Annotated in this window: 53 protein-coding genes, 4 tRNA genes and 1 riboswitch (1 of these 58 cut by a window edge); of the genes, 28 read left to right on the forward strand and 29 right to left on the reverse strand. The window is 70.2% G+C overall.

What is annotated here, in order from left to right:
- Positions 1–662, reverse strand: a 662-nt coding sequence (locus ABZU75_RS14950; protein ID WP_355554096.1) for a hypothetical protein, incomplete at its 3' end; no start/stop codon positions are given.
- Between the two features lie 279 nt (positions 663–941).
- Here ABZU75_RS14950 and ABZU75_RS14955 point away from each other — a divergent pair.
- On the forward strand, positions 942–1,523 hold the full coding sequence (locus tag ABZU75_RS14955; protein ID WP_355554099.1) for a hypothetical protein: 582 nt from the start codon (positions 942–944) through the stop codon (positions 1,521–1,523).
- 124 nt (positions 1,524–1,647) lie between these two features.
- On the opposite strand, the gene ABZU75_RS14960 is transcribed toward ABZU75_RS14955, so the two are convergent.
- From ABZU75_RS14960 to ABZU75_RS14980, 5 genes are all read right to left on the reverse strand, one after another.
- Positions 1,648–1,719: transfer RNA gene (locus tag ABZU75_RS14960), tRNA-Val, on the reverse strand.
- Positions 1,720–1,733: 14 nt separating this feature from the next.
- Positions 1,734–1,805 (reverse strand) — tRNA-Gly (locus tag ABZU75_RS14965).
- A gap of 73 nt (positions 1,806–1,878) precedes the next feature.
- Positions 1,879–1,949: transfer RNA gene (locus ABZU75_RS14970), tRNA-Cys, on the reverse strand.
- Positions 1,950–1,972: 23 nt separating this feature from the next.
- Positions 1,973–2,047 (reverse strand) — tRNA-Gly (locus tag ABZU75_RS14975).
- 89 nt (positions 2,048–2,136) lie between these two features.
- Positions 2,137–4,311 carry an N-acetylmuramoyl-L-alanine amidase gene (locus ABZU75_RS14980; RefSeq protein ID WP_355554102.1) on the reverse strand — a complete coding sequence of 725 codons (2,175 nt, stop codon included), beginning with the start codon at positions 4,309–4,311 and terminating at the stop codon, positions 2,137–2,139.
- Between the two features lie 153 nt (positions 4,312–4,464).
- Here ABZU75_RS14980 and ABZU75_RS14985 point away from each other — a divergent pair, with 153 nt between their 5' ends.
- From ABZU75_RS14985 to ABZU75_RS15015, 7 genes are all read left to right on the forward strand, one after another.
- Positions 4,465–4,740: a hypothetical protein gene (locus ABZU75_RS14985; RefSeq protein WP_355554105.1), complete on the forward strand. Its 276-nt coding sequence runs from the start codon at positions 4,465–4,467 to the stop codon at positions 4,738–4,740.
- Positions 4,741–4,751: 11 nt separating this feature from the next.
- Positions 4,752–6,572 carry a glutamine--fructose-6-phosphate transaminase (isomerizing) gene (glmS, locus tag ABZU75_RS14990; RefSeq protein ID WP_355554108.1) on the forward strand — a complete coding sequence of 607 codons (1,821 nt, stop codon included), beginning with the start codon at positions 4,752–4,754 and terminating at the stop codon, positions 6,570–6,572.
- 105 nt (positions 6,573–6,677) lie between these two features.
- On the forward strand, positions 6,678–7,700 hold the full coding sequence (locus tag ABZU75_RS14995) for a tripartite tricarboxylate transporter substrate-binding protein (protein ID WP_355554111.1): 1,023 nt from the start codon (positions 6,678–6,680) through the stop codon (positions 7,698–7,700).
- A 4-nt stretch (positions 7,701–7,704) separates the two neighbouring features.
- Positions 7,705–7,907, forward strand: a riboswitch (cobalamin riboswitch).
- Between the two features lie 115 nt (positions 7,908–8,022).
- On the forward strand, positions 8,023–10,278 hold the full coding sequence (locus ABZU75_RS15000) for a ribonucleoside-diphosphate reductase subunit alpha (protein ID WP_355554114.1): 2,256 nt from the start codon (positions 8,023–8,025) through the stop codon (positions 10,276–10,278).
- 66 nt (positions 10,279–10,344) lie between these two features.
- The gene (locus ABZU75_RS15005) at positions 10,345–11,340 is read left to right on the forward strand and encodes a ribonucleotide-diphosphate reductase subunit beta (protein ID WP_355554117.1); all 996 of its coding nucleotides are present in this window, start codon (positions 10,345–10,347) and stop codon (positions 11,338–11,340) included.
- A 45-nt stretch (positions 11,341–11,385) separates the two neighbouring features.
- A complete protein-coding gene (locus ABZU75_RS15010; RefSeq protein WP_355554120.1) occupies positions 11,386–12,501 on the forward strand; it encodes a mechanosensitive ion channel domain-containing protein in 1,116 nt (371 codons plus the stop codon).
- 273 nt (positions 12,502–12,774) lie between these two features.
- Positions 12,775–13,575 carry an enoyl-CoA hydratase/isomerase family protein gene (locus ABZU75_RS15015; RefSeq protein WP_355554124.1) on the forward strand — a complete coding sequence of 267 codons (801 nt, stop codon included), beginning with the start codon at positions 12,775–12,777 and terminating at the stop codon, positions 13,573–13,575.
- Here ABZU75_RS15015 and ABZU75_RS15020 read toward each other — a convergent pair.
- The 9 genes from ABZU75_RS15020 to glgC form a co-directional block, all read right to left on the reverse strand.
- Positions 13,554–13,925: a VOC family protein gene (locus ABZU75_RS15020; protein ID WP_355554127.1), complete on the reverse strand. Its 372-nt coding sequence runs from the start codon at positions 13,923–13,925 to the stop codon at positions 13,554–13,556. The genes ABZU75_RS15015 and ABZU75_RS15020 overlap by 22 nt on opposite strands.
- A 218-nt stretch (positions 13,926–14,143) precedes the next feature.
- Positions 14,144–14,869, reverse strand: a complete 726-nt coding sequence (locus ABZU75_RS15025; RefSeq protein WP_355554130.1) for a TetR family transcriptional regulator — start codon at positions 14,867–14,869, stop codon at positions 14,144–14,146.
- A gap of 247 nt (positions 14,870–15,116) precedes the next feature.
- Positions 15,117–16,988 (reverse strand): ABC transporter ATP-binding protein, encoded by a 1,872-nt coding sequence (locus ABZU75_RS15030; RefSeq protein WP_355554133.1) that lies wholly within the window; start codon positions 16,986–16,988, stop codon positions 15,117–15,119.
- A complete protein-coding gene (locus tag ABZU75_RS15035) occupies positions 16,985–17,518 on the reverse strand; it encodes a hypothetical protein (RefSeq protein WP_355554136.1) in 534 nt (177 codons plus the stop codon). The genes ABZU75_RS15030 and ABZU75_RS15035 overlap by 4 nt, the downstream gene beginning before the upstream one ends.
- A 37-nt stretch (positions 17,519–17,555) precedes the next feature.
- Entirely contained in the window at positions 17,556–18,086 is a 531-nt protein-coding gene (locus ABZU75_RS15040; protein WP_355554139.1) for a MauE/DoxX family redox-associated membrane protein, read from the reverse strand.
- 115 nt (positions 18,087–18,201) lie between these two features.
- Positions 18,202–18,390, reverse strand: coding sequence for a hypothetical protein (locus ABZU75_RS15045; protein WP_350919974.1), 189 nt, complete (start codon positions 18,388–18,390; stop codon positions 18,202–18,204).
- Between the two features lie 78 nt (positions 18,391–18,468).
- Positions 18,469–21,411, reverse strand: a complete 2,943-nt coding sequence (locus tag ABZU75_RS15050; protein WP_355554144.1) for a BTAD domain-containing putative transcriptional regulator — start codon at positions 21,409–21,411, stop codon at positions 18,469–18,471.
- Between the two features lie 26 nt (positions 21,412–21,437).
- On the reverse strand, positions 21,438–21,902 hold the full coding sequence (gene lepB, locus ABZU75_RS15055) for a signal peptidase I (RefSeq protein ID WP_355554147.1): 465 nt from the start codon (positions 21,900–21,902) through the stop codon (positions 21,438–21,440).
- Between the two features lie 232 nt (positions 21,903–22,134).
- A complete protein-coding gene (gene glgC / locus ABZU75_RS15060; RefSeq protein WP_355554150.1) occupies positions 22,135–23,361 on the reverse strand; it encodes a glucose-1-phosphate adenylyltransferase in 1,227 nt (408 codons plus the stop codon).
- 49 nt (positions 23,362–23,410) lie between these two features.
- On the opposite strand from glgC, the gene glgA reads away from it, so the two are divergent.
- A complete protein-coding gene (glgA, locus tag ABZU75_RS15065) occupies positions 23,411–24,610 on the forward strand; it encodes a glycogen synthase (RefSeq protein ID WP_355554153.1) in 1,200 nt (399 codons plus the stop codon).
- A gap of 8 nt (positions 24,611–24,618) precedes the next feature.
- Here the strand turns inward: glgA and ABZU75_RS15070 are convergent, their stop codons facing one another.
- Positions 24,619–24,984: a PH domain-containing protein gene (locus ABZU75_RS15070; RefSeq protein WP_350919960.1), complete on the reverse strand. Its 366-nt coding sequence runs from the start codon at positions 24,982–24,984 to the stop codon at positions 24,619–24,621.
- A 96-nt stretch (positions 24,985–25,080) separates the two neighbouring features.
- On the opposite strand from ABZU75_RS15070, the gene pgeF reads away from it, so the two are divergent.
- On the forward strand, positions 25,081–25,767 hold the full coding sequence (gene pgeF, locus ABZU75_RS15075; RefSeq protein WP_350920069.1) for a peptidoglycan editing factor PgeF: 687 nt from the start codon (positions 25,081–25,083) through the stop codon (positions 25,765–25,767).
- Between the two features lie 89 nt (positions 25,768–25,856).
- Here pgeF and ABZU75_RS15080 read toward each other — a convergent pair whose 3' ends face one another.
- The 3 genes from ABZU75_RS15080 to ABZU75_RS15090 form a co-directional block, all read right to left on the reverse strand.
- The gene (locus tag ABZU75_RS15080) at positions 25,857–26,264 is read right to left on the reverse strand and encodes a nitroreductase family deazaflavin-dependent oxidoreductase (protein ID WP_355554157.1); all 408 of its coding nucleotides are present in this window, start codon (positions 26,262–26,264) and stop codon (positions 25,857–25,859) included.
- 67 nt (positions 26,265–26,331) lie between these two features.
- Positions 26,332–27,159, reverse strand: a complete 828-nt coding sequence (locus tag ABZU75_RS15085) for a CbiX/SirB N-terminal domain-containing protein (RefSeq protein WP_350919954.1) — start codon at positions 27,157–27,159, stop codon at positions 26,332–26,334.
- Positions 27,160–27,294: 135 nt separating this feature from the next.
- Positions 27,295–27,852 carry a GNAT family protein gene (locus ABZU75_RS15090; protein WP_350919951.1) on the reverse strand — a complete coding sequence of 186 codons (558 nt, stop codon included), beginning with the start codon at positions 27,850–27,852 and terminating at the stop codon, positions 27,295–27,297.
- Between the two features lie 260 nt (positions 27,853–28,112).
- On the opposite strand from ABZU75_RS15090, the gene ABZU75_RS15095 reads away from it, so the two are divergent.
- Positions 28,113–29,225 carry an alpha/beta hydrolase gene (locus ABZU75_RS15095; RefSeq protein ID WP_355554162.1) on the forward strand — a complete coding sequence of 371 codons (1,113 nt, stop codon included), beginning with the start codon at positions 28,113–28,115 and terminating at the stop codon, positions 29,223–29,225.
- A 14-nt stretch (positions 29,226–29,239) separates the two neighbouring features.
- On the opposite strand, the gene ABZU75_RS15100 is transcribed toward ABZU75_RS15095, so the two are convergent.
- On the reverse strand, positions 29,240–29,665 hold the full coding sequence (locus ABZU75_RS15100) for an Lrp/AsnC family transcriptional regulator (RefSeq protein WP_355554259.1): 426 nt from the start codon (positions 29,663–29,665) through the stop codon (positions 29,240–29,242).
- A gap of 149 nt (positions 29,666–29,814) precedes the next feature.
- Here ABZU75_RS15100 and ABZU75_RS15105 point away from each other — a divergent pair, with 149 nt between their 5' ends.
- On the forward strand, positions 29,815–30,669 hold the full coding sequence (locus ABZU75_RS15105) for a tryptophan 2,3-dioxygenase family protein (RefSeq protein WP_355554165.1): 855 nt from the start codon (positions 29,815–29,817) through the stop codon (positions 30,667–30,669).
- A gap of 330 nt (positions 30,670–30,999) precedes the next feature.
- Here ABZU75_RS15105 and ABZU75_RS15110 read toward each other — a convergent pair whose 3' ends face one another.
- The 5 genes from ABZU75_RS15110 to ABZU75_RS15130 all read right to left on the reverse strand — a co-directional run bounded on the left by ABZU75_RS15110 (position 31,000) and on the right by ABZU75_RS15130 (position 37,871).
- Positions 31,000–31,809, reverse strand: a complete 810-nt coding sequence (locus ABZU75_RS15110) for a DNA-formamidopyrimidine glycosylase family protein (protein WP_355554168.1) — start codon at positions 31,807–31,809, stop codon at positions 31,000–31,002.
- 32 nt (positions 31,810–31,841) lie between these two features.
- Complete coding sequence (locus tag ABZU75_RS15115) at positions 31,842–32,255, reverse strand: DUF2809 domain-containing protein (RefSeq protein WP_355554171.1); 414 nt, start codon at positions 32,253–32,255, stop codon at positions 31,842–31,844.
- 61 nt (positions 32,256–32,316) lie between these two features.
- Positions 32,317–32,631, reverse strand: a complete 315-nt coding sequence (locus ABZU75_RS15120; protein WP_355554174.1) for an L-rhamnose mutarotase — start codon at positions 32,629–32,631, stop codon at positions 32,317–32,319.
- 54 nt (positions 32,632–32,685) lie between these two features.
- On the reverse strand, positions 32,686–33,978 hold the full coding sequence (locus ABZU75_RS15125) for a M1 family metallopeptidase (protein WP_355554177.1): 1,293 nt from the start codon (positions 33,976–33,978) through the stop codon (positions 32,686–32,688).
- Positions 33,979–34,010: 32 nt separating this feature from the next.
- The gene (locus tag ABZU75_RS15130) at positions 34,011–37,871 is read right to left on the reverse strand and encodes a Pls/PosA family non-ribosomal peptide synthetase (protein WP_355554180.1); all 3,861 of its coding nucleotides are present in this window, start codon (positions 37,869–37,871) and stop codon (positions 34,011–34,013) included.
- A gap of 385 nt (positions 37,872–38,256) precedes the next feature.
- Between ABZU75_RS15130 and ABZU75_RS15135 the strand changes: the two genes are divergently transcribed.
- The gene (locus ABZU75_RS15135; RefSeq protein ID WP_355554183.1) at positions 38,257–38,772 is read left to right on the forward strand and encodes a methyltransferase; all 516 of its coding nucleotides are present in this window, start codon (positions 38,257–38,259) and stop codon (positions 38,770–38,772) included.
- A 30-nt stretch (positions 38,773–38,802) separates the two neighbouring features.
- Here ABZU75_RS15135 and ABZU75_RS15140 read toward each other — a convergent pair whose 3' ends face one another.
- Positions 38,803–39,789 carry a helix-turn-helix transcriptional regulator gene (locus ABZU75_RS15140; RefSeq protein ID WP_355554186.1) on the reverse strand — a complete coding sequence of 329 codons (987 nt, stop codon included), beginning with the start codon at positions 39,787–39,789 and terminating at the stop codon, positions 38,803–38,805.
- Between the two features lie 261 nt (positions 39,790–40,050).
- On the opposite strand from ABZU75_RS15140, the gene ABZU75_RS15145 reads away from it, so the two are divergent.
- From ABZU75_RS15145 to ABZU75_RS15205, 13 genes are all read left to right on the forward strand, one after another.
- Complete coding sequence (locus ABZU75_RS15145) at positions 40,051–40,419, forward strand: hypothetical protein (RefSeq protein ID WP_355554189.1); 369 nt, start codon at positions 40,051–40,053, stop codon at positions 40,417–40,419.
- Positions 40,420–40,570: 151 nt separating this feature from the next.
- Positions 40,571–40,732 (forward strand): hypothetical protein, encoded by a 162-nt coding sequence (locus ABZU75_RS15150; protein ID WP_355554192.1) that lies wholly within the window; start codon positions 40,571–40,573, stop codon positions 40,730–40,732.
- Between the two features lie 66 nt (positions 40,733–40,798).
- Positions 40,799–42,097, forward strand: a complete 1,299-nt coding sequence (locus ABZU75_RS15155) for a SidA/IucD/PvdA family monooxygenase (protein ID WP_355554195.1) — start codon at positions 40,799–40,801, stop codon at positions 42,095–42,097.
- Between the two features lie 40 nt (positions 42,098–42,137).
- Complete coding sequence (locus ABZU75_RS15160) at positions 42,138–42,503, forward strand: cupin domain-containing protein (protein ID WP_355554198.1); 366 nt, start codon at positions 42,138–42,140, stop codon at positions 42,501–42,503.
- Positions 42,500–44,035, forward strand: a complete 1,536-nt coding sequence (locus ABZU75_RS15165; RefSeq protein ID WP_355554201.1) for a class I tRNA ligase family protein — start codon at positions 42,500–42,502, stop codon at positions 44,033–44,035. The genes ABZU75_RS15160 and ABZU75_RS15165 overlap by 4 nt, the downstream gene beginning before the upstream one ends.
- Positions 44,032–45,291: an ATP-grasp domain-containing protein gene (locus ABZU75_RS15170; RefSeq protein ID WP_355554204.1), complete on the forward strand. Its 1,260-nt coding sequence runs from the start codon at positions 44,032–44,034 to the stop codon at positions 45,289–45,291. Before ABZU75_RS15165 ends, ABZU75_RS15170 begins: the two co-directional genes overlap by 4 nt.
- Positions 45,288–46,136, forward strand: coding sequence for a dimethylargininase (gene ddaH / locus ABZU75_RS15175; protein ID WP_355554207.1), 849 nt, complete (start codon positions 45,288–45,290; stop codon positions 46,134–46,136). Before ABZU75_RS15170 ends, ddaH begins: the two co-directional genes overlap by 4 nt.
- Entirely contained in the window at positions 46,133–46,510 is a 378-nt protein-coding gene (locus ABZU75_RS15180; RefSeq protein WP_350919901.1) for a hypothetical protein, read from the forward strand. The genes ddaH and ABZU75_RS15180 overlap by 4 nt, the downstream gene beginning before the upstream one ends.
- The gene (locus ABZU75_RS15185) at positions 46,507–48,312 is read left to right on the forward strand and encodes an ABC transporter substrate-binding protein (RefSeq protein WP_350956169.1); all 1,806 of its coding nucleotides are present in this window, start codon (positions 46,507–46,509) and stop codon (positions 48,310–48,312) included. Before ABZU75_RS15180 ends, ABZU75_RS15185 begins: the two co-directional genes overlap by 4 nt.
- Positions 48,305–49,666, forward strand: a complete 1,362-nt coding sequence (locus ABZU75_RS15190) for a cation:proton antiporter (protein WP_350956167.1) — start codon at positions 48,305–48,307, stop codon at positions 49,664–49,666. The genes ABZU75_RS15185 and ABZU75_RS15190 overlap by 8 nt, the downstream gene beginning before the upstream one ends.
- 1 nt (position 49,667) lies before the next feature.
- The gene (locus tag ABZU75_RS15195; protein WP_355554213.1) at positions 49,668–50,906 is read left to right on the forward strand and encodes an ATP-grasp domain-containing protein; all 1,239 of its coding nucleotides are present in this window, start codon (positions 49,668–49,670) and stop codon (positions 50,904–50,906) included.
- On the forward strand, positions 50,903–52,207 hold the full coding sequence (locus tag ABZU75_RS15200; protein ID WP_355554216.1) for an MFS transporter: 1,305 nt from the start codon (positions 50,903–50,905) through the stop codon (positions 52,205–52,207). The genes ABZU75_RS15195 and ABZU75_RS15200 overlap by 4 nt, the downstream gene beginning before the upstream one ends.
- A gap of 13 nt (positions 52,208–52,220) precedes the next feature.
- Entirely contained in the window at positions 52,221–53,267 is a 1,047-nt protein-coding gene (locus ABZU75_RS15205; protein ID WP_355554219.1) for an FAD-dependent oxidoreductase, read from the forward strand.
- Between the two features lie 52 nt (positions 53,268–53,319).
- Here ABZU75_RS15205 and ABZU75_RS15210 read toward each other — a convergent pair whose 3' ends face one another.
- From ABZU75_RS15210 to ABZU75_RS15220, 3 genes are read right to left on the reverse strand one after another with little or no spacing between them, the layout of a single operon-like run.
- Positions 53,320–54,006 (reverse strand): hypothetical protein, encoded by a 687-nt coding sequence (locus tag ABZU75_RS15210; RefSeq protein ID WP_355554222.1) that lies wholly within the window; start codon positions 54,004–54,006, stop codon positions 53,320–53,322.
- Positions 54,007–54,029: 23 nt separating this feature from the next.
- Complete coding sequence (locus tag ABZU75_RS15215) at positions 54,030–54,863, reverse strand: BTAD domain-containing putative transcriptional regulator (RefSeq protein WP_350919880.1); 834 nt, start codon at positions 54,861–54,863, stop codon at positions 54,030–54,032.
- Positions 54,864–54,904: 41 nt separating this feature from the next.
- Entirely contained in the window at positions 54,905–55,243 is a 339-nt protein-coding gene (locus ABZU75_RS15220) for a hydroxyisourate hydrolase (protein WP_326641313.1), read from the reverse strand.
- Between the two features lie 254 nt (positions 55,244–55,497).
- Between ABZU75_RS15220 and ABZU75_RS15225 the strand changes: the two genes are divergently transcribed.
- Positions 55,498–55,650, forward strand: coding sequence for a hypothetical protein (locus ABZU75_RS15225; RefSeq protein ID WP_350919877.1), 153 nt, complete (start codon positions 55,498–55,500; stop codon positions 55,648–55,650).
- Positions 55,651–56,010: 360 nt separating this feature from the next.
- A protein-coding gene (locus ABZU75_RS15230; RefSeq protein WP_355554228.1) for a BTAD domain-containing putative transcriptional regulator crosses the window boundary here: on the forward strand, positions 56,011–56,881 show its 5' end (the start). Its footprint extends 2,222 nt past the window's final position; only the first 871 of its 3,093 coding nucleotides appear in the window; its start codon is at positions 56,011–56,013; the stop codon falls past the right edge of the window.

Here is a 56,881-nt window from a genome sequence, read left to right on the forward strand (position 1 = left end):
TAGCGTTCCAGGGCCTCCACCCGCGCGAGCACGGCGGCCTCGCTGGCGGCCAGGGCACGCTCCAGCGGCGCCATGGCCGCGATCACCTCGGGGCTCCTGCCGCCCCTGGCCAGGTGGCGGTGCCTGGCCCGCAGTGCGGAGAGCTTGGTCAGCAGCCGGGCGATCTCCCACTCCTCGGCGGGGAGCATCACCGAGTTGCGCACGCTGTCGAGCATGCCCATGGCGTTGACCCGGGAGCACACGATGAAGTCGATCGCCCGCTGGACCCGGCCGAGCAGGTTTCTGGCGTCGTGGTCGAAGTCCTCCAAGATCAGGAAGCGCCCCTGCCACTGCAGGGAGTGCCGGTACAGGACCCGCTCGATGGAGTCGGCGGGTGAGGGCTTCCTGGCGAGGTAGATCACCGTGAGGATGAGGAGGTAGAAACCGACCAGCAGGGTGAGCACGGCCGCGGACGTCGGGAGCGGGACGGCGCCGAGTGCCAATCCGGCCGCCGCGACCGCCGCCGAGCCGCCGAAGAGCCCTACGAGCACTCCCGGAACCCGGGGATCGTCGTCCTCCCTCGGGACACGTCCGGTGCGAAGGCGATAGAGCAGGGGCCCGTTACGACGGAGGAGTTCGGCGATGTCCCTCGGCACCTCAGGATCGACCACCACGCGCTGCACAGGCTTGCCCCCTTTGCCACGTTTCAAAAGCATAGCGATTAACGGTGTTTCAGGTTATGCGTCCTCCCATGGTGCCTCTTTTGGTGCCTCTTTGCCCGCCGGTGACGCGGGCCAAAAAGGTGATCGTGATGATTGTTCCGGACCCGAGGTCGCGTCAGGCGGGGTTCGGCCGGGGAAGTCCGGGTGAGAGCAGGCGGGGAGGGCCTTTCCCGGGCGCTCCGGAGGACCTCGCGAGGCCGAGGTTGTCGGAGGGGGACCAGGTACGACAAAGTGATCAAAATGAAGGAGCGGTTCGTTTCCGTCGTGGTCCTCGGGCTGGTCGTGTCCGGCTGCGGCTCCGAGGCGTCGCTCGGCCAGAGCGTGCTGGATCAGGCGCGGCGGCAGGGAGCGGCTCCGGAGCTGATCTACGCACTGGATCTGCCGGGGTACCGGCTGGCCGAGCAGTCGGTCGGCGTGATCGGGGACGACGGGTTCGGAGCCTTCTACTTCTCCGGGAGCGCGCGCGTTCAGCTGAGGGTCGACCGTGGCACGTTCGGCGACGCCCTGTGCGCGGACACACCGCTGATGGACGCGGACCCGCCGTCGGCGCCGGTGAGGTGCGAGCGTGACGAGGTGGGCCGGTACCGCTCGGGCGGGGGCCGCCATGAGTACACGGCGGTCCGAGCCGATCACCTCATCCGGTTGAACGGCCGCGTCGGTGAGGTCGACCGGGCCGCGCTGAAGGAGGCCGTGGCCGGAGCGCGGCAGGCGATCCCGGGCGGTTCCGGGACGCCCTCGCCGCCGCCCGGCCCGGTGGAGCGCGGCGATCTGCCGACCAGCGGCGACGGTGCGCCGAACAACGAGGTGGGACCCGGCGGTTGACCCGGGGGCCGTGCGGGATCCGGACGCCGGGGCCTCGCTCCTGTCGCTCGCGCGGGTGGCACGATGCGGGTGGCACGGCACCGGGAAACAGAAAATCCCAGGCCGAGGGCCTGGGATCTCTCGGTGGACGATACAGGGATTGAACCTGTGACCTCTTCCGTGTCAGGGAAGCGCTCTCCCGCTGAGCTAATCGTCCTCGGGTACCACCAGAGCGGAAGACGGGATTCGAACCCGCGACCCTCACCTTGGCAAGGTGATGCTCTACCACTGAGCCACTTCCGCATTTTGCTTCGGGTTTCCCCTCGGCGCTCGCACAACCCTACCGGATCCCGAGGGGTCCGTAGGTCGTGCGCTGAGGTGGAGACGGGATTTGAACCCGTGTAGACGGCTTTGCAGGCCGTTGCCTCGCCTCTCGGCCACTCCACCAGCCAGGTCCTGAAAGGACCTGCTGGAGCGGAAGACGGGATTCGAACCCGCGACCCTCACCTTGGCAAGGTGATGCTCTACCACTGAGCCACTTCCGCGTGCTCCCCGGAGACGACTCCGGGGCACGTGAAAACTCTAGCGCCTCCGCGGGGCGGATGCGCGCAGAGATCGGGTCTGACGAAGATCTTCACCTGCTGACCGGTTGGACGTCGGAGGCCCGGACGAACATGATCCGGTGCCCGAACTGGATCTGCCGGTAGCGGATCTCGCCCCTGACGACGCGGTGCTCGGCAGGATCGAAGGCGGCCGCCCGCAGGTACGAGGCACGGGTCGTCGGGCCGGAGCTGTAGACCTGCCCGGCGGGTATCGAGTACTGCAGCGGGGTCAGGGCCTGCACGGGGACGCCCACGGGGTAGGCGTGCGCCTTCGGATAGGCCCTGCCGTACACCTTGATCGGGGAGCGGCCGGGTCTGGGCGTCACCAGGGGGCCTGACGCGGGCAGGGAGGTGGGGGCCTCGGCGGGGTCGCTGAACCACGCCTTCCGGCCGAGGTACCAGATCGCGGTCCAGCCGTCCCTGCGCTCGGCGAGCGCGTACCGCTGGCCGCTGGAGGCGCGGGCGGCGTGGTCGTAGACGCTGTACGTGGAGTCGCCGGTGGGGTGCTTGCCGATATCGGAGACCAGTGGCGCGGTGTGGGAGGGGCGGGTGTGCAGCCAGACCGAGGAGGCGCCCAGGCTGCGGCACCCTCCGGGACAGCCGGTGAAGTTCGGGCTGTTGGTGCCGTAGTCGGGCTTGATCAGCACCGAGCGCGCGGCGTCACCGCCGGAGGCGCGCAGCGGGCTGCCGAGCAGTTCGAAGTAGTGGCTCCAGTCCCAGTACGGGCCGGGGTCGTCGTGCATGCCGCCCACGGTCTCCGGGGTGGTGCCCGGCACGTTGTCGTGTCCCAGGATGTGCGCCCGGTCGAGAGGGACGTCGTACTTGGCCGCGAGGTGGCGTACCAGTCTGGCCGAGGCCCGGTACATCGCCTCGGTGAACCAGGATCCGCCCCTGGCCAGGTAGCCCTCGTGCTCCAGGCCGATGGAGCGGGAGTTGACGTACCAGTTTCCGGCGTGCCAGCCGATGTCCCTGGCCCGTAGGTGCTGGGCGATGTGGCCGTCGCTGGAGCGGATGGTGAAGTGCCAGCTCAGGTATTCGGGGTCCTTGACCAGGCGGGTCATCGCGTCGTAGCTCGTCTCGCCGTCGTGGATCACGATGTAGTCGATCTTCCGGGGGCCGTCGGAGCGGTCGTGGTTGCCGTAGCCGCCGCCCTTGAGCCGCCGGTAGACGGCGGGGAGCCACTCGCAGGAGACGTTCCTCGGGCAGTCGGGCCCCGCAGTGGTTCCCGCAGTGACTCCCGCGACGGGAGCCGCCGTGGGTTTCGCCGTGGGTCTCGCCGTGGGTCTCGCCGTGGGCAGGGGGGAGGGGGCCGCGGCGATCTTCGTGGCAGGCTCCGTCGCGGGTTTCACGACGATGTCCGTGACGGGTGCGGGGGTGGGGGTGGGGATGGGGCCGTGCGCGCGGCGCTGTGCCATCGGAGCGGGCGGTTCGGGGAGTGGCGCCCGCGGTGCGGAAAGTCCCGGCGTCGCGGGCAGCACCACCCGTTCGCCGTCGTCGGTCACCCGCGCGGCACCGGCCTGGATCGTCGCGTAGACCTCGTCGGCGAAGGACCGTGCCGCCTCCGTTCCCGCGGCGCCCTCTTCCGGTACGCCGGGATAGCGGGCCACCGCGTCGTACCAGCCTGCCGGGCCGGCGCCGGGGCTCCCGCCGGTGCGGCGCCGGTAGTCGGCGAGCAGCGCGGCACCGCCCATGATGTTGGCGGAGGGGTCCTCGCGCAGCCGGCGAAGGGGCAGGCCGGTCAGTTCCGAGGCCCGTCGCAGGGTGTCCTGGGGCGGGGCCGGCGCGACGGGCGGAAGGGCGATCACGCGCGGCCGGGTCTCGTCGCCGCGCGGGTCCTCGCCGACGCCGTGCGGCCGGCCCGGCCTGGCCCGGCCGTCGACCAGATGCATCGGGCCGTAGCCGGCGGAGACGCTGGGCAGCCCGTGGTGGCCCTCCCAGCGGGACTCCAGGTAGGAGACCGCGAGCAGCACGCTCTCCGGCACCCCGTACGTCCGCGCCGCCTTCGCGAAGGCGGCCTGCCTGCCGGACCGCGCACCCGTTCCCGCCGATGGCGGCGTGCCGGCGCCGGGGGAGGTCGCGGTCGTGGCGGATGCCGGGCGCTTCCGGGGCCGTGTCACCTGATCCCCCGGGTGTGCCGCCTGTGCTGGGACGGCCGAGACCAGTACGGCGAGAGCGGCGACGACGGTGATCCCCGGCAGGCGGCGCATGATGGTTCCTCCCCCTCTGATGGCTACTTAGAGTTATCAGAGATTGCCGACTGTCGCGCGTTGTGGCGGGGTTGCGGCATTGTGGAGATTCTCTGCCCGAAATCGGGCAGAAAACTTGGTGTGCTCTCTCCCGGATGCGTATGGTCCTGCTCTGTGCCCACGACACGGCATCCGTATGAGGATCTGATCACTCACCTGACCCGGACGAGCGCCCTCGGCCCGGGCGAAGCGGCGCGAGTCGTCGCCGACGTGCTGGCCTACTTCTCCGAACCTCTTGAGGAGTTCGTCAGGCGGCGTCACGCGGAGCTCAAGGGGAGAGGGCTGGTCAATGACGAGATCTTCCCCAGGCTGGCCGCCGAACTGGCGGTACGCCGTGTCGCGGCACCCGAACTCTCCCTGCGCCAGCTGCGCCGGATCGTCTATGGATAAGGAACGGTTACATGTGTGGAATCGTGGCCTATGTAGGGCCCAAGGACGCGGCCCCCATCCTGCTGGAGGGTCTGCAGCGTCTTGAGTACCGGGGCTACGACTCGGCCGGGGTGGTGGTCTCCAACAAGGGTCTGAAGATGCGCAAGGTCAAGGGCCGGGTGGCCGACCTGGCGGCGGTCGTGCCCGCGCGGTTCAAGGGCGGGCTGGGCATCGGCCACACCCGCTGGGCCACCCACGGCGCGCCCAGTGACGTCAACGCCCACCCTCATCTGTCCACCGACGAGCGCATCGCCGTCGTGCACAACGGCATCATCGAGAACGCCGACGAGCTGCGCGCCAAGCTGGAGGCCGACGGCGCGATCTTCCTGTCGGAGACCGACACCGAGGTGCTCTCGCACCTGATCGCCCGTACGGTCAAGGAGGCCGACTCCCTGGAGGAGGCCGTCAGGACCGCGCTCAAGCGGGTCGTCGGCACGTACGGCATCGCGGTGATCGACTCCGAGCGCCCCGGCGAGGTGGTGGTGGCCCGCAACGGAAGCCCCATCGTGCTGGGCATCGGTGAGAAGGAGATGTTCGCCGCGTCGGACGTCGCCGCGCTGGTCCGCTACACCCGCCAGGTGGTCCACCTGGAGGACGGCGAGATCGCCGTGCTCAAGGCGGACGGGTTCAACACCTTCGCCAGCGACGCGCGGGAGACGGCCAAGGAGACGCTGACCGTCGACTGGGAGGCGGGGCACTACGACACGGGCGGTTACGAGCACTACCTGCTCAAGGAGATCTCCGAGCAGCCCGACACCGTGGCCAGGACGCTTCGCGGCCGTCTGGACGACCGCTTCCACATCGCCCACCTGGGCGGCCTCGACATGGACGCGCGGGAGACCCGCTCGTTCCGCCGGGTGAAGATCATCGGCTGTGGTTCCGCGTACTACTCGGGCCAGATCGGCGCGCAGCTCATCGAGGAGCTGGCGCGCATCCCGGCCGACGCGGAGCCGGCCAGCGAGTTCCGCTACCGCAGCCCGGTGGTGGAGGCGGACACCCTGTATGTGGCGATCAGCCAGTCGGGGGAGACCTACGACACCCTCGCCGCCGTCCAGGAGCTCAAGCGCAAGGGCGGCCGGGTGCTCGGCATCGTCAACACCGTGGGCAGCGCGATCGCCCGTGAGTGCGACGGCGGCGTCTACCTGCACGCGGGGCCCGAGGTCTCGGTGGCGAGCACGAAGGCGTTCACCTCGACCGCCGTGGCCTTCGCGCTGCTCGCACTGCACCTCGGCCGGGTGCGTGACCTGTCCCCCGCCGACGGCCGCCGGATCTGCGAGGGCCTGCGGAGGCTGCCGGACCAGATCAAGGAGATCCTGACGCTGGAGCCGCGGCTCAAGGAGCTGGCGCAGAAGTACGCCGGGGCGCCGAGCATGATGTTCGTGGGCCGGGTCCGGGGATATCCGGTGGCCCGCGAGGGCGCGCAGAAGCTCAAGGAGATCTCCTACGTGCACGCCGAGGCGTACCCGGCCAGCGAGCTCAAGCACGGGCCGCTGGCGCTGATCGGCCCGGACATGCCGACCGTGGCGATCGTCCCCGACGACGAGCTGCTGGACAAGAACCTCACCACGCTGGGTGAGATCCGCGCCCGGGGCGGCCGGGTGCTCATGGTCGGTCACCGCACGGCCGACCCCAAGCTGGCGGACGACTGCGTCGTGGTGCCCAGGAACGAGACCGAGCTGGACCCGATCCTGCTGTCGATCCCGCTCCAGCTCTTCGCCTACCATGCCGCCGTGGCACTGGGGCGGGACGTCGACAAGCCCCGCAACCTGGCCAAGAGCGTCACGGTGGAGTGAGACGGCTCCCGGGGCGGCCGCCGGTGGTGGCCGCCCCCGGTCTGTAACAGATAGTGATAAGGAGGTAACCTATGGTATAGGGGGTTCTTGGGGGAAGGGGCGCTTATGCGCCGTAGGAGGTTTTTCGCGCTGGTGGCGGGTGCCATGGTCGTCGCGGGCTGTGACCTGAACGGTGACTCCGCCGACTCGGCCGTGGGCCGCCTGAGCATCCTCGAACCCACCGCCGACGGCCACGGCTGGGACGGGATCGCGGGCAGGCTCGCCTCCGTCCTGGTCCTGTCGGGGCTGGCGCGCTCCGCCATGGCCGTCGAGCGGCCGGGAGCCCTGGGTTCCGTCCCGCGTGACGCGTTCGGCGCCGTACACGGCTCGTTCACACGCGAGGGCAGGGTGCTCGTCACCGCGATGCCGATGGTGACGGCCGCGGAGATCGCCAACACCGCCGCGGTGGTGGACGCCACCACCCCTCTCGCCCGCCTGGTCGGCGACTGGACGGTCCTGGTCGTCCCCTCGGACTCCCACCTGCGCACCTTCGAGGACTTCGCCGCGGAGCTGCGCCGCAACCCGGCGGTGCTGACGGTCGGCGGCCGGCCGGAGGGCGGTTCCGACCACGTGCTCTACGGCATGATCGGCAAGTGCCTCGGGGTGGACGCCCGGTTGCTGGAGTACGCGGGGTTCCTCGGCGCCGAGGATGCCGCCGAGGCGCTCCAGGTCGGACGGGTGGCGGCCCTGCTGGGGTCGGCCCGCGCCCTGCGGCCCGAGATCACCGCGGGCCGCCTGCGTCCCCTGGTGGTCTCCTCGGGCAGCCGGCTCGACGGGATCGACGCGCCGACGCTCCTGGAGGTCGAGGTCCGGCTGGAGTACAGCGACTGGTGCGGCCTGCTGGGACCCAAGGGCATGAGCCAGACGGACCGGGACGCCGCGATCGCCCTGTGTGACAGGATCGACGCCGCGCCGCGCTGGCGCGCCCTGTGCGCGGCCAATGGATGGAGCCGGGTCTACCTCAGCGGTGACGACTTCCGCCAGTGGCTCTTCACCGAGACGGCCCGCACCCGCGGGGTGCTTCACGAGCTCGGGCTACTGAAGTCCTCCGACACAACTTGTTGGGGTAGTTGCGTCAGACGCCCCTAGATGTAGGATCCTGCTCGTTGCTGGTTCGCCCCGGGAGGGGCGAGGCAAGAGGGAACCCGGTGAGATTCCGGGACTGCCCCGCAGCGGTGAACGGGAACGAAAGCCGTCATGTGAGCACTGGGTGAACCATGCCCGGGAAGCGACGGCCGGTAGGCATGCGCAGGGCGCCCGTGAGTCCGAAGACCTGCCGGCGACGTGATTGTCCAGGGCCTCGTGGGAGGGCCCGCGGAACGAGGCGGTCCGGCGTGCCCGGGATCGCTCGCGGACGCGTGCCCCTCCGGCGGAGCCGTACGGGGAAGTCAGAGCGAGCGAGGAACACCACGTGACACAGGCCTTGGCAGAGACCGCAGCAGGGATCGCGGCGGGAACCGTGGCGGAGAACGCCGGGAACGCGCCGGTCGATCGCAGGCTGGCCATCGACGAGGCGGCGGCCCGGGTGATCACCGACCCCGAGAACTCCAGGGTCGCCGCCGCGCTGCTGGCCGAGCTGATCGCCGACGAGGCCGCCGAGCACGGCGTCCGCGACTTCTCCGAGTCGGTCGCCGCGACGCACGAGGCGGGGCTGATCGCCGACGGGCTCGCGGAGTTCGTGGCCGCCCACGCCGGAGTCCTGGACGCGCTCATCGAGCCGGACGCCGACGCCAGATTCGAGTACTTCGGGCTGCGTACCGTCTACGACCGCTACCTGCTGCGTCACCCGCGCACCCGCAAGGTGCTGGAGCGCCCGCAGCACTTCTTCCTCCGGGTGGCCTGCGGCCTGTCCGAGACCGTCGAGGAGGCCGCCGAGCTGTACGCGCTCATGGCCACCCTGTCCTACCTGCCCAGCTCGCCCACGCTGTTCAACTCCGGCTCGCGCAGGCCCCAGCTCTCCTCGTGCTTCCTGCTCGACTCGCCCCGCGACGAGCTGGAGGCCATCTACGAGCGCTACGGGCAGGTCGCGCGGCTGTCGAAGTACGCCGGGGGCATCGGGATCGCCTGGAGCCGGATCCGCTCGCGGGGCTCGCTGATCCGCGGTACCAACGGCCATTCCAACGGCATCGTGCCCTGGCTGCGCACCCTGGACGCAAGCGTCGCCGCGGTCAACCAGGGCGGCCGCCGCAAGGGCGCGGCCTGCGTCTACCTGGAGCCCTGGCACGCCGACATCGAGGAGTTCCTCGAACTGCGCGACAACACCGGCGAGGAGGCCCGCCGCACGCACAACCTGAACCTGGCCAACTGGATCCCCGACGAGTTCATGCGCCGGGTCGAGGCCGACGGCGTGTGGTCACTGTTCGACCCCAAGGAGGTCCCGCACCTCACCGACCTGTACGGCGCCGCGTTCGACGACGCCTACCGGGCCGCCGAGGCCGAGGGCCGGTTCACCGCGCAGCTCCCCGCCCGCACCCTGTACGGCCGGATGATGCGCACGCTCGCCCAGACCGGCAACGGCTGGATGACCTTCAAGGACGCGGCCAACCGGACCTCCAACCAGACGGCCAGGCCGGAAAACGTCATCCATCTGTCGAACCTCTGCACCGAGATCCTCGAGGTCACCAGCGACGCCGAGACCGCGGTCTGCAACCTCGGCTCGATCAACCTGGCCGCCCACCTGTCCGGGGAGTCCGGAGACGGGATCGACTGGGCGCGGCTGCGCGCGACGGTCCGCACCGCCGTGCGGTTCCTCGACCGCACCATCGACCTGGGCTTCTACCCGACCCCCGAGGCCCGGGCCGCCAACCAGAGGTGGCGCCCGATCGGGCTCGGCGTGATGGGCCTGGCCGACGTGCTGTTCACGCTGCGGCTGCCGTTCGACTCGCCGCGGGCGCTGGAGCTGTCCACCCGGATCTCCGAGGAGATCGCGCTGGCCGCCTACCGGACCTCCTCGGACCTGGCCGCGGAGCGGGGCCGCCACCCCTCGTACCAGGAGACCAGGGCCGCCGCCGGGGTGCTCCACCCCGACCACTACGGGGCCGCGACGTCGGCCGCGTGGACGGAGCTCAGGGAGCGGATCGCCGGAACGGGGCTGCGTAACTCGCTGATGATCGCGATCGCGCCCACGGCCACGATCGCCTCCATCGCCGGTTGCTACGAGTGCATCGAGCCGCAGGTCTCCAACATCTTCAAGCGCGAGACCCTCTCGGGTGAGTTCCTCCAGGTCAACCGCTATCTCGTCGCCGACCTGCGGGCCCGGGGGCTGTGGACCTCGCGGATCCGTGACGCGATCAAGCGCGCCGACGGCTCCGTCCAGGACATTCCCGAGATCCCCGCCGACCTGAAGCTGCTCTACCGGACCGCCTGGGAGCTGCCGCAGAAGGCGCTGATCGACCTGGCCGCCGCACGCACCCCGTACATCGACCAGTCGCAGTCGCTGAACCTGTTCATGGCCACGCCGACCATCGGCAAGCTCTCCTCGATGTACGCCTACGCCTGGAAGTCGGGCCTGAAGACCACCTACTACCTGCGCTCGCGCCCGGCCACCCGGATCGCGCAGGCCACCGTGGCGGCACCGGTGGCCGGGGAGGTCCCCGTCCCCGTCCTCGACCCCCAGGCCGTCGCCTGCTCCCTGGAGAACCCCGAGTACTGCGACGCCTGCCAGTAGACCTGCCGGCGGCCCGTCCCGAGGGCACCCCGTCACCCCTCAGCCACTCCGAAAGGCATTTTCCCGATGTTGCTCGACCCCGGCATGGATCTCACCCTGCGGCCGATGCGCTACCCCGAGTTCTACGAGCGCTACCGGGCCGCGATCCGCAACACCTGGACCGTCGAGGAGGTGGATCTCGCCTCCGACCTGGCGGACCTGGCGAGGATGACGCCCGAGGAGCGTCACCTGATCAACCGCCTCGTGGCGTTCTTCGCCACCGGCGACTCGATCGTGGCCAACAACCTCGTCCTCAACCTCTACCAGCACCTCAACGCCCCCGAGGCGCGTCTCTATCTCAGCAGGCAGCTGTTCGAGGAGGCGGTGCACGTCCAGTTCTACCTGACCCTGCTGGACACCTACCTGCCCGATCCCGATGAGCGGGTCAAGGCGTTCGCCGCGGTCGAGCACATCCCCTCGATCCGCGACAAGGCGGAGTTCTGCTTCCGCTGGATCGACTCGCTCGGCGGGCTGACCCGGCTGGAGACCAGGGAGGACCGGCGGACGTTCCTGCTCAACCTGATCTGCTTCGCGGCGTGCATCGAGGGCCTGTTCTTCTACGGGGCCTTCGCCTACGTCTACTGGTTCCGCGCCAGAGGGCTGCTCAGCGGCCTGGCCACCGGGACGAACTGGGTCTTCCGTGATGAGTCCATGCACATGGAGTTCGCCTTCGGTGTCGTGGAGACCGTGCGGGCCGAGGAGCCCGGCCTGTTCGACGACAAGCTCACCGAGCAGGTCACCCGGATGATCGAGGAGGCGGTGGCGGCCGAACTGGCCTTCGCGGCCGACCTGTGCGGCGACGGTCTGCCGGGAATGGGGGTGGAGCAGATGCGGCGCTACCTTGAGTACGTGGCCGACCAGCGGCTGGTCAGGCTCCAGATGCCCGTCCGGTACGGCACGGCCAACCCGTTCGCGTTCATGGAGTTGCAGGACGTGCAGGAGCTGGCCAACTTCTTCGAGCGGCGGGTTTCGGCCTACCAGATAGCCGTCGAGGGGAATGTCGCTTTCGACGAGTCCTTCTGATTGGCTGATGGTCCGGGGAAGAGAGCGACGAAGGGGAAGTCGTCAGTGTCCAGCTGGGTCATCATGATCATTTCCGTGGCCGCCGCGGTCGTGGCGGTGGAGGTGGTGCGCAGGGTGCTGCGCTCACGGCTGATCGGTGAGAAGTGGGCGCTCGCCGGTCCGGTCGTGAGTCGCTGCACCTGGCCGGGGTTCGCCATGGCCGCCGTGGCGACCGCCTACACCGCCTACGAGCCCGGTATGGCGGAGGGCTCGGTCAGCCAGGTGATCGACCGCGGCCTCAGCGTGGCGATGATCGGGTGCGCTACCTGGCTGGTCATCCAGGCCGCCTACGCCGTCACCGACGTGGTCCTGGACCGCCTGGTCACGGTCCAGGGCGAGGGCAACCGCAGGGCACGCCGCATCCGCACCCAGATCACCCTGGTCCGCAGGGTCGCCTCGGCGGTGATCATCGTGGTGGCGCTGGGCGCGATGCTCTTCACCTTCCCCCAGGTACGGGCGCTCGGCGCCGGTCTGCTGGCCTCGGCCGGGATCGCCGGCGTCGTCGTCGGCATCGCCGCCCAGTCGACACTGGGCAACCTGCTCGCCGGCCTTCAGCTGGCCTTCAGCGACGCGCTCCGCCTGGACGACGTCGTCGTGGTGAAGGGCGAGTGGGGCCGCATCGAGGAGCTCAGCCTGACCTACGTGGTGCTGCGGCTGTGGGACGAGCGCCGGCTGGTCCTGCCCGTCTCCTACTTCACGACCAACCCGTTCGAGAACTGGACCCGGCACAGCAGCAGGGTGATCGGCCACGTGTTCATCCGGGTCGACTGGTCGGTGCCGGTCGAGGAACTGCGCACCGAGCTCTACCACGCCCTGCGCGTGCACCCGCTCTGGGACCAGAAGGACTGGACCATCCAGGTCACCGACACCCTTCCCAACGGGCTGCTGGAGTTGCGCGCCCTGATGAGCGCCGCCGACTCCGCCAGCGCCTGGGACCTCAAGTGCGACATCCGCGAGCACCTGGTGGCCTTCGTCCGCGAGAAGTATCCCCAGGCTCTGCCTCGCTTCCGGGTCGAGAATCCGCCCATGCCCGCCACCCTTCCCGGGACGCTCACCGGCCTGACGACGCCGGCACCGGGGCGTTCCGGCGATGAGGATGGCGATCGGCCGGCTCCGTCCTGAGGCGACCGGTCTCTTGGGCCGGCCGCGTCGGGTGGGCCGGCCGCGTCGGGAGTGCGGTCCGGAGGCGTCCCGCGATGTCCGGTGGGCCGAGTCCTCCGGATGTCTCGGATACCGAGGTCGCGGCGGCACCCGTCGCGGCCACCGCGGACGTTCGGGCGCGGTGCCGCACAGGAGTGCTCACTGAGAGGGGTAAATGATGCTGAACATGTGGTTTCTCATGCTTTGGGGTGGTCTGACGACAAGATCATGAAGCGTACCGGGAGAATCTATCCCGTGCAGATCTCCGAAGGCTTTGAACTGTCCGTTGACCAGCATGTCGCCACATTGAGGATCAACCGCCCAGAGAAGCGCAACGCGCTGAGCGCGGCCATGTGGCGGGCCCTGCCCACGCTACTCGCGCCGCTGGCGGACGATCCGGCCGTGCGGGTGCTGGTGCTCACCGGGGCGGCGGGTACCTTCTGTTCCGGGGCCGACATCTCGGAGGTCGCCGAACTCGCCGGCAACGGCGACGAGAGCGGCGATGACACGGGGGCGACGGTCGCCGCGGAACGGGCGCTGGCGGAGTTCCCCAAACCGGTGATCGCGATGATCGAGGGCTTCTGCGTGGGCGGCGGCTGCCAGCTCGCCCTCGCCTGTGACCTGCGCCTGGCCGCCGAGGGAGCCCGTTTCGGCATCACTCCCGCCAAGCTCGGCATCGTCTACCCGCCGAGCTCCACCCGCCGCCTCACCGCCGCCGTCGGCCCGTCCACCGCAAAGTTCCTGCTCTTCTCCGCGGAGCTCATCGGTGCCGACCGTGCTCTGCGCACCGGCCTGGTGGACGAGGTCCTGCCGGCAGCGGAGCTGTCCGAGCGCGTGTACGGCCTCGCCCGCACCCTGGCCGGCCGCTCCCAGCTGACGGTGGCCGCCGCGAAGGAGATCGTGGACGGCCGCGCCGACGAGGCGCGCTTCCTGCTGTGGCAGAAGGAGGCGCGTGAGGAGGTCACCGAGGGCGTCGCGGCCTTCCTCGAACGTCGTCCGCCCCGCTTCACCTGGACCGGCCCGGGGCGGGGCGGTCAGTCGGACATGACCTCGTAGAGGTTGCCCGTCTCGTCCGCGAAGAACAGGCCGCGCGGGCGGAGTGGATGGTCGATCCGCCCGTTGTCGTGGTGGGCGGGGTGGTTGCCGTACGGCACGCCCCGGTCCTTGAGCCGGGCGAGGATCCCGTCGAAGGTGGCCGGGTCGACGTCGAAGGCCAGGTGGTGCCCTTCGGGGTCTTCCACGGTCATGAAGTCGAGGGTGAGGGACCCGTTCACCCGGACCGGGGCGAAGTGACCGTGTGCTCCGGCGGGCGGCAGGCACTCCAGGTTCATGATGCCCGCGAAGAAGTCGGCCGCCTCCTGCTTGTCGAGCGCGGGCACGATGGTGTGGTTCAACGTGATCGTCATTGCGGGGCCTTTCGGTGGGGTCTTCGGAGATCGTCCGAGGACGGGGCAGACGGGTGCGGTCAGGTGAGATCGGGGTGGAGTGGGCAGGGGAGGTGACCGCCGGGCACCCGGTAGGCCGCGACGCCCTCCTTCGGCCGTGACGCTCCGAAGCGGCGGCCCCGGGTGTCGGCCGGGCGGATGAGACCGAGCGAGACCGGGCCGGCCCACGGCGAGCCGGCTCAGGTCAGGGCACCGTGGACGAACACGTCGACGAGGTCGGCACTCAGCTCGGGGACGCCCTCCGGCTGGCGGGCGCCGGCGAACACCATGGCGAGGAAGAGCGCGGCCAGGCGTTCCGGGGGCAGCCGGAGGGAGTCGCGCTCGGGCTCGAACAACTCGGCCAGCGCCCTGCGGGTCTCCCTGAACGAGGACTCCCGGTCAAGCCGGGCCGCATCCTCGCGCTCCGGTGACGGATCTCCCTCCCCTCGGCCCGGGGCGGGCGTTCCGGCCTCCCGCTCCGGCGGAGAGGGCGCGCCCGCAGGGGCCCGGGACGCCGCCTCGGGGCCTCGAGGGGGAAGCCGCACACCGGGGCGGTCGCGAGGGCGGCGCCCTGAGGCGTGCAGGGCGGCGATGACGGTGCCGATCCGGGCCATGTGCGCCCGCATCGCGTCGGCGGCCTCGACGAGGCGCCCGGTCAGTGGCTGGTCGAGCGGGATCGCGGCGAGCTGTTCCAGCACCTGGTCCGGGCGGAGCGCCTCGGCCATGCAGGCGTCGAGCAACTCGTCCTTGTCGGTGAACGCCCGGAAGATCGTGGCCTCGCCGATTCCGGCGGCTCTGGCGATCTGGGCGGTGGTCACCGCGGCGCCGTACTCGGCGACCAGGGGGAGAGCGACGGCCACGATCATCTGGCGGCGCCGCTCCGGGCTCATTCCCGGCGCGCGCCGTCGGGCGGTGGTGGTTTCCATACTTCCAGTTTGCGGAGTGAGTGCTCACTCCGTCAATGGCTCCTGACCCACAGGTAGGGAAGCCGCCACCAGCCGCCATCTGTGAAGCGGTGAGCTTGGCCATGGTGACGGGGTGAAAGCCGAGGACGTCAGCAACGATGGGGGCCGGGCTGTCCTGGATGTGCCGACGGATCGCGGCTCCCCGGGCGGCGATGGCCGGAACGCCCATGCGGGTGATCTGCTTGGCGAGCCATTCGGGGGCACCCGGTCACTGAACGCCGGCATCCTCGCGATAGCCCCTGGCCTGCACCTCGAACAGCTGGGAGTATCCTCCGCTCGCGGCCATGAGGTCGTCGTGCGTTCCCTGCTCGACGATCCGGCCGTCGCCGAGTACGACGATCAGGTCCGCGTCGCGGACAGAACCGAGCCGGTGCGACACGAGCAGGCTGGTGCGCCCCATGCGATGCTCGCGCAGCCGCCGGTGCATCTCGTACTCGGCCTGCGCGTCCAGACCCGAGCTGGGTTCGTCGAGGATGAGCAGGTCGCGCCGCTCGCGCACCATCGTGCGGGCCAGGGCCAGACGCTGCCACTGGCCTCCGGAGAGCAGCACCCCGGTCTGCGTGTCCTCCTCCTCGTCCCCGAAGAAAATCCGGCTCAGCAGCGTGTCGTAGCCTCGGGGCAGCGCCTCGACGATGTCGTGGACGTCCGCCATCTCGGCGGCGGCCTGGATCCTGGCGCGGTCGGACAGAGCCTCGATCTCCCCCACCCCGATGTTCTCCGCCGCGGTCAGGTCGTAGCTCATGTAGTCCTGGAAGAGCACGCCCATCCTGGCGCGCAGTTCGGCAGGTGGTACGGCGCGCAGGTCCACGCCGTCCCAGAGGATCGATCCCCGGGACGGATCGTAGAACCGGCACAGCAGCTTGATCAAAGTGCTCTTGCCGGCCCCGTTGAGCCCCACCAGCGCGACCGACGTGCCGTGCGGGATCGTCAGGTCGACTCCCCGCAGCACCCATGGGTGGCTCTCGTCGTATCGGAACCACACATCGCGCAGCTCGATGCCCCGCCGCAGCGCGGGCAGCGTGGCGGCCGACCCCTCCGTGGAGCGACGCGGCGACGGCAGGTCGTCGGGCAGCGATGTCACCTGATCGTGGTAACCGAACAGGGACAGCGCCTGACGGGCGTTGGCCACGTTCTCCACCACCGAGATCAGTGCACCCTGCGTTCCGGCCACGGAGGCGGCGAACGCGGTCACGTCGCCGAGGCTCAACCGGCCGTCCACCGCCGCGTACACCGCCCAGATCAACCCCACGCCGCTGACCGCGGCGGAGAGCGTCGCGAGCAGCGACTGGGTGAGCGCCTCCCGCCGGTCCAGCCGCCGCTCACCGGCCTGGACGGTGGCCAGCTCTCCGAACATCCGATCCTTGAGGAAGCCGCCCAGCCCGAAGAGCCGGACCTCTTTCGCGGCCTGCACGTCGGTGATCATGGAGGAGTAGAAGAGCTGCCGCCGGATCGACGTGGACTGCCCGGCGATCATCATCATCCGCCGCTTCTCCAGCGACATCCGGGCGACCAGGGCGGGAATCGCCGCCAGCGCCACCAGTCCCGCCATGAGCGGGCTCAGCACGGCCAGGGCGGCCAGGAGGCTGACCAGCGTGATGGCATTGCGCCCGATGTCGAACAGACCCGAGGTGATGGGCGCCAACGTGCTTCCCGAAGCCTGGGTGGCCAGGCGCAGCCCGTCCAGAAACGCCGGATTCTCGAACCTCGACAGGCCCTGGAATCCGTTTACCGCCGTGTACAGGCGGTCCTGCATCAGGCGATCCAGCCTGCGCTCCGACTCGGCCCGCAGGTACATGATGAGCTGCGGCAGCACCCCGGAGACCAGCCCGATGGCGGTGAGGCCGCTGACCGGCAGCAGTACGTGGTCGGGGCGACCGGTCGCCAGCTCGTCGATGAGAAGCTTCGTCATCCACACGGTCCCCACGGGCAGCAGGCCGCCGACGACGGTGACCGCCAACTGGGACGCCGCCAGACCGGGTCCGGCCCGCCAGCACAGTGACGTCACCGTGCCGACAGCTCGCAGCAGCCGCCGCAGCCGGCCCTCACCTGGCTTCGCGTCGGAGGCCAGGGATGCCGTCACTTCGCCGACGCCATCTCGGCGAGGGTCGTGAGTTCCGTCTGCGCCGCCACGATCGTGCCGTCCGGGCCGACGCGCAAGAACGTCGGGAAGGCTTCGACGCCGACCGCCTTCACCAGGCTGTCGGCGCGTTCGGCCGTGATGACGCTCGACACGTCGGCAACCATCTGGACAAGGTCGTCGGCCCTCGGACCGGCACCGGAGATGACCGCCATGGCAGCCTGGGTGCGGGCCGTGACGGCGAACTGTGGCGCGTGCTCGTGGCACGCGTCGCAGTTGACGTCGAAGAACGCCACGAGTCGCGGCCGGTCGACACCGTCGGTGTCGGCGTCGGTGTCGGCGTCGGTGCCGGTCCAGGGCAGGGTGCGTCCGACCAGGACTCCCGGGTCGTAAGGAGCGAACCGCGTCCCTCCGGCGAGGCGCGCCAGCTCGGCGGTGTGCTCGCGAAGGCGGCGCAGCACCGCGAAGGTGAGCAGCAGGTCGAGGACGCAGAGCACGCCGACCAGCACGACGGCGGCGATCAGGAAAGTCATCGGACAACCTCACTTAAGGACGTCAGGCGCAGGCACATCAGTGCGGCGAGCCGGAAGTGGTGAACAGGTCCATCAGGTCGTCGAGGCGCACCACGATCAGGACGCCCACGGCGGCGGTGGCCAGCGCGAGTGCGACACCGGCCGGGTGCGCCGCGGGCCCGGTGCCGCCGACGGCGGCACCGGCCGCCAGTCCGACGCAGCCGATCGCCGTCAGAACGAGATTGCGTACCACGTGTGTCCGGCCCAGCGGGGTGACGGAAGCGCCGAAGCACCGGCACGGCGTGTGCCGCCCCCGTCGCAAGGCGACCGAGATACCGACGGTCAGGACGATGAGCAACGCCGTCGCCGCCGCGAAGCCCAAAAGCAGGGTGTACGGCAGCACGAGTGCGAGGATCACCACGGCCTCCGCCCCCAGCACGGCGTACGCCGCCACCACGGACCTCGCGCGCGGGAACATCCCGAGGGCCACGATCGAGGCCACGAACTCGTCGAGCGCCGCCCGCCCGCGCACCTTGCCCGCCAGCGCGATCACGAAGACGCCGGCCAGCAACGCCTGGCATGCGATCATCAGATAGAGCATCTTCACCGTCTCACAAGTCGTACTGTCCGGCGTGTTTCGCGGATCCCCGTGTGGTGAGGATCCGCGAAACACGCTCGGAGTCCGGACTACAAGTTTGACTCGGTCAGCACTTTCCGTGCTTCTCGCAGCCCTGCACGCAGCCGGTCGTACCGCCGACGACGTAGCAGAGCTTGGCGTATCTGGTCGTCCCGTAGCAGTAGCAGGTCTGCCAGAAGGAGGCATCAGCCTTCGCGGTCGCCTTCGGCACCAGCTTCCCGAGGAGGTGGTCGCCGAGCTTTCCCAGAACGTTCATGTGGATTCAGTCCTTCATCGAGCGATGTGGGCAGCCGAAACGCTATTTTGGGGACGTACAGCCGCCGATACAGCCGAGCTATAACCGGGCGGTGAGCAGCATCTCCAGCACCGGATCGCGCCGCATCCCGGGCATCGCGAAGAGGACCTCGGCCCTGTGGGCGTCCTCCGCCGCCGCATGCGAGTCACCCAGCGCGGCACGCGCCCTGGCGAACTGGCGAGTGGCGGCGGCCTGGCCGTAGGTGTCACCGACCTGAGCGGTCAGCTCCAGCGTCTGGGCCAGGTCGGCCACAGCCGCGGCGGGATCACCGTGCCGTAGCCAGATCTCGGACCTGCTGAGCAGCACTTCCCACTCGTCCTCCCGGTTACCGGTCTCCCGGCAGCGGCTCAGCGCGTCCTCGAACGTGGCCAGTGCCTCGCCGCGACGATCGAGCAGGCAGTAGGCACGGCCGAGCGCGGCCAGGGTGATGCTCTCCCCGTACAGGTCACGGTCCGCCCTCCGGACGGACAGGCACCGTTCGAAGCAATCGGCTGCCTCTGTCGAACGGCCGAGCTGGAGCAGGACCTCGCCCAGGTTGTGCCTGACCATGCCGGCCCGGTTCGACCCATGTGCCTCGATCAGCCGCAGCCCCGCGGTGATGTGGTCGAGGGCGTCATCGAGATCACCGGTGCGCATGCTCAGCCAGCCGAGGTTGTGCAGCGCCAGCCCTTCGGCCTCCTGGTCGCCCAGGTCGCGCCGGAGTTCGAGGGCGCGGTGCAGGCAGTGGCGAGCGGCGTCGATCCGGCCGGTGCGCCATTCCACCACCCCCAGCGTCGTCAGTGTGAACGCCTCACCGGTCGTGTCACCATGCCGCCGCGCCACCTCGATGGCGAGCCGGGCCATGGTCTCAAGCTCCCGCCAGTGACCGCACTTCGTCGCCCGAGCTCTGACCAGCGGCATCAGATCGGTGACGAAGCGAGCGACTTCGGGCTCCCCGGTCGCCGCCTGGGTGACGGCCGCGACCAGGCACGGCACCTCGGTTTCGAACCACTGCACCGCCTCCGCAGGGCTCCGGAAGGCCACGCCTGTGTCCCGTCCGTCCGGCGGGCCCGCTTTTGGCCGCAGGTGCGGTTCCACCAGGTCGCTCACCTGCCGGCACAGATCGAGGTACCAGTCCAGTGCGCGCCGGACGGCCCGTACCCGATCAGTCGGCAGATCCTCGGCCACGGCCAGCTCGGCGGCGAACAGCCTGAGGAGGTCGTGCATGCGAAATCGCCCGTCGCCGACCGGCTCCAGCAGGCGAACTTCCGTCAGCTCGTCGAGCGCCGCCTCGGCCACCTTCGGCTCGACGTCGAGCAGTGCGGCGGCGAGCTCAAGGCTGACCTCCGGTACATCGAGCACTCCGAACAGCCGGAAGGCGCGCGCCGCCGCGCTCACGCCGCTCCTCAGCGTTTCGTAGCTGATCTCAAAGCAGGATCGGATGGCCAGGTCAGCGGCCTGCAACTCGTCCAGGCGACGCTGCCGGCTCCGCAGCCGCTCGCCGAACCGCTCGAGCGACCAATCGGGGCGGGCGGCCAGACGGGCGCCGGCGATGCGCAACGCGAGTGGGTGATAGCCGCACCGGCGGGTGATGCCGGCCGCCGCCTCGGCCTCGGCGGTCACTCGCGACCGACCCGCCAGCTGCGCGAGCATCCGCACCGAGTCCGCCTCGTCGAGCACCCCGACGGCGACCTGCACGGCCTCCATGGTGGTCAGCGCCGCCCGGCTGGTGACCAGCGCCGCGCAGCCGCCGCTCGCCGGCACCAACGGCGCGACCTGGGCGGCGTCGACGGCGTTGTCAAGAACGATCAGGACTCGCCGGTCGGCCAGCAGAGACTGGTAATGGGTGGCCGCTTCCGCCGGCGCCGCGGGGATGTCGCCGTGCGGCACTCCCAGGGCCCGTAGGAAACGGCCGAGCACCTCGGCGGGCTGCAATGGCGGCAGGCCTGGACTCGATCCCTGCAGGTCGACGTAGAGCTGGCCGTCGGCGTAGCGGTCGGCCACGGCGTACGCCGCCCGCAGCGCCAGCGTCGACTTGCCGACTCCGCCGGGGCCGTGCAGCGTCAGGACCGGCGGTGCGATACCCGCCTCCGGATGGCCGCGCAGCACGGTGAGCATCCGGTCGAGTTCGGCCGACCGGCCGACGAACATCGTCGGCTCCCGCGGCAGCTGACGTGGCCGGGGGCGCCCGTCCGCGGCCGTCGGCGGTCTGGCCGGGTTCCCGCCGGTCGGTGGCCTGCTCGGCGACATCAGATCCGCGTCCCTGCGCAGGACCGCCTGGTGTAGCCGGCGCAGGTCCGGGCCGGGGTCGAGCCCGAGTTCCTCGGCCAGGGCCCGGCGAGCCATCCCGAACACGTCCAGCGCACCGACCACGTCGCCGCACCGGTACAACGCCACCATCAGCTGGCCGTACAGCCGCTCCCGCAGCGGATGTCGCCTGATCAGCTCGCGCAGTCGCCTGACCACTGTCGCGTGCCCGCCCAGCATGAGCTGGATCTCCGTGTGCTCCTCCACCGCGCTCAGATACTGGTCGCTGAGGCGGGCGACCACCTCCCGCATGGTCGGCCCCAGCGGCACGTCCTCGGCCGCCGTCCCTCGCCACAGCGCGAGAGCTCGGGCGTACGCGTCCTGCGCGGTGTCGAGGTCCCGGCGGGTCAGCGCCTGGCGACCGTGCGCGGACAGCGCCTCGAACTGGGAGAGATCGAACTCGGCAGGATCGACCCGCAGCAGGTAGCCGGCCTCCGTGGTGACCAGCTGCTCGTCGGCCGGATCATCGGCGGGGGTCACCAGCCTGCGCAACTGCATGAGGTAGGTGCGCAGGTTCGCCACCGCCGAGTGGGGTGGTCGTTCGTCCCACACCTCCGCCACCAGTGAACGGACCGGGACGACGTGCCCGGCATGTGCGAGCAGCATGGCGAGGACGGTGCGTTGTTTCGGTGCCGCGATCTGTACGGGTGAACCGTCGACCTCGATCCGCATCGGCCCAAGGAGTCGAAACCTCAAGGTCATTCCTTCCTCGCCGGCGTCGACTACAGGGCCGGTCCGCCCAACCGGCGCAGCGCGACACCGAGCACCTGGTCCGCGGGAAAGAACCCACGTTGCCGGGAGTCGACACTGCCCGCCGGGTTGTCACCGAGGACCACCATCGCCCCGGAAGGCACCTGAGCCACGCCGGCATTGGCCGCGATCCCCGCCGGCACCGGATCACCGGGCAACGCGGTGACCCGTTTGATGTTCCAGCGTCGGCCGTCCGGACCGGACGGCCCGGGCATGTATCGACCGGAAGGATCCAGCGGAGGCTCAAGCACGACGACATCGCCCCGGCCCACCTGATCGAGCCGTCGCCGCCGCACCAGGACGCGGTCACCGTCGGTCAGCGTCGGCGTCATACTCGTTCCGTCAACGGTGATCACCACATAGCTTCGGCGGGCCCAGAAAGCAGCTGCGGCCAGGAGGAGAACACCGAAGAGCAGCACACCGATGATCAACGTCACCGTACCTTTCCGCTGCCGGCCCGAGGAAGGGCCGATCCGTTCCGGGGAAACGATCTCCGTTGCGGTGGGACTTGTCAACCTACGGTTCCGGCGCGGTCCAGGTGTGGTAAAGCCGCCAGCGGTCGGCGACGGCTTGTGGCGCTCCCGGATCCGGGGCAGGGCCGAGGTCGTGGATGGTGGGGATCGCGCCCTGGCCCGACCGTCGACGTCGTCCGAACCGGGCGGGGCCGGGTCAGCGTTCGACGATCTCGTTCTTGCCGATGACGACGACGCCGCTCCTGGTCACCGCGAACCGGCTGCGGTCGTACTCGAGATCGAAGCCGATCCTGGCGCCGTCCGGGATGATCACGTTCTTGTCGATGATGGCCTTGCGGATGATGGCGCCCCGGCCCACCTTCACGTTGCCCATCAGGACCGAGTCCTCGACCTGGGAGTGGGAGTGCAGCACCACGCCGGGGGAGAGGATCGAGCGCTCCGCCAGCCCACCGGAGACGATCACGCCCGAGGAGACCAGGGAGTCGATCGCCCGGCCCACCCGGTCGCCGTCGTTGTGCACGAACTTGGCCGGGGGAAGCGGATCGTGGCCGGTGTAGATGGGCCAGCGATCGTTGTAGAGGTTGAAGACCGGATGCGCGGCGATGAGGTCCATGTGGGCCTCGTAGTAGGCGTCGAGCGTTCCGACGTCCCTCCAGTAGCCCCGGTCGCGCTCGGTGGAGCCGGGCACGATGTTGTCGGCGAAGTCGTAGACCTCCGCGCTGCCCGACTTCACCATCATCGGGATGATGTTGCCGCCCAGGTCGTGCTTGCTCGTCGGGTCGAGCGCGTCCTCCCTGAGCGCGTCGATCATCGCCTGGGTCTTGAAGACGTAGTTGCCCATCGACGCGTAGACCTGGTCGGGCGCGTCCGGCAGGCCCACCGCGTCCTTCGGCTTCTCGCGGAACGCGACGATCCGCCGCCCCGCCGGGTCCGCCTCGATGACCCCGAACTGGTCGGCGAGGGAGAGCGGCTGCCGGATCGCGGCCACGGTCACGTCGGCCCCGGTCTCGATGTGCTGCTCCACCATCTGCCGCGGGTCCATGCGGTAGATGTGGTCGGCGCCGAACACGATGACGTGGTCCGGCATCTCGTCGTAGATCAGGTTGAGGTTCTGGAACAGCGCGTCGGCGGAGCCGGAGAACCAGCGTGGCCCGAGACGCTGCTGGGCGGGGACCGGGGTGACGTAGTTGCCGAGCATCGCCGACAGGCGCCAGGTTCGGGAGATATGCCGGTCGAGACTGTGGTTCTTGTACTGCGTCAGCACGACGATCTGAAGGTAGTGACCGTTGGCCAGGTTGGACAGCACGAAGTCGACGAGCCTGTATATCCCCCCGAAAGGCACCGCGGGCTTCGCTCGATCAGCTGTCAGAGGCATGAGCCTCTTACCTTCTCCGCCGGCGAGCACGATCGCGAGGACTCTCATATGTGGACCTTAACCTGATGAACAGGGATGAAAACACTAGGCTAATCGTATGCGAGTGGATCTGCTGACCCGTGAATATCCCCCCGACGTGTACGGAGGTGCGGGAGTCCACGTTGAGTACCTCGCCCGGGAGCTGCGCAGGCTCGCCGACACCCGGGTCCGTTGCTTCGGAGCGTCACGGCAGGAGGAGGGCGTCGCGGCCTACCGGGTGCCCGGCGGCCTGGAGGCGGCCAACGCCGCGCTCCAGGTGCTCGGTGTCGACCTGGAGATGGCCGCCGGATGCGAGGGCGCGGACCTGGTCCACAGCCACACCTGGTACGCCAATTTCGCCGGCCACGTGGCCAAGATGCTGTACGGAACGCCCCACGTGGTGACCACGCACAGCCTGGAGCCGCTGCGGCCGTGGAAGGCCGAGCAACTGGGCGGCGGTTACACGCTGTCGTCGTGGGCCGAGCGCGGCGCGCTGGCAGGCGCCGACGCGATCATCGCGGTCTCGGAGGGGATGCGCCGCGATGTGCTGGCGAGTTACCCCGAGATCCCGCCGGAGAGGGTCACGGTGATCCACAACGGGATCGACACCGGGGAGTACGCCCCCGACCGCGGCACCGACGCCCTGGTCCGGCACGGCATCGACCCGAGCCGGCCGTACATCGTCTTCGTCGGGCGCATCACCCGGCAGAAGGGCCTCGTCCACCTGCTCCACGCGGCCCGTGACTTCAACTCCGACGCTCAGCTGGTGCTGTGCGCGGGCGCGCCCGACACCCCGGAGATCGCCGCCGAGGTGACCGAACTGGTGCGCGGGCTCGATCGTGAGGGCGTCGTCTGGATCTCGGAGATGCTGCCCCGCCCCGAGGTGATTCAGATTCTCACCCACGCGACGGTGTTCGTCTGCCCCTCGGTCTACGAGCCGATGGGCATCGTCAACCTGGAGGCCATGGCCTGCGAGACCGCGGTCGTGGCCACCGCCACCGGTGGCATCCCCGAGGTGGTGGCCGACGGCTCCACCGGCCTGCTGGTCCCGATCGACCAGGCGGCCGACGGCACCCCGCACGACCCCGGCGTCTTCGCCGCCGACCTCGCCGAGCGGGTCAACCGGCTGCTGGCCGACCCGGCCCTCGCGGCCCGGATGGGCGAGGCAGGGCGCCTCCGCGCGGTGGAGCACTTCTCCTGGGAGCGCATCGCCGAGCGGACCATGGAGCTCTACCGGCAGGTCGCGGACGGCCGGACGACGGCTTCCGCCGGGAGATGAGGGATTCCTCAGGCGGCGATGAAGTGCAGGATCACGTTGTGCACGTGGTGCGCCTTGTTGTCGCCCCGGAACTCCACCTCGTAGGTGTGGGTGCCCACGTGGATGGCGATGGCACCGGAGGAGAAGAAGGAGCCGGCGAGCGACTTGTTGCTCACCACGCTCACCGCTGAGACCCTGGAGTAGGGAATGCTGGTGATGGCGATCCTCTTGCCGACGAACGACTTGTCCTGCACGATCACACGCTTGTCGGTGAGCCCCAGGAAGCCGGTGCCCGTGCCGATGGCGTCGTAGACCGCGATGATCTGCTCGCCGGGCATGAGACCGCTCGCGATCTGCTGGTACTGCTCCTTGCGGTCGTACACAACCTCCGCCATGACGCTCGCAATCTCTCGGGGGATCTGTGTTCCTGTGAAACGAACGTCCGGGGAACGAGGTTCCTGGGCGAGTAAGGTCGGGCCGTGAACTTTCAGATGAGGATCACCGATCGTCATGGTGGCGTCAGCGCCGAGCCGTACAGCAGCCGCAACCTCGGAGGGCTGTGCGGTGACGAACCGGGCGCGGTCGCGGCGAACAGGGCTAGGACGGCCGCCGAGTTCGGCCTGGAACGGGTCGTGTTCATGCGGCAGGTTCACAGCGCCGACGTCCGTTACGTCAGCGAGCCGTTCGGTGACGACCCGCCGCCGCTGGACGGGATCTGCACCGACGTGCCGGGTCTCGGCCTGGCCGCGCTCTGCGCCGACTGCGCGCCCGTCCTGCTGGCCGAGCCACGGGCGGGCCTGGTAGGGGCCGCGCACTCAGGAAGGGTCGGCACCGTGTCCGGTGTGGTCACGGCCCTGGTCGAGGAGATGGCCAAGCGCGGTGCGGACCCGGCGAGGATGACCGCCCTGATCGGCCCGATGGCCTGCGGCACCTGCTACGAGGTTCCGGCCGAGCTACGCGAGGAGGTCGCGGTGCACCTCCCCGAGGCGTGGTCGATCACCTCCAGGGACACTCCGGCACTGGACCTGCGGGCCGCGATCACCTCGCAGCTCGGCAGGGCGGGTGTCGGAGAGATCATCCACGACACCCGCTGCACCATCGAGACCGCCGACCTGTTCTCGCACCGCAGGGAGGGCACGACCGGCAGGTTCGCGGGTTACGTCTGGCTGGAGCCCTGACCCGGTTCTCACCCCGGTCCCACCTCACAGGGCGATGCGCTCCGGCGCGACCGAACGTGGTGGAACCCGGCCGGTCGCCGTAACGCCGGTCATGCGGTGACGCGTTCCAGCACGACCACCGGAATCTCCCGGCCGGTCTTCGTCTGGTACTCGTCGTAGGCGGGCCAGGCCGCCGTCATGATCTGCCAGAGTTCGGGCTTCTCCTCCGGGGCGGCGGTGCGCGCCCTGGCCGTGAAGCGGTCGCCCAGCACCTGGACCCCGACCTCGGGGTCGGCCTGGAGATTGAGGTACCACAGCGGAGGGTTGTCGGCACCGCCCTTGGAGGCCACCACGAGGAAGTCGTCGCCGTGGCGCTGGTAGATGAGCGGGGTGTCGTGCCGTTCGCCGCTCCTGCGACCGGTGGTGGTGAGGATCAGGGTGGTGGTGCCCTGCCACTCGTGTCCTTCTGCACCATCGGTCGCCTGGTACCGCGCAACGTGTTCTTTTCCGTACAGCATGATCTGTCCCCTCTGACAACTTACGCAGGTCATTACCCGTCAGAGGGGATCCGTCACCTCGGGTCACTCAGTCCGCCGACAGGATGCTTCCGTAGGCGCGGGCGGCCAGATCCGCGATCAGGTCGTGGGAGCCGAGGAGGTCGGCGCACTCGGCCCCGATCTCCTCGGCCGCCGCGCTCGCGAGCCCCGGGGCCGCCTCGGGACCCAGGACGCACGGGGACAGGGCGATCCGCTGGGCGCCGATGCCGCGGAGCCGCCCGGCGGCGTCGGCTACGGCGGGTGCGCTGTCCAGCGAGGCGACCAGGACGGGCAGCGTCAGCCGAGAGGCCAGCAGCACGGCCGTCGGCTGTGCCTCCGCCGCCGCGTTCTCTCCGCCGACGGTGGCGAGGATGACCGCGTCGACCGGGGTGTCGACCGGATTGGAGACGTTGAGCAGCCGCATCCGGTCGGCCCGGGCCAGGCTCTTCTCCGACAGCCGGATGTGCAGTGCCTCGGCGAGCAGCGGGTGCGGCCCCAGCGGGTCGGTGACCGTCACCGGCACGCCGCTGGCCGCGACAGCCATGGAGATCAGCCGGTCCGCGACCGGGTGCGGGCCGGTCAGCAGCGGTACCACGATGGCGGCTGTGGCGTCCTCGGGCCGTTCCCTGGCCGCTGACTCCAGTTCGGAGGTCAGCTCCTTGGCGTCCTCGCCGAGCCCGGCCAGTCTGACCTGGATCTGCGGGTTGTCCACCCGGATGAGGGCCGCGAGCTCCGCGGCGGTGCCGGAGGCGTCGCCGAGCGTGGCCAGCACCAGTGCCGGCGCCTCGGGCGGGAGCTGGGAAGGCACGGGCCTGCGGTGCCTGCCGGAGGGCCGTACCGGGCGCCCTCGTACGGGGAGGATGGGACTCTCACTCACATGCGCGGACTCTAGGGCCATTTGACTCTTCCCGTGACCGGAAACGGCGGCATTTCCGTCACAACATTCTGAAAGGTGGGGTGCGCGGGATCATCGGTGTCTTCCTTCGGTGCGCGGCCGGGGGATCCTCCGAGGTCAGACATCGCGGTGGCCTTCCCATTCGTCCTCCAGGGCCGAGTGCACGATGGAGTCGCGCCAGGCTCCGCGGGCTCGGACGTGGTGCCTGATCCTGCCCTCCTCGACCATTCCGGCGACCAGCATCGCCAGCTGGGCGGCGGTGTTGGCCGGGGAGCGGGCACCCCAGATGCGGTGCAGGCGCAGGTCGCGGAAGCCGAACGCGAGGATCAGCCGGATCAGGTCGGTGCCGATGCCCCGGCCCCAGTGGTCGGGGCGGAGCCCGAGGCCGATCTCCGCGCTGTGCGGGTGGTCGGCCTCGATGTGCAGCCTGGCGACGCCGAAGGCCTCGCAGCCGTCGAGGTCGGTCACCGCCAGTACGTAGAGACGCCGGGGCTCGGTCTCCGAGGACTTCATCGCCTCGATGATCGACTCTTCGACCTCCTCGCGGGTGCGGGGGTCGAACGGCAGGTGCTCGGTGGCAGTGGGGTCGCCGTATACCGCGTGCAGGGCGTCCACGTCCGCGATGGTGACTTCCCTCAACCGGAGTCTCTTGCCCGAGATCTCAACGTGGCGCATGCGCAGACGCTAACCTCTCGGGAGTTCCAGGACCAGAGATCATTCCAATAAGCGGACATACCATCATTTAATGATCTTATATGCGCCGCTTCGCGCCTGCCCAGGCCCAGGAAGCCATGTGGCTCCGGCGTCGGCCTGCGCCGCCTTCGCCTCGGCCTCGGCGGTCCCCGCGGAGATCTGCCTGGGCGACGCCGAGGAGCTGCTGATACGGGCGTATATCCGCGGACCGTAATCACGGAGTAATGCGGCAGAATGGGCGAATGATTCCTTCGAATCTGCATGTGCTCGTGGTCACCGGCCCAGGCCTGGTCGCGGACCTCCGCCTGCTCACCGAGGTGGCCGACCGTGAGTTCGCGGCCCTCGGGGTCGGCGGGACGGTGTCGATGACCTCCGACCTGCCGGGCTTCCGGGCGGCGCTGGAGTCTCCCGGCGCCCTGGTCGTCATGCCGGGTCCGGATCCGGGGGCCCGCGGCCTGTTCGCCGAGTATCCCGAGGCGGTCTGGCTCGACCTGACGAAGTCCGAGGCCCCGCTCCCCGGGGCGGCGGACGGCGCGTCGGGCACCCACCTGCGCGGGCGGGGAATCTGGGGGCTGACCTGGGCGATCAGGCACGCCGTACACCGGCTGCGCCGACCGGCGCACCGGGTCGCCTATGGTGATCACCCCGACCAGTGGGCGGAGATACGGCCGCCGTACGGGACCCCGGGGCAGGCGCCCTCGCCCGAGGCCGACGGACAGACGCCCGTCGCGGTGCTGCTGCACGGCGGTTTCTGGCGCTCGATCTGGGGCGCGGACCTGATGGACGCGCTCGCCATCGACCTCGCCGAGCGCGGGTTCGCCGCCTGGAATCTCGAATACCGCCGCCCCGACCTGCACGGCTGGGACGCGACCACCTCGGACGTCGCCCGGGGCATCGCTCTCGCGGCACAGGGCGCCCACGGCCCGCTCGTGGTGATCGGCCACTCCGCGGGCGGGCAACTCGCCCTCCGCGCCGCCGCCGACGACCATCGGATCTCCCTGGCGGTCTCCCTGGCGGGGGTGCTCGACCTGGCCGAGGGGGACCGCAGGCAGATGAGTTCCGGCGCGGTCGCCGCGGCGCTCGGCGGATCCGCCGCCGAGGTGCCCGAGACCTACCTGCGGTCGGGGCCGCTGGAGCGACTCCCGCTGGGAGTGCCCCAGCTCATCGTGCAGGGGGGTGGGGACGACCTGGACCTGGTCGACTTCAGCCGTCGCTACGCGCGAGCCGCTCAGGAGTCAGGCGATCAGGTGATATATCTCGAAATGTCGGGTGATCATTTCGATGTCATCGACCCCGCGTCGCCGATCTGGCGGGCCACCGCCGGGGCGATCGCCGAGCACGGCAAGGTCACCTGACGCGGCGGTGGGTCTCAGCCGGACGACAGGGGGCGCCAGGGGACGGGGCTGGACAGCACCATCATGCTCGACGGGTGACCGTACGGAGCGAGCCGGTCGATCATCTCCTCGAATGTCGTCATCGAGGAGGTGACGACCCGCAGCAGGCAGCAGGCGTCACCGGTCACCCGGTGCACCTCAAGGATCTCCGGCCAGGCCAGTGCCTGCTCGTCGCGGAGCACGCAGCGGGGGCCGTAACACGACATCCTGATCAGGGCGGCCACCCCGCGCCCGGCCCGTGACGGGTCGACCCGGGCGTGGTAACCGGTGATCACCCCGGTCTCCTCCAGCCGCCGTACCCGCTCCGCCACCGCCGGGGCGGACAGGTGCACCCGCCGGGAGAGCTCGCTGTAGGACAGCCGCGCGTCCTGCTGCAACTCGGCCAGCAGTGCCCAGTCCATCGCGTCCACGATCACGCTCCGTCATGCCGTAAGTTGATCTGCCTGATGCCTTCCGTTCCGAAGGCACAACCCAATAATCACCTTTCCTGCATTATTTTCGTACAGACCGATACGGAGCACTATGGGGGTGTACAGGCGTAGGAGGAGCGATGACCGCTATCAAGCAGCTCACGGAGCAGGACCGCAAGGCGCGCGCGGAGGCCAACGACGGGCTGCCGACCCTGGGCTTCGAAGCCGGCACGCCCTACGACGAATACGTGGGCACCGCCGCCCTTCATGATCTTCAACACACCGTCACCGACGCCCCGGAGGAACTGGCGTTCCTGGTCACCACACAGGTGATGGAGCTCTACTTCGGACTGCTCCGCTCGGAGTGGCGTCTGGCCCAGCGGCAGCTCGACGAGGACGACGTCAACGCCGCGACGTGGACGATCAGGCGCACGGTACGGCACTTCGAGGCGCTCAACGCCGCCTGGGCCGCGCTGAGCTGGCTGACCCCGGCGCAGTTCAACACCTTCCGCGACGCCCTCGGCGAGGGATCGGGTTTCCAGTCCGCGCTCTACCGCCATGTGGATTTCCTGCTCGGCAACAAGTCCGAGGCGCTCATCAGGCCGCACCGCCGCAATCCCGAGGCGCACCGGGAGCTGGTGGAGGCGCTGCACCGGCCGAGCCTCTACGACTCGGTGCTCGCCATGCTCGCCCGCGCGGGCCACGCGATCCCCACCTCGGTGCTCGAACGCGACCTCGCCGCGGAGTACGAGCCAAGCGCCGAGGTCGAGGCGGTCTGGGCCGAGGTCTACGCCGGGCCGCTCGCCCCGCTGGCCGAGACGCTGACCGACCTGGCCGAGCAGTTCTCCGACTGGCGCTACCGGCACCTGATGGCGGTGCGCCGCTCGATGGGCGCCAAGCCCGGCTCCGGCGGATCCAGCGGCCTGAGCTGGCTGGAGCGGAGCATGCGGCGGGAGGTCTTCCCCGAACTCTGGACGGCCCGCACCCTGATGTGAGTGCGTCCGACCAGAGCCGGTCGAGACGGTCAGGTTCGCCGCCAGGGCGAGTAACGCCGCGGACCCATGATCCTTTTAGCATTCATGATCGGCAGCGTGGCACGGAACACTTGTCGGTTACTTAAGAATGACTAGGCCACACCGGCACGGTGCGGAGAGCGTCGCCCACGTGCTTGCCGAACCGGCCGCCGGTGACCGCGGACGGTCGGCCCGGCGGGAGCGCCGAGGGGGAAACGACAGGGGGGCCGCCGGTTCTTGGTGCCCGCTTGGAGATTGTTTGATCTCGCCCAGGTTCGCGGCCCGAACCCGCTCCCGCCCGGTGCGGCGCCGTCAGCCGGTCTGGCAGGCCGGGCACCAGAAGAGGTTGCGCCCGGCGAGCACCTGCGTGCGCACCTCGGTGCCGCAGAGGAAGCAGGGCATGCCGGAACGCCGGTAGACGTAGACCTCGCCACCGTGGTCGTCGACGCGGGGCGGACGGCCCATCGCCTCCGGAGTGTGCTCGGGCCTGACCGTGTCGATGCGGCCCACCCGGACACCGTCGGCCATCAGCAGCACCAGATCCGCCCAGATCGCCTCCCACTGCTCGTGGGTGAGGTCGCGGCCGGGCCGTGACGGGTCGACGCCCTGCCGGAACAGTGCCTCGGCCCGGTAGATGTTCCCCACGCCCGCGACGACCGACTGGTCCATCAGCAGGACCCCCACGGAGGTGCGGCTGCGGCCGATCCGCCGCCAGGCCGATTCGGGATCGGCGTCCGCGCGCAGCGGGTCGGGTCCGAGTCTGGCGTGCAGCGCGGCCTTTCCCGCCGGGTCGAGCAGTTCGCAGGTGTTGGGGCCACGCAGGTCCGCGTACTCGCCGGTATTGCTCAGGCGTAGCCGCACCATCCCGGTCGGCGCGGGCACGGGAACCGGGCCGAAGGCGTACTTGCCGTAGATGCCCAGGTGGATGTGGAGCCACCGCTCGTCGTCGAAGCCGAGTAGCAGGTGCTTGCCGTGGGCGTCGGCCTCGGTGAGCACCCGCCCGTCGATCCGCAGCGCCCCGGCGGCGAACCGCCCCTGGGGGCTTTCCGCGCGGACCTCGCGGCCGCCGAACGCCCGCCGATGCTCTTCGGCCAGTCGATGAATGGTGTGTCCTTCAGGCATGGTCCCGAAATCATACGGCCCCCCGGTGATGGTCAGGGCGGCGTGGTCACCGGCTCGGGGTGGTGCTCACGCCGTCGCCTGAGCAGGGTGTGGGCCGAGGCGACGAGGGCGGCCCCGGCCGCGTAGGCCACCAGGTCGGCCGCGCCGAACGTGCTGCCGAGCACCAGCCTGGCCACCACGCTCACCTCGGAGAGCGCGGCCGGCACGGGTGTCAGCTGGGCGAGCTCGACCGCCCAGCTGAACGCCAGCGCGCCGAGCGCGGCCCGCGCCGGCGTGATCCGGGGCCACACCAGCACGATCAGCGCGTACACCAGCACGGTGTAGAGGGCGTCGCCCGCGTACTTGCCGAACCAGCCGCCGGTGACCGCGCGGACGGTCAGCCCGGCGGCGATGGTCAGGGCCGCGGCGAGCGCGGCGAGCAGACGGGTGCGCTGGGCGGGAGGCATCCACCCACGATAGCGATCGCGTCCCCGGCCGCGCCGGACACCGTTCGGAGGGGAGCGGGGCTCAGGGCAGTCGCCACACCGCGGGCAGACCCTTGCCCGCGCCGTCCTTGGAGTAGTCGTGCGTGACCTCGAGCAGTTCGGCCATCCGGGCCTGCCAGGTGATGTTCACCGGCAGGGCGGCCAGCGACGAGAGCAGCGCCTCGTAGTCGTCGCACTCGATCACGTGGAACAGGTCCTGGCCGCTGCGCCAGATCGTCCACTCGTGCGCGCCGCCCCGCTTGATGGCCTCGACCAGTTCGGCGGGCACCTCCCGGTGCGCCTGGTCGTACTCGGACTCCCTGCCAGGCTTGACCCGGGTGTGCAGCGCGACGCGCATGTTGTACCTCCACGAAGTTGTAGACCGTTATAGCAGTGGTCCGATGTATGGGGGTCAGGGAAGGGATGGCAGGCGGCGGTCGTGCAGCCAGCCCGCGAACAGCCTGTCCAGCGGTCGCACCGTGCGGCGCGTGGCCAGCGCGGTGAACGCCTCGGTGGTGACGCTCCCGTGGCGGTGCCCGGCCGTCCACTCCCGCAGCAGCGCGAAGAAGGGATCGTCGCCGATGGTGCGCCGGAGCGCGTGCAGGGTGAGCGCGCCGCGCCGGTAGACGCGGTCGTCGAACAGGCGACGGGGACCGGGGTCGGCCAGGACGAAGTCCTGGGGGAGGTCGGAGAGCAAACGGTGCCAGTGGCGCGCGTGGTCATCGGATGACAGGCCGCCGGAGTTCTCCGACCAGATCCACTCCGCGTAAGAGGCGAACCCCTCGTGCAGCCAGATGTCGCGCCAGTCGGTCACCGTCAGGCTGTTGCCGAACCACTGGTGGGCCAGCTCGTGGGCGACCAGCCGCTCCTCGCCCCGTCTGCCGTCCACGTGGTTCACCCCGAAGATCGACATGCCCTGTGCCTCGACCGGGATCTCCAGCTCGTCGTTCACGACCACCACGGTGTAGGAGCCGAACGGGTAAGGGCCGAACCGCTCGCGGAAGACCTCCATCATCCGGCCCTGACGCTCGAAGTCGTGGCGCACCCGCGAGGCGTGCCCGGCGGGGAAGACCAGCTCCATCCCCGGGCCCAGCTCGGCCCGCTGGTAGCGGCCGATCTGCACGCTCGCCAGGTAGGAGGCCATCGGCTCGATCTGCTCGTACACCCATGTGGTCGTCGAGGCCGCCCGCCGCCGCGCGACCAGCTCCCCGTTGGCGATCACCTGGTACGCGGAGGCGGTGGTGACCGAGATCCGGTAGGTGGCCTTGTCATCGGGCCGGTCGTTGCACGGGAACCACGACGGAGCCCCGATCGGCTGGCTGGCCACGATGACGCCGTCGGTGAGCTGTTCCCAGCCGAGCCCGCCCCAGTGGCTGGTCACCGGCTGGGGACTGCCCGCGTAGTGGACCTCGACGGTGAAGGGGCCGGGTCGCAGCCCGACCGGCGACAGGTGGAGCTTGCCTCCGCGATGGGTGAAGCGCACCCGCGCGCCGTCGACCAGCACCCCGTTCACACGCAGGGCACCCAGATCGAGGGAGAGCCGGGTGAGCTGCCGCAGCGCCACGGCGGAGATCCGGGCGACGCCACCCAGGCGGTTCGGGCCCACCCGGTAGTCGAGGGTCAGGTCGTAGTGCTCCACCCGGTAGCTGTCGTCGCCGTGCGTGGGGAAGTACAACTTGGGGGTAAAGGGCGTGCTCAGAACCACACCGGCTTCCTCTGTTCCACTCTCTTCGTGCGTTATCCCCGCCGGGCCCATGCCGCGATCGGGTTGCCGAACCAGCGGGTCCCGGCGGGCACGGACTCACCGCGCATCACCAGGGAGGCCGGTCCAACCGTGGTGTTCTCCCCGATCGCCGCCGCGGGCAGGATCACCCCGTGGGGCCCGAGTGTCGATCCGTCCCGCATGACGACAGTATCGATGCTCATCACGCGGTCGTGGAACAGATGAGTCTGCAACACGCATCCCCGGTTCACCGACACCCCGTCGCCCAGGCTGACCAGGTCGACCTCGGGCAGCCAGTACGTCTCGCACCACACGCCCCGGCCCACGCGCGCGCCCAGGGAGCGCAGCCACACATTCAGCGGGGCCGTCCCCAGCCAGCGCTGGGCGAACCAGGGCGCGGCCAGTACCTCCACGAAGGTGTCGGCCAGTTCGTTGCGCCACACGAACGAGCTCCACAGTGGCCGGTCGCCCACTGCGATCCGGCCCACCAGCGCCCACTTGGCCACGGTGGCGACCGCCGCGGCGAGCACCCCGCCGCTCAGCACCACCACGCCCGACAGGACGATCGCCGCCGCGAAGCCGTACGCCCTGGCCAGCCACTCCAGGGCCGCCGCCACGAGCACGGCCACGGCGACGGTGCACATCACCGGGACGACGCGGCACACCTCGACCGCGGCGCGGGCGACCTTCAGTCTCGGCGGCGGATCGTAGGTGCGGCTCCGGTCGATCTCCTCGGTGGCCCTGCGCAGCTCCACCGGTGGCATGCCCAGGTAGGACGAGCCCGCCTTGGCCTTCTTCGGCGCCGCCGACAGCACCGCGACCAGGCCGTCCTTGGGCACCTTGCGCCCCGGCGCGGTCATCCCCGAGTTGCCGAGGAACGCGCGTTTGCCGATTCGCACATGGTCGACCCGCAGCCGGCCGCCCTCCAGCTCGTACGGCGCCACCATCGTGTCGTCGGCGAGGAAGGCGCCGTCCCCGACGGAGGTCATCGACGGCAGCGCCAGCACCGTCGACAGCTCCACGTCCCGGCCGACCTTCATCCCCAGGGCGCGCAGCCAGGCGGGGGTGGCCATGCTCGCGTACAGCGGGAACAGCCAGACCCGCGCCATCGACATCAGCAGGCCCGTCGCCCACGCCTGCCAGGCCTGGCGGCTGTGCACCGGGTGCTGCCCGGCGTGCAGGCCGGCCGAGAGCAGCCGCACCGAGGCAACGGTCAGCAGGACGAGGGTGGCCGTGGAGACGACGGTGGCCGTGGGCACCCCGGAAAGGACGGAGGTCAGGGAGGGGGCGCCGCCGCGCAGCAACACGGCGAGGCCGGGCAGCATGGCGATCACCGGGAAGAGGCCCAGGACCGGCGCGGACAGCCCGTAGACCGCGACCCAGCGCCACGAGCGCGGCGGACGGTCGGCCGACGGCTGGCGGGCCTTGCCCATCCGGCTCGCGGGCACGCCCGCCCAGCGCTCCCCGGATGGCACCGAACCTGCCACCGCCGAGCCGGGCGCGACCTGGGCGTTCTTGCCGATCTTCGCACCGGGGAACAGGGTGGTGCGGGCGCCGACCGTGGCGGAGGCGCCGATCTTGATCTCGCCGACACGTACCCGGTCGCCGTCGATCCAGTAGCCGCTCAGGTCGACCTCGGGTTCGACCGCCGCGTACTTGCCCAGCTTGAGCATCCCGGTTATCGGCGGCATCGAGTGCAGGTCCGCGTCATCGCCGACCTGGGCGCCGAGCGCCCGCGCGTAGTGGGTGAGCCACGGGGCGCTGGACACCTCGCCCACGCCGAGCCGCTCGGCGAGCCGCTCGGCGAACCAGAGCCGCAGATGCGTGCCGCCGCCTCGGGGGTAGGTGCCGGGTTTCAGCCCGCGCAGCAGCAGCCGGGCGCCGCCCGCGGCCAGCGCGATCCGCCCGGCGGGGTTGACGAACAGCAGCGCGCCCGCGAGCACCCACCACCACGAGACGGCCGGGGCCCAGGGTAGGCCCACCAGGTTGTTCAGCGCGGCCAGCGCCACCACCCAGCGCAGCGCGCCGGCGGTGAGCAGCGGGATGGTGAGCACCGTCTGTGCGATCGCGGCACGGCGCGGCACCGGCGTGACGATCCGGTCGGTGGTCACGATCTCCGGCGCGTCGAGTGCCGACAGGTGCCCGGCGAGCCGGGACAGCGTCGGGTTGTCGTAGACGTCGCCGACGGTGACCGCGGGGTAGCGGGTCCGCAGCGCCGAGACCAGCCTGGCCGCCGCGAGGCTGGTGCCGCCCTCGGCGAAGAAGTCGCCCTCGACGCCGCCGAGGATGTCCAGCCAGCACTCGGCCACCCACGGGTCGACGTCCGGCATCCCGGTAGGGGCCGGGCCGGACTTCTTGGGCGGCGGCCAGGGCAGGGCATCCCTGTCGATCTTCCCGGAGGTGCGCGTCGGCAGGTCGTCCACCAGAGCGATCCGGGGGAGCAGCGCGGCGGGCAGGGTGTGGCGGAGGCGGTCCCTGGCGTCCTGCTGGTCGAACTCCTCGCCGGGCACGACGTAGCCGACGAGCAGCTGGTGCCCGCCACCGGTCGTGCGGACCGCCGCGGCCGCCCCGGCGACCCCGGGCAGCGCCCGCAGGGCCGCGTCGACCTCGCCCAGCTCGATTCTGCGGCCGCCGAGCTTGATCTGCTCGTCCGCCCGCCCGACGAAGAGCAGTCCCTGCGGCTCGGCCCGTACCAGGTCGCCGCTGCGGTAGGCGCGCTCCCAGCCGAGCGATCCGAGCGGGGCGTACTTCTCGGCGTCCTTGGCCGGGTCCAGGTATCTGGCGAGCCCGACCCCGCCGATGACCAGTTCCCCGGTCTCGCCCATGGCCACCGGCTCACCGTCCTTGCCGACGACGGCCAGATCCCAGCCCGCCAGCGGCAGCCCGATCCGCACCGGCCCCTCCCCGGTCAGCGGCGCCGCGCACGCCACCACCGTCGCCTCGGTCGGGCCGTAGGTGTTCCACACCTCGCGCCCCGGCACGGCCAGCCGCTCGGCGAGTTCCGGCGGGCACGCCTCACCGCCGAAGATCAGCAGCCGTACGTCGTCGAGCGTCTCGACCGGCCAGAGCGCGGCCAGGGTCGGTACTGTCGACACGACCGTGATGCCCATGTCGACCAGCCACGGTCCCAGGTCCATGCCGGCGCGCACCAGCGCCCGCGGTGCCGCCACCAGGCAGCCGCCGTGCCGCCAGGCCAGCCACATCTCCTCGCAGGAGGCGTCGAACGCGACCGAGAGCCCCGCCAGCACCCGGTCACCGGGCCCGATGGGCTCCCCGGCCAGGAACAGCCGCGCCTCGGCGTCGACGAACGCTGCCGCGTTGCGATGGGTCACCGCCACGCCCTTGGGCTTTCCCGTGGACCCCGAGGTGAAGATGATCCACGCGTCGTCCTCGGGGCCGGGCCGCCCACCGTCGCCGTGAGACGGGACGGCCGGGCTGTGCGTCGGGTCGTGTGCCGGACCGCCGTCGAGAGGGGGGACGCCGGGGTCGCCGTAGGAGATGATCTTCCCGCCGTCGACGATGACGGAGCGGACTTCCGCCTCGCCGAAGACCAGCTCGGCCCGCTCGTCGGGGTCGTCGGCGTCGACCGGTACGTAGGCGGCGCCCACGGTGAGCACGGCGACGATCGCGACGTACAGACCGACGGTGCCCGAGGGGATCCGCACCCCGACCCGGTCGCCGCGCCCGACCCCGGCGGCCCGCAGCTCCAGGGCCATCCGCCCGGCCTCGGCCCGTAGGCCGGTGTAGTCGAGACGGGTCCGCCCGTCGTCCAGCGCGGCCGCGTGGGGGTGGCGCCGCGTGGTCTGGTCGAGGATGTCCAGCAGCGTCCTGGCCTGCGGCGCGGTCCCTCCCGGCAGGAGCGCCCGCGCTGGCACGTCGGTATCGGCTGGTAACGGACTCACGGTCTTCCCCCATGTGGTGTGAGGCCCTTCCGGCCGCGGAACAGCCTATGCGCACGGGGTTAACGCATTTCGGGTGCCTGGTTGTACGTCGTGTGAACCCCGCCTTTCCGATCACATTCCGGCTGGTCGGCCGCTCGGAGGAGGCCTCGCTCGAAGCGGGGTGCGCACCGTGTCCATCCGGTGCGGGACCGTGAGTTGGTGACGTTGGCCAGGGATCCGCGTCGTGCCTGTTGACGTCCTGCTGGCAGAGCTTAAACTCAACGCATAGTGAATTTTCTGTGGCGAACGGTGGCCGCGCTGTCGGCGGTGCTGTCGATGGCGCTGTCGTCGGCCGGTCGTGACACGGGAGTGTGACGCTGTGCGCAGGACACCCGCGGCCCTCGGAAGCACGATCTTCTTCGCGCTGGCGCCGGGCACCGTGGCCGGGTTCGTGCCCTGGTGGATCACCCGGTGGGAGACGGCGGACCCGATGCCGGCGGCGCCGTCCTGGGGCACGGTCTCGCTACGCCTCATCGGCGCGTCATTCGTCGTCGCCGGGGTCGTGGTGCTGGTCAGGGCATTCGTCCGGTTCGTAGTGGAGGGGCTGGGCACTCCCGCCCCGGTCGCACCGCCCGAGCGCCTGGTCATCGGAGGTCTGTACAGATACGTCAGGAATCCGATGTACGTGGCCGTCCTCGCGACGATCGGCGGGCAGGCGCTGCTCCTGGGCCGGCCCGTCCTGCTGCTGTACGGCGCCGTCACGGCCGCGGCCGTCGTCGCGTTCGTCCACTGGTACGAGGAGCCGAGTCTGCGCCGCAGGTTCGGCGCCGATTACGAGAGGTACCACGCGGCCGTGCCCGGCTGGTGGCCCCGTACGCGCGCCTACCACCCCTGACCTCCGGTCCGGCGGGAGGCGGAGCCGCCGTCACGGGCAGGGCAGCCACCCTCTGGTGGCCGCGAGGTAGCCGGCCTGGAAACGGCTGCGTGCTTCGAGCCGCTCCATCAGGTCGGCGGTGACACGACGCAGGGTGCGTACCGAGACGTCGAGCCTGCGGGCCACCGCCTCGTCGGTGAGTCCCGCGGAGAGCAGGCGGAGCACCTCGCGCTCCTGATGGCTGAGGCCCTTCTCGTCGCGTCTGCGCTCCTCACCGAGGGGGGTGGCGGCACCCCAGGTCTGCTCGAACAGCGCGACCAGGGCGGTGACGACGCCCGCGCCACGGAGCAGGACCGCGCCGACGCTGCTGTCCTCGGGATCCGTCGGCAGCAGGGCCACCCGGCGGTCGAAGACGAGCATGCGGAGCGGAAGACCGGGAGTGGTGCGCACCTGGCCGCCGCGGTCGGTGAGCCAGGCCGCGTACGCGCTGGTCGGCTGGTCGTTGCGGATGCTGTCGGTGTAGACGACGCGGATCGCCGCACCCCGGTCGAGCAGCGCCTCGTCCAGGGGACGGCTCGCCGCGATGTTGTCCGGCGTCTGGGCGCTCTTCGGCTCGAACCCGAGCAACTCCTGCCGGCACTCGGCGACCTGCTCCTCGATCCTGGTGCGGATCGTGTCGATGCCGACGAGTGACTCGGAGTCCCCGCCGGAGCGCGCCGGGTTCTGGTCGGCGTAGGCCGCGATCATCTGGGCGACGGCCATCCGGCTCCGCTCGATCTCCTGCTGCTTGGCCAGCAGCGCGGCCTCCTCGCGGGCCAGCAGCGCGGCCAGCCCCACCTCCGGCCGGACCAGGCGCAGCACGTCCGGCTCCTCCCAGGAGGGGCGCAGGAGCGACAGCTTGGCCAGCTCGTCCAGCGTGTTGCGGATTCGATGGACCGGCCAGCCCAGCTCAAGGCTCAGTTCCATCACGCCGTAGGAGGGATTCTCCAGGATGGTTCGGTAGACGGTTTCCTCGGCGGACCCGATGCCAAGCAGCATGAGCACGACTCCTCCACGGTTCGAGCATGACCAAGACCCGATCTGCGGGCAGGGCCCACGATGGTCTCAGCCTGAAACTAGCCAGGCGCAGTGACGACGGGGTTATGCGCTCGCCCCCCGGGGGGGCCGGAACGGCGGGTGGCGGGGGCAGGGGAGCCGCTCCCGGGCCGGCCCGCGGCACGCTGGCATGACCCTGCCACGTTAGGGACCTGCCAGGGGAAATACCTGTTCTATTCGCCACATGCCGACCACTGTCGATTCATGTATCTCATCAACGTGCGCCTACGCGCCCCCGAGATCGAAGGCCGCCTGGCCCCACCCGGCGGCCGGATGTCCGCGCGCGAGATCCGGCGTCTGCTCCTGGTACTGGCGGAGCCCGAGGAAGGGCTTGAGCACGTCTACGGCGAGGAGCGCGCCGGCGGCGTGGACCTCGGACTCTTCATTCGCAGACGCACCCTCGACGCCGCCGAGAGCGCGGCGGCCCGGCTCTGCGGGCGCTGTCTGGACGGTGTGCCCGAGCTCGCGGGCTGGTCGCTGCTGGGCTGCGGCACCGACCTCGCCCTCGCTCTCGCCCGTTTCGAGGCCTCCGGCGGCCAGGCCTGTCAGCGTCCTGCCATTGCAGCGCGCTGACAGCCCCAAGGCCTTCCGGAATACCCGGATATCAGCCAAGAATCGAAGTGTCAGAACAAAACGGGAAATGTCCGGTGAAAGTAAGCCGGAAGATCACCCGGGAAACAGTGAAAAGGGCGCCGATGATTACCGGCCGAAAGGAAGAAGAACAATGAATGCCGCGGTTTGTCCAGTCGCCCCCGTAATCGGCGTCCGCTCGCTCACCGCCATCCTCACGACCGCCGTGGCGGCCGCGGCCTCGACCGGGAAGAAGGCCGGTGGCCCCGCGGCGGCCGCGGCCCTCATCCTGGCCGGCGGAGCCGGCTGGCAGTGAGCCGACCAGGAGAAACCCATTCGTAACGGGCACCGTGCCCGAGAAGTCGTCCGGGAGGCGACCATCGTGAAGCACCAGGAAGTCGAGTTACTCGCTCTCGGCGCAGGGCCGTCCAACCTCGCCCTCGCCGTGGCTCTCGAAGAGCTCGCTCCGGAACTGGCAACCAGAACGCTGATCATAGAGCAGCACGAGAACGTGGCCTGGCAGCGGGGAATGCTGCTGCCCTGGACACAGAGCCAGGTCTCCTTTCTCAAGGACCTGGTCACCCTGAGGAACCCGCAGAGCAGGTTCTCCTTCGTGAATCACCTGCACTCGGTGGGAAGGCTTAGTGAATTCGTCAACCTGGGTAGTTTCACCCCGTACAGAATGGAGATTTCGAATTACCTGATCTGGGTCGCGGAGTCGCTCGCCCAGGTGCGCATCGAGTACGGCCGGCGTTGCGCGGCGGTCGAGCCGGTCCTGTCCGGTGACGGCCAGATCGAGCGCTGGATCGTCCGGCTCGCCGACGGCTCGACCATCGGCTGCCGCACCCTGGTGGTCGGCGCGGGCCGCGATGCGCACATCCCCGAGGTGTTCGAGACGCTTCCTCGCGAGCGGATCATCCACAGCACCGAGTACAGCAAGGGGATCGCCGGGCTGGACCACGACGCCCCGCACCGGGTCGCGGTCATCGGCGGCGCGCAGAGCGCGGCCGAGATGCTGTGGGCCACCCACCAGAGCATGCCCAACGCCGAGTGCACGATGATCATGCGCTCCATCGGCCTCAACGGCTACGAGAGCAGCAAGTTCACCAACGAGCTCTTCTACGCCTCCTTCGTCGACGAGTTCTACGAGTCGCGCCCCGAGGCCCGCCGCCAGCTCCTCAGCGAGATGCACCGGACCAACTACGCGGGTCTCTCCCCGGGCCTGCTCGAAAGCCTCTACCGGCAGATCTACCTGGAGCGCCTCACCGGACAGGAGAGGATCCGGATGATCACGATGGCCGAGATCTCTCAGGCCAGGATCGAGGGCGGCGAGATCGTCCTCACCCTCAGGGACAGGAAGAGCGGCCGTCACGACGAGCTGCCCTGCGACGTCCTGCTGCTCGGCACCGGCTTCGACCGCCGGATGCCCTCGCTCATCCGCGACCTGGCCACCAGGGCCGGCCTCGGCGAGATCGGCGTCGACCGTTTCTACAAGCTGGCCCTGCCCGCCGGGTCGAGCGCCGCCTGTTACCTGCAGGGCGTCAACGAGGACACGCACGGCATCGCCGACTCCCTGCTCAGCACGCTGGCCAACCGGGCGGAGGAGATCGTCGGCGACATCCAGGAGAGCCAGGCCACCGCCGAGCTCCTGTCACCGTTCGTCCTGCCGGTCGCCTCCTGATCCCCCAGACCCCCCCTGAGACCCACCGAGGAGAATCCCCGTGGACCTCCGTTCCTATGACCCTGCCCACCTGCGCCCGGACAACGGCCTGCTCGCCAAGAGGCTGCTGCCCTGGGAGACGCTGAACGCCCCGTTCGAGGGGGCCTGGTGCGTCATCGCGCCCGGCACCGCCTCGACCCGGCACGCCCACCACGAGTACGAGATCTTCATCGCGGTCTCCGGCGAGGCGGTCCTGGAGAGCGAGGGCGAGCGCGCCCCCTTCGCCGCCGGGGACGTCGCCTACTTCCCGCCCGGCACCGACCACCAGGTGGTCAACGACGGCACCACCGACTTCGAGATGTACGGCATCTGGTGGGACCACGACCTCGCCCGCGCGTTCGAAGCCCGGCACCTGGAGGAGAAATGACGGGGACGATCGTCATCGCCGCCACCCCGACGCCGAACGGCGACCTGCACGTCGGCCACATGGCCGGCCCCTACATCGCCGGTGACGTCTACGCCCGCTACCTGCGGGCCGACGGTCGCCCCGTCAACTACAACACCTGCACCGACGACAGCCAGTCCTACATGATCTCGACCGCCCACAAGCACGGCACCACGCCCGCCGAGCTGTGCGCGACCTCCACCGCGGCCATCCAGCGGTCGGTCGAGGCGATGGGCATCTCGCTGGCCCCGCTGCCGCCCGTCGACGACGCCTACCGGCAGACCGTGCTCGACTTCGTCACCGCCCTGCACCGCCAGGGTCGCTTCGAACTCCGTACCGTGCGCATGCCGTACGCGGAGAACGCGGGAACCCACCTGTTCGACGGGCTGGTCAAGGGCGAGTGCCCGGCCTGCCTGACCGAGAGCTGCGGCGGGTCGTGCGAGGGCTGCGGCCACCCCAACCACTTCGACGACCTCGGCGACCCGCGCTCGGTCCTGGACCCCGACGACCCGGTGACCTCGCGCGAGGTCACCGTCCTGGTCCTGCCCATCGAGAACTACCGGGAGGAGCTCACCGCCTACTACGCCGCCCGGATGAGCACCTGGCGTGGGCACAGCAGGCAGCTCATCCGCGAGATCCTGGCCCGGCCGCTCCCGGAGATCCCGATCACGGTGCCGTCACCGGGGTGGGGCATCGACGCCCCGTTCGCCGAGACCCCCGGACAGATCCTCTACCCGTGGGTCGAGGCGATGCCCGCCTCGATCTACAGCACCTGGAAGGCGGCCGGCGGGCCCGAGGGCCCCGTCGACAGCGCCTGGCGTGCCGAGAGCGGCAACCACCTGGTCTACTTCCACGGCTTCGACAACGTCTACTTCTGGGGCATGGTCGACCTGGTCATGCTGCTGGCCCACGGCGACCGCTACATCACCCCGGACGCCAACGTCTGCAACGAGTTCTACGAGCTGGAGAACGAGAAGTTCTCCACCAGCCGTAACCACCTGATCCGCGGCGCCGATCTGGTCGCCGAGGTGCCGCGCGACCTCGTCCGGTTCTACCTCGCGCTCACCTGCCCCGAGGACCAGCGGGCCAACTTCACCAGGGAAGGGCTCGACAAGGTCACCGGCAGGCGGCTGCGCGAGCCGTGGAACGCGCTTGCCGACCGCCTCGACACCCTCGTCACGGACCCGGGGGAGGAGCTCAAGGTCACCGCCGCCGGCCGGCACCGGGCCGCGGTGATCGTCGAGAGGTTCAGGCTCTGCTACGACCTCACCTCCTTCAGCCTGACCAGGGCGGCGGACGGCATCGTCACCCAGCTCGGCAGGTTGCTGACCGCCGAGCGTGACGAGACCGGTGACCTGCTGATGGAGGTACGCGCCTTCCTGGCCTGCGCCGCGCCCATCCTGATCGACGTCGCGGCCGAGGCCGAGGCGGCGGGCGTCGAGCTCACCCTCGACACCTCCGCCGAGACGATCGACGCCTTCTCACTACCGCGACTGCCCGGGAGTCCCCGATGAAACTCCTCGCCCTTGAAGCCAGACAGAACGCCACCTACTACCAGTCCCGCTACCAGCAGGTTCAGGACTTCGGTGCCGAGCTCTACGTGCTCAACGGCATCGGCACCCCGGACTTCTGGCCCAAGGACCGCTACCGCGTCGCGGGCTCCCAGCGCATCGACGACCTCATCACCGAGGCCAAGAACTGGCACGAGCAGGAGCGCTTCGACGGGATCATCACCTTCTCCGAGTCGGCCGTGACCACGGTCGCGGCGGTCGCGGAGGCGCTCGGCCTGCCGGGCGTGGGCGTCGAGGCGGCCAGGACCAGCCGTAACAAGCTGCTGATGCGTGAGGCGCACCGCAGGCACGGCGCCCCGCATCCGGACTTCCGCTTCGTCACCGACCTGCGGGAGGCGCTCGGGACCGCGGACGACTTCGGCTACCCGGTCATCCTCAAACCCACGCTGGGCGCCGCGAGCAACTTCGTGTTCAAGGTCGACGACAGCGAGGAGATGGCCGAGCTGTTCCCGCAGGCCCTTGAGGGCATTGAGGGGATGTCGTGGTTCGAGATGGAGGCGCACGGCCTCGACCTCGGCCCGCACGGCCTGCTGATCGAGTCGTTCCTGGACGGCGAGGAGTTCCTCATCGAGGCCGTGGCCTGGGACGACGAGGTCTACCTCGGCTCCATCGTGGACCGGATCACCGTCGAGGGCGGCACCTTCGACGACGACGTGCACCACGCGCCGACCTCGCTCACCACCGAGCAGGTGGCCGCGGTCCACCGCGTGGTCAGGGCCGGCGCGCACGCTCAGGGGCTGCGGCGCAGCGTGCTGCACGCCGAGGTCCGCTTCCACCGGGGCGAGCCGTACCTGCTGGAGATCGCGATCCGGCCCGGCGGCGGGGGGCTGGATCTCATCGCCGGGATCACCGCCACGCACAACCCGATCCGCGCGGTCATGGACGTGGCGCGGGGTGCCACGCCGAGGGTGCGTCACTACCGGCCGACCGGCGTCCACGTCACCGCGATGTGCCTGCTCTGCGACGCCGGCCGGATCGCCTCGATCGAGGTGCCGGCCGAGGTCGCCGAGTCCGACCGGGTCTTCTTCCTCAAGATCACCGCCAGGCCCGGGGACGTCATCCGGCGCCCGCCGGAGGGCAACAGCATCCTCGGTTTCCTCGGCACCACCGGCACCTCCCTGGAGGACGCGAGGGAGACGATGCTCGACTACGCATCCAAGATCAACGTCACTTTCGTCCAGGAAGGAGAGCTGACATGACACAGCTGGCCACCGAGACGCCGCAGCGGACCCGGCGGGTGGCGCGCACCCGCCGCTACCTGATGTGCCCGCCCACCCACTTCGACGTCGTCTACTCCATCAACCCCTGGATGAACCCGGACAAGCCAGTCGACGGCGCGCTGGCCAGGCTCCAGTGGGACGGTCTGCTCCGCGCCTTCCTGGCGCTGGGCCACCAGGTGGAGTTCATCGAGCCGCTGCCCGGCTACCCCGACATGGTGTTCGCCGCCAACGGCGCGACGGTCATCAACGGGAAGGTGCTGTCGGCCCGCTTCCGGTACGAGGAGCGGGCCGCGGAGGGCCCCGCCTACCTGGAGTGGTTCCGCGCCAGAGGCTACGAGACCCGCGAGGCGGTCCACGTCAACGAGGGCGAGGGCGACTACCTGCACGCCGGCAGGTACCTGCTGGCCGGCACCGGGTTCCGCACCGACATCCGCTCGCACCGCGAGGCGGAGCGGTTCTTCGGGATGCCCGTGGCGGGGCTGCGCCTGGTGGACCCGCACTTCTACCACCTCGACACCGCACTGGCCGTGCTCGACCACGACCAGATCATGTACTACCCGGGAGCCTTCTCCAAGGAGAGCCAGGGCGTCCTGCGCGTCCTGTACCCCGACGCGATCATCGCCACCGAGGCCGACGCCGAGGTGTTCGGGCTGAACGCCGTCTCCGACGGCCGCCACGTCCTGATGCCGCCCTCGGCCACCCACCTGATGGACGAGCTGCGCGAGCGCGGCTACGAGCCCATCGGCGTCGAGCTCTCCGAGCTGCTGAAGTCCGGTGGCAGCGCCAAGTGCTGCACCCTCGAACTCAGGGCGGGCCGGTCGTGATCGACTACGACGGGCGCCGCTTCACCACCGGCGGCGTCCCCCCCACCGAGAAGCACCCGATCGCCCTGTACCGCCAGGACGGGGACCTGCTGTGGGGCGAGTTCTCCGGCGGGCACGCCCGCCGGGGGACCCTCACCGGGCTCTGCGCCCCCGACGGCACCCTCGACTTCGCCTACACCATGGTCCTCGACAACGGCGCCGTCGTGTCGGGCCACTGCCGCAGCACCCCCGAACTGCTCCCCGACGGCCGCGTGCTGCTCCACGAGACGTGGGAGCGCTACGGCGCCCACGCGGACAGCGGTGTGTCCCTGCTCGAGGAGATCGACCCGAAGACGTTCGCACAGAACCACCAGACGACGGAGAGCCGGACATGACCCTGAACACCATCGCCCGCCCGAACCTGGAGAAGCCCGTCAAGGGCGGCACCGTGACCTGGGCCTGCGCGCCGGGATTCCCCCCGTCCATCATCTTCCCCTTCACCCCGCCCGAGCGCTTCGGCACCCGCAACCTGCTCGAGTTCCAGATCCTGATGTACCGGCCGCTCTACTTCTTCGGCACGCACGGCACCCCCGAGGTCGACTACGACCTCAGCATCGGCGAGCCGCCGCAGTGGAGTGAGGACGGCCTGACCGTCACCGTCACCGTCAAGCCCTGGAAGTGGTCCAACGGCGAGACGATCTGCGCGGACAACGTGCTGTTCTGGGTGAACATGATGGCGGTCAAGGGCGAGCGCTACGGCGAGTACGTCCCCGGCTGCTTCCCCGACAACCTGGTCTCCTACGGCAAGCTCGCCGAGGACAAGGTCTACTTCACCTTCGACAAGGTCTACTCCAAGCGCTGGGTGCTGATGAACCAGCTCAGCACCATCACCCCGATGCCCAAGGCGTGGGACCGCACCGCCGAAGGACCTTCCGACGCCTCCTACAGCCTGGAGAACGTGGCCGCGGTCTACGACTTCCTGATGGGGGAGAACGGCGGCGTCATCGAGGAGGACAACTCCGACCGGGTGCACTGGGCGACGAGCCCGGTGTGGAGCGTGGTCAGCGGCCCGTGGCGGCTGAAGAGCTACACCATGGAGGGCGTCGTCACCTTCGTCCCCAACGAGCACTACTCGGGGCCGAACAAGGCGCACCTGGACGAGTTCCGGCAGGTCCCCTTCATGTCCGACGGGGAGGAGTACCAGAAACTGCTGGAGGGGCCGGACGGACCCGACGGCATCCAGGTCGGCTACCTGCCGCTGAGCTTCAGCGCCGAGCCGACGGACGACCCCACCAAGGGCGGCCCCAACCCGCTGGGCGAGAACTACACGCTGGTCCCGCAGGCGGCCTTCTGCATCCGCTACATCCCGCTCAACTACAACAACCCGACGGTCGCCGGCAAGATGCTCGCCCAGACCTACATCAGGCAGGCGATGCAGCACGCCCTCGACCAGGACCGGGCGGCCCGCGACATCTACCACGGCTACGCCTACCGGCAGGACGGCCCGGTGCCCCGCTACCCGGTGAGCGACCTGGTCTCGCCCACCCTGCAGGGCGCGCCGATCCTGCCCTTCGACCCCGACCGGGCCCGCGAGCTGCTGGAGGCCAACGGCTGGGACACCAGCGTGACGCCCGCCGTCTGCGTCAACCCCGGAGAGGGGCCCGGCCAGGCCGGGGCGGGCATCCCCGGCGGTACCAAACTCAGCTTCTCCCTCAGGTACGCCGAGGGCCGGCCCGCGCTCACCCGGCTGATGGAGCAGTTCCGCGACGACGCCGTCAAGGCCGGCATCGAGCTGCGCCTCCAGGAGGTCTACGGCTCGGTCCTGGTGGCCGAGGACGCCCCCTGCGTCGCCGGACCCGACAGCCCCTGCCTGTGGGAGCTGAGCACCTGGGGCGGCGGCTGGGTGTACCACTACCCGAGCGGCGAGATCCTGTTCCGGACCGACGCCGGCGGCAACTTCGGCCACTACACCGACCCCAAGGCCGACGAGCTCATCGACCGCACCCTGACCAGCGACGACCCGGCCGCGCTCTACGAGTACCAGGACTACATCGCCGAGCAGGTCCCGGTCATCTTCATCCCGAACTTCTCGCTGCGGCTGTTCGAGGTGGCCAACAACCTCCGGGGCTTCGAGCCGATCAACCCCTTCGGGATGATCAGCCCGGAGAACTGGTACTACGTCGAGAACGGTGGCTGATTCCATGACGCTCGCCGCGGCACCCATCGCCGTCATCCCCGCGCAGAACCTCATGATCCTGCTCCTGCAACTCGGACTGCTCCTCGGCCTGGCCACCGTCCTGGGCCGCCTCTCCGTCAGGTTCGGGCTGCCCGCCCTGCTCGGCGAGCTCAGCGCCGGCATCCTGATCGGTCCCTCGCTGCTCGCCAACGTCGCCCCCGACTTCTCCGCCTGGCTGCTCCCCACCGACCCGGCCAGATTCCACATGATCGACGCCGTCGGCCAGCTCGGCGTCCTGCTGCTGGTGGGCCTGACCGGCATGCATCTCGACCTCGGCTTCATCCGCCGCCAGGGCAGGACCGCCGCCTGGATCAGCGGCATGGGACTGATCATCCCGCTGGTCCTCGGCGTCGGGATCGGCTTCCTGGCCCCCGCCGAGATGATCGCCGAGGGCGTCGACCACACGGTCTTCGCGCTCTTCCTCGGCGTCGCGCTCTGCGTCAGCGCCATCCCCGTCATCGCCAAGGTGCTGATGGAGATGCGCCTGCTCCACCGCGACATCGGCCAGCTCATCCTGAGCAGCGCGGTCGTCGACGACGTGGTCGGCTGGCTGCTGCTCTCGGTGGTCTCCGCGCTCGCCACCGCCGGGGCACGCACCGGGCAGGCCGCGCTGACCGCGATCGCGCTGCTCGCCGCGCTCGTGCTGGTGGCCGTCCTGCTCGGCCGCCGGGTGGTCGCCAGGGTGCTGCGCGCCGCAGACCGGGGCGGGAGCGCCACCACCATCGCCGCGGTGGCGATCATGATCCTGCTCTCGGCCGCGGCCACCCAGGCGATGGGGTTCGAGGCCATCCTCGGCGCCTTCATCTGCGGAGCGCTCGTCGGCTCCTCGCCGGACCTGAAGGTCGCCAGGCTGGCCCCCCTGCAGACGCTCGTCGCCGCGGTGCTGGCACCGATCTTCTTCGCCACGGCGGGCCTGCGGATGGACCTGACCGAGCTGGCCAAGCCGCCCGTACTCGTGGCGGGGATCGTGGTGCTGACCGTCGCCATCGCCGCCAAGTTCGCCGGCGCCTACCTCGGGGCGCGCATCGCCAGGCGCACCCGCTGGGAGGCACTCGCGCTCGGCGCGGGTCTCAACTCCCGCGGCGTGATCGAAGTGATCATCGCGATGGTCGGTCTCCGCCTGGGCGTGCTCACCACCGCGTCCTACACGGTCATCGTCCTGGTCGCGGTCGTGACCTCGATGATGGCGCCGCCCCTGCTCCGCTACGCGGCCTCCCGGATCGCCCCCACCGAGGACGAGTCCGTCCGCGAGGAGTTCTTCGACACACTGCAGGGCTCCGACCGGGAGCTCGTGACCACCGCCAAGGAGGCGTGAGATGACCACCGACACCAGGCCGCTGATCCTGGTGGTCTCGACGGGAATGCGGCACTACCGCGAGTACCTGCTGCGCTCCATCGCCACCGAATACCGCATCCACCTCCTGGTGACCGCCGAACCCGGCTGGGAGCAGGAGTACGTCGCCGGCTGGACCGTGGTCGCCGACACGACCGACGGCCCCGCGATGGCAGGCGTCGCACTGGAGCTGGCCGCCCGCGAACCCGTGCACGGGGTGCTCTGCTGGGACGAGGCCAGGATCCTGGCCGCCTCGTACGTCTCCGAGGCCCTCGGGCTGCCCGGCGGCGACCCCGAGATGGTGCGCCGCTGCCGCGACAAGCACCGCACCCGTGTCGCGCTCGACGCGCTCGGCGTGCCGCAGCCCAGGTCGCTGGCCGTCGCCACGCTGGAAGAGGCCCTGCGGGCCGCGGAGGAGGTCGGCTATCCGGCCATCCTCAAGCCGCGCGGCCTCGGCGGCAGCCTGGGCGTGATCAGGGTCGAGGACCCCTCGGAGCTGGCGGAGCGATTCGCCTTCGTCCGGGAGCTGACGGTCCCCGACGGGGCGACCTACGAGATTCCCGTCCTGGTCGAGGAGTTCGCCGACGGCCCCGAGGTCAGCGTGGACGCCGTCGTCCAGGGCGGCGTGGTGACCCCGCTCTTCCTCGGCAGGAAGGTCCTGGGCTACGAGCCGTACTGCGAGGAGGTGGGTCACTTCGTCGACGCCCAGGACGCGCTCCTGCAGGACCCGGAGTTCTGCCGCGTCCTGCAGGACACGCACACCGCTCTCGGGTTCACCGACGGGTTCACCCACACCGAGATCAAGCTCTCCTCCAGGGGACTGCGCGTCATCGAGGTGAACGCCCGCCTGGGCGGGGACATGATCCCCTACCTCGGGCTGCTCACCACCGGGATCAACCCCGGCCTGGCCGCCGCCGCGGTGGCCTGTGGCCGTACCCCCGCGCTCGCCCCCGAGCGCAAGCTCGTGGGCGGGGTGCGCTTCTTCTACGTCGCCGAGGACGACACCACGATCGAGTCGATCGAGTTCGACGAGGCCGGCCTGCCCCCGGAGATCGACAGGGCGGTTCCGGTGGTCGCCCCCGGGGCGACCGTCTCGCCACCGCCCAAGGGCACCCTGTGGGGGCGTATCGCCTACGCCACCGCGCTGTCAGAGACCGTCGACGAATGCCGGGCGGCGCTGGACGCCGCCGAGGCCGGCCTGAAGGTGAGGGCAACAACGTGACCGCCGTTATCGAGAACGAGAAGAACATGCCGCCGGAGCCCCCGGGCAAGCCGGACGACGGGGTGTTCGTCACCCTGCGGGAGACCCCGCGCGCCGTCAAGGCGCTGCTCTTCGGCGGCTTCATCAGCAGGCTCGCCGCGTTCATCCAGATCTACCTGGTGCTCTTCCTGACCGACCGGGGCTTCTCCGCCACCCAGGCCGGGCTGGCGCTGGGCGTGTACGGAGCCGGCGCGGTGGTGGGCTCGTTCGCCGGCGGATCGCTATCCGACCGTCTCGGTGCCCGGACGGTCACGCTGATCAGCATGGCCGGCTCCGCGGTCCTGATCGTGTCCATCCTCTACGCCCCGACCTACACGCTGCTGCTCGCCGCGGTCTTCCTGGTCAGCACGGTCGGCCAGTTCTACCGGCCGGCGGCCCAGACCATGCTGACCGAGCTGACGCCGAGGCACCGGGTTGTGATGATCACGGCGATGTACCGGCTCGGCCTGAACCTCGGCATGACCGCCGCCCCGCTGATCGGCGCCGCGCTGCTCTCCGTCTCCTACAACGCGCTCTTCTGGGGCGAGGCCGCCGCGGCGCTGATCTTCGGCGTCACCGTGATGTTCGCGCTGCCCAAGCGCGCCGCGCATGCCGCGTACGTGGCGAAGGAGCAGGAGGCGGTGGCGGAGGAGGCGGACCCGGCAACGCAGGGCCGCTCCGGCTACCTCGCGGTGTTCGCCGACTGGCGCTACAGCGTCTACCTGCTCGCGATGCTGCTCACCTCCATCGTCTACTGCCAGTACACGGCCACCCTGCCGCTGGACATCTCCGCCGCCGGGATCAGCCTGTGGTGGTACGGCGCGGCCGTCTCGCTGAACGGTTTCATCGTCATCACCTGCGAGCTGGCGATGACGAAGGTCGTGCAGAAGTGGCCGATCCGGCTGACCGCGCTGCTCGGCCTCGGCCTGGTCTCGGTCGGCTACGCGATCTACGCGATATCCCCGCTCCCGATCTGGTTCATGATCGGCACCCTGGTCTGGACGCTCTCGGAGATCATCGGCGGGCCCACCACGTTCGCCTACCCCGCCCTGGCCGGCCCCGAACGGCTCCGCGGCCGCTACATCGGCGCCATGCAGAGCGTCTTCGGGCTCGGCACCGCGATCGGGCCGGTGATCGGAACCCTGGTGTGGTTCCAGGTCGGACGCTCGGTGTGGCTGTGGGCGGCCCTGGTCTCCGCGATCGCGACCGTGGCGGGCCTGATCGGCATGCGTGACCCGCACAAGGCCGACGAGTCGCGGCCCGCGACCGCCTCGGCGACATGAACGGAGGGATGAGATGCTCAGAATCGCTGTTGTGGGCGGTGGGATCGCGGGGGCCATGCTGGCCTGGCGGCTGTGCGAGGTCATCAGGGGCAGCGCCGTCCACCTGTACACCGGAGAGCCGCACAGGCGGGCCGACGCCAGCTCCGCCTCAGGCGGCCTGACCAGGGCGTTCGAACCGGATCCCGCGCTCTGCCTGGAGGCCGCCGACAGCCTGGCCGAGCTTCAGTCGAGTCCGGAGCTGCGCCAGTGGGCCTCCTACCGGGAGACCGGCTCGGTATACCTGCTCCCCGGTCTGGGGCCGGGCACCGAGGGCCTGGTGGAACTGGTGCGCAGCCGCCTGCCCGGCTCGATCTCCCTGATCGGCGGCGAGGAACTCAGCAGCCGCGGCACGTTCCGCGAGCTGCCCGAGGGAAGCGTGGCCGTCGTCGAGAAACGCGCCGGCTACCTCTCCCCGAACGGCTTCCGCGACCGGCTCCTGGTCGAGCTCGCCCGGTCGGGCGCGTTCGTCACCGACGGGCAGGTCGACGGGATCACCGCGGAGGCCGAGGTTCGCCCCGCCGAGGGCAGCCCGGCCAGGTTCGACGCCGTCGTGGTGGCGGCGGGGGCCTGGACTCAGGACCTGCTCGCCCGCACCGGCCTGTCGGACGCGGGACTGCGCACCAAGGTGATCCAGTACGTGCTCGGGCCCGCGGCCGGGAGGAACCCCGGCGCGTTCGTCGACGACACGTCCGGCCTGTACGGCAGGACGTACGCGGAGGGAAGGATCCTGCTCGGACTGCCCACCGACAGATGGGACATCACCCCTGGAACCGTGCCGATCGACCCCGCCCTCACCAGCAGGATCCTGGACGTCGCCGAGTCCAGGATCGGGTACCGCCCGCCAGGTATGGGGGTCAGGGCCGTCACCGCGGTCGAGTGCTACCACCCCACGGGCGGGCTGTCGCTGCGCCCCCTGGCGAAGGGCGTCTACACCTTCACCGGGGGCAGCGGCGGCGCGGGCAAGACGGTGCTCGCCGCGAGCCGCACGGCCGCGCGAAGCCTGGTCAGGTCACTGCGCTGACCATGGGAAGAGGGCCTGGCCGGGGCGCGGTGAACGTCACCGCGACACCCGGTCAGGTCGTCGCGGTGAACACCAGATAGCAGTAGTCGTCCAGCATCTTCGCCAGCGGCCGGCCAGGCCGGCCCAGCTGCACCGCCAGCGCCTCCTCCTCGAGACCGGCCTCCGCAAGGAGGCGCCGCGCCCACTGGCGGCCCAGCCGCAGGTGCGCGCGGTAGGCGTCGGCCGTACGGGCACCGTGCAGGGCGTCGGCGATGGCGGCGTCCCAGGGCATCAGCGCTCGCGGGCGCAGGGCGTGCAGCATCTTGGTCGCCGCGGTCGGTCCCAGCGAGCGGGGTCTGGAACCGGGGGCCGCCCGCATCGCCGCGAGGTCCGCGTAGCACTCGCCCACCGCGTCGATCTCGGCGTCGCCCAGCTGGGCGAGTGCGGCGTCCCGGCCGGGAAGGCGATCCCGCCAGCGCTCCCACCAGGCGCCGGTCTCCGCACAGAAGACGTCCGGCTCGCCCTCGCGCGGGTAGCGCAGCCGGCACCCCCAGGCGTTCAACCAGGTCAGCAGTGCCCGGCGATGGGCCGCGAGCGCCGGGTCGACCCACGGCCCGGTCGCCAGCAGCAGCCGTTCCCAGGACCGCTCGGCCGCGGTGTAGCCGGCGAACTCGCCGACCGCCGCGCGCAGGCGCTCCAGGTCGGGCCCCCCGTCCGTGACGGAGCCTCCCTGGCCGGGAACGGCGGAACGCGATCCCATCTCCCACGACGGAGTCGTCATGGTCACCGGCCGGTCAACGGCGGCCGGCTCCGGCCCCGCATCAGCGCGGCCAGCAGCCGTTCGGTGCGCTCGTTCGGCTCCACCCCGAGGTCGGTGCGGAGCCGGTGACGGCACACCTCGTACCAGCTCAGGACGCGGCCGAGCTCGTCGAGCTCGCCGTGCATCATCATCAGGGTCTGGTAGGTGGCCTCGTGGTGGGGGTCGACGTCGAGGGTCCGGCGGCACCAGTGCATCGCGGCCGGCCAGTCCTCTCGCTCCAGCGACTCGCTGCGCAGCGCGGACAGCGCGCGCAGGGCGGTCCCGCGCATCCACTGCCGCTGCTCGTTGATCCAGCCGCCGGTCTCGCCGGTGAGGAAGTCACCGATGTAGAGGTCGGCGGTGCGCTGGAACCAGGCGATCGCGGTGTCGTGGTCCTTGGCGACCCAGGCGTCCCGGCCCCGGTCGAAGGCGCGCTGGAACTCCTCGATGTCCACCCACGCGCTGTTCGTCCGCAGCAGGTAGCCGTGGTTCTGGTGGAGCAGGGTGAAACCGTCCCTGTCCTCGAACTCGTTGAGCACCCGGCGTACGCCGTGCACGGCCACCTTGAGCGAGCTGGAGTGGTGGTCCGCTCTTTCCGGCCACAACACCTCGTGCAGCCGGTCCCGGTGGACGAATCGATCACGGTTGACCAGCAGGTACTGGAACAGGGCCCGGGCCTTGCCAGCGCGCCAGTGTGACACGGCCTGCCCGTCGACCTCCAGACGGAAGTTGCTCAGGCAGCGGGCGACGACCGAGGGCGTGCCCTCGTCGGCTCCGGGGTTGTGGGGGCCAGGTACCGCCAATTGTTGAACAGGCATGTTCGCTTCCCTCAGGAGAACGGACTCCGCCGCTCGCGGAGTCAACCGCGGACGCCGAAATACGTCGTGTACGAGTGCGGTGCCAGCACGACCTGGATGTGATAGGGCATGCACTCGTCGTGCATTCTGAACATCACCGTGACCTCCGGATAGGAGGTGGTCATGCCAAGCCCGGCGAAATAGTGGTCGGTGGCGAGGACGAGACGATAGAGCCCGCGCTCCATGAATTCGTCCATCCATTCTTTTACGTTTCCCTCGATGTCGGTCTCTCCCTCGGAGACCTGCTGCCAGTCCGCGCCCACGGCTCGCTCCAGGCGAGCTCGGACACCGGCCGCGGATCGGCCGTAGACGCCGTCAAGTGCCTGCGTGGCGATGCTCATGGTGAGGATACCCATCTTCTGGTCGGGGCCGCGTGACCCGTATCACGCGACCTCGGTCCCATCAGGTTCCACCGGAGCGTTATCCGTCCGCTTTCGGCCCGCTATCCATCGGCTACCGCTCCCTATCTTTTGCCGGCGAATGGGGCGGATGCCGGATCAGAAGAGATCGGATAAAGGCTGGATAGGGGGGGTGCCTACGTTTTGAAGCAGACAGGCGAACAGCAGCCAGAAAGACACGACAAGAGGTGCAGAAAATGCGGAAATTCGCTAGCTCCAACGCTCTCCGGTCCATCGTCGCCGCCGCCGCCATCCTGGGGTGCCTCGGCCTCACCGCCGTCCTCCCCGCGGTCGCCGCCGGCGGGTCCCCGGAGACCGTGGTGCTCGCCAGCAACACCCCCTGGGGCTGAACTGCACCCTCCCCGCCCGGTGGTCACCGGCGGCGGGGATTCGCCGGAGCGGTCGGAGCCGTCCAAGGCCCGGCCGCTTCTTCGCGTCTCAAACCCACCCGTTAGTCGCAAATCAGGTCAGACCTTAACAAACCCCCCTGGTTCTCCACCCGGCGACGTTGTATGATCCCGGGCAGACAGCGGTTCATACACATAAAATCACCCGCCGTGATCACTGGATTATGTGTTCAGGATTATGGACGGTTGGGATTCGGTATATTTTCCCTGGGTTTAAGTTAATGGTCAGGTGCCTGACGTCTCTCTTACGCAAAACCATGCGGTGATTTCCTGGACAGGCCGCGACTCTGTAAGGAGATTCGGGTGGAGTATCGGATCCTCGGTCCTCTGGAAGTCGTGGCCGGTTCCCAGCGCCTGGATCTGGGGGCACCCCGGCAACAGGTGGTTCTCGCCTGCCTCCTGCTGGAGGCCAATCGCATGGTCACCATCGGGCGACTGACCGATGCGATCTACGGCGACGACCTTCCCAGCACCTCGCGCGCGCAGGTGCAGATCTGCATCTCCTCACTCCGGCGATTATTCGCCGCCCACGGCAACCTCGACGTCATCGCGACCCATTCCCAGGGATACACCCTGCGGGTCACCGAGGGGCAGCTCGACTCCCAGAACTTCGAGAACCTGCTGAGCCAGGCCCGCCAGGCCCGCGAGAACCGCAACCCGGAGGAGGCGGTCAGACACTACCGGGACGCGCTCGCCCTCTGGCGGGGCCCCGCCCTCGACGGCCAGGAGAGCCGGCTCGTGCAGGCGGCGGTCAGCAGGCTGACCGAGCGCCGGATCAACGCCAACGAGGACTGCGTCGATCTGGAGCTGGAACTCGGCAGGCACCACGAGCTGGTCGGCGAGCTCAGCGAGCTCGTCGAGGAATATCCGCTCAGGGAGCGGCTACGCGGCCAGTTGATGCTCGCGCTCTACCGCTCCGGGCGCCAGGCGGAGGCGTTGACGGTCTACCGCCGCGCCCGCCAGACGATGATCGACGAGTTGGGCATCGAGCCCAACGAGAGCCTGCAGCAACTCGAGTACGCGATCCTCACCTCCGACGAGAGCCTTGACCCGCCGGAGCGGCAGCAGCAGCAACAACCGCAGCAGCTCCAGCGCCACGGGGAGACGAACGAGGTGCCGGTCGCGCACCGGACCGTGCCCCGGCTGCTTCCCACCGACATCGCGGACTTCACCG

Origin of the sequence: Streptosporangium sp. NPDC005286, from assembly GCF_040607515.1 — a bacterium.
Classification (GTDB): Bacteria; Actinomycetota; Actinomycetes; order Streptosporangiales; family Streptosporangiaceae; genus Streptosporangium.

Coding starts and splice junctions, on each gene's coding strand:
- ABZU75_RS15195 (WP_355554213.1), top strand. CDS start 49,668: ATGACCACCGACACCAGGCCGCTGATCCTGGTGGTCTCGACGGGAATG.
- ABZU75_RS15120 (WP_355554174.1), bottom strand. CDS start 32,631: ATGCGCGTCGCGCTGCACACCCGGGTCAAGCCTGGCAGGGAGTCCGAG.
- ABZU75_RS15045 (WP_350919974.1), bottom strand. CDS start 18,390: ATGAACGTTCTGGGAAAGCTCGGCGACCACCTCCTCGGGAAGCTGGTG.
- ABZU75_RS15145 (WP_355554189.1), top strand. CDS start 40,051: ATGTATCTCATCAACGTGCGCCTACGCGCCCCCGAGATCGAAGGCCGC.
- ABZU75_RS15110 (WP_355554168.1), bottom strand. CDS start 31,809: ATGCCTGAAGGACACACCATTCATCGACTGGCCGAAGAGCATCGGCGG.
- glgC (WP_355554150.1), bottom strand. CDS start 23,361: ATGAGAGTCCTCGCGATCGTGCTCGCCGGCGGAGAAGGTAAGAGGCTC.
- ABZU75_RS15020 (WP_355554127.1), bottom strand. CDS start 13,925: ATGACGATCACGTTGAACCACACCATCGTGCCCGCGCTCGACAAGCAG.
- ABZU75_RS15100 (WP_355554259.1), bottom strand. CDS start 29,665: ATGGACTGGGCACTGCTGGCCGAGTTGCAGCAGGACGCGCGGCTGTCC.
- ABZU75_RS15025 (WP_355554130.1), bottom strand. CDS start 14,869: ATGGAAACCACCACCGCCCGACGGCGCGCGCCGGGAATGAGCCCGGAG.
- ABZU75_RS15005 (WP_355554117.1), top strand. CDS start 10,345: ATGTTGCTCGACCCCGGCATGGATCTCACCCTGCGGCCGATGCGCTAC.
- glmS (WP_355554108.1), top strand. CDS start 4,752: ATGTGTGGAATCGTGGCCTATGTAGGGCCCAAGGACGCGGCCCCCATC.
- ABZU75_RS15070 (WP_350919960.1), bottom strand. CDS start 24,984: ATGGCGGAGGTTGTGTACGACCGCAAGGAGCAGTACCAGCAGATCGCG.
- ABZU75_RS15165 (WP_355554201.1), top strand. CDS start 42,500: ATGACGGGGACGATCGTCATCGCCGCCACCCCGACGCCGAACGGCGAC.
- ABZU75_RS15225 (WP_350919877.1), top strand. CDS start 55,498: ATGCGGAAATTCGCTAGCTCCAACGCTCTCCGGTCCATCGTCGCCGCC.
- ABZU75_RS14955 (WP_355554099.1), top strand. CDS start 942: ATGAAGGAGCGGTTCGTTTCCGTCGTGGTCCTCGGGCTGGTCGTGTCC.
- ABZU75_RS15205 (WP_355554219.1), top strand. CDS start 52,221: ATGCTCAGAATCGCTGTTGTGGGCGGTGGGATCGCGGGGGCCATGCTG.
- ABZU75_RS15140 (WP_355554186.1), bottom strand. CDS start 39,789: ATGCTGCTTGGCATCGGGTCCGCCGAGGAAACCGTCTACCGAACCATC.
- ABZU75_RS15150 (WP_355554192.1), top strand. CDS start 40,571: ATGAATGCCGCGGTTTGTCCAGTCGCCCCCGTAATCGGCGTCCGCTCG.
- ABZU75_RS15115 (WP_355554171.1), bottom strand. CDS start 32,255: ATGCCTCCCGCCCAGCGCACCCGTCTGCTCGCCGCGCTCGCCGCGGCC.
- ABZU75_RS14995 (WP_355554111.1), top strand. CDS start 6,678: ATGCGCCGTAGGAGGTTTTTCGCGCTGGTGGCGGGTGCCATGGTCGTC.
- ABZU75_RS15185 (WP_350956169.1), top strand. CDS start 46,507: ATGACCCTGAACACCATCGCCCGCCCGAACCTGGAGAAGCCCGTCAAG.
- glgA (WP_355554153.1), top strand. CDS start 23,411: ATGCGAGTGGATCTGCTGACCCGTGAATATCCCCCCGACGTGTACGGA.
- ABZU75_RS15080 (WP_355554157.1), bottom strand. CDS start 26,264: ATGCTGTACGGAAAAGAACACGTTGCGCGGTACCAGGCGACCGATGGT.
- ABZU75_RS15035 (WP_355554136.1), bottom strand. CDS start 17,518: ATGACTTTCCTGATCGCCGCCGTCGTGCTGGTCGGCGTGCTCTGCGTC.
- ABZU75_RS14980 (WP_355554102.1), bottom strand. CDS start 4,311: ATGCGCCGCCTGCCGGGGATCACCGTCGTCGCCGCTCTCGCCGTACTG.
- ddaH (WP_355554207.1), top strand. CDS start 45,288: ATGACACAGCTGGCCACCGAGACGCCGCAGCGGACCCGGCGGGTGGCG.
- ABZU75_RS15210 (WP_355554222.1), bottom strand. CDS start 54,006: ATGGGATCGCGTTCCGCCGTTCCCGGCCAGGGAGGCTCCGTCACGGAC.
- ABZU75_RS15040 (WP_355554139.1), bottom strand. CDS start 18,086: ATGATCGCATGCCAGGCGTTGCTGGCCGGCGTCTTCGTGATCGCGCTG.
- ABZU75_RS15215 (WP_350919880.1), bottom strand. CDS start 54,863: ATGCCTGTTCAACAATTGGCGGTACCTGGCCCCCACAACCCCGGAGCC.
- ABZU75_RS15220 (WP_326641313.1), bottom strand. CDS start 55,243: ATGAGCATCGCCACGCAGGCACTTGACGGCGTCTACGGCCGATCCGCG.
- pgeF (WP_350920069.1), top strand. CDS start 25,081: ATGAGGATCACCGATCGTCATGGTGGCGTCAGCGCCGAGCCGTACAGC.
- ABZU75_RS15105 (WP_355554165.1), top strand. CDS start 29,815: ATGACCGCTATCAAGCAGCTCACGGAGCAGGACCGCAAGGCGCGCGCG.
- ABZU75_RS15095 (WP_355554162.1), top strand. CDS start 28,113: ATGATTCCTTCGAATCTGCATGTGCTCGTGGTCACCGGCCCAGGCCTG.
- ABZU75_RS15090 (WP_350919951.1), bottom strand. CDS start 27,852: ATGCGCCACGTTGAGATCTCGGGCAAGAGACTCCGGTTGAGGGAAGTC.
- ABZU75_RS15170 (WP_355554204.1), top strand. CDS start 44,032: ATGAAACTCCTCGCCCTTGAAGCCAGACAGAACGCCACCTACTACCAG.